The organism is Apibacter sp. B2912 (genome assembly GCF_009827835.1).
Classification (GTDB): Bacteria; Bacteroidota; Bacteroidia; order Flavobacteriales; family Weeksellaceae; genus Apibacter.
The window spans coordinates 346,029-403,699 of record NZ_WINV01000001.1; the positions used below are offsets into that span (position 1 = coordinate 346,029).

The 57,671-nt window shown below is 31.2% G+C and carries 67 protein-coding genes and 1 tRNA gene (2 of these 68 cut by a window edge); 11 read left to right on the forward strand and 57 right to left on the reverse strand.

Translation table 11 applies throughout. The annotated features are described in order from the left end of the window. From rplN to GFV01_RS01625, 21 genes are all read right to left on the reverse strand, one after another. A protein-coding gene (gene rplN / locus GFV01_RS01525) for a 50S ribosomal protein L14 (RefSeq protein ID WP_055425363.1) crosses the window boundary here: on the reverse strand, positions 1-141 show its beginning. Its footprint begins 228 nt before the window's first position; only the first 141 of its 369 coding nucleotides appear in the window; the start codon lies at positions 139-141; its stop codon lies off the left edge, out of view. Positions 142-148: 7 nt separating this feature from the next. Further along, the gene (rpsQ, locus tag GFV01_RS01530; protein ID WP_185150309.1) at positions 149-403 is read right to left on the reverse strand and encodes a 30S ribosomal protein S17; all 255 of its coding nucleotides are present in this window, start codon (positions 401-403) and stop codon (positions 149-151) included. A gap of 32 nt (positions 404-435) precedes the next feature. Continuing rightward, positions 436-612 carry a 50S ribosomal protein L29 gene (gene rpmC / locus GFV01_RS01535; protein ID WP_105298126.1) on the reverse strand — a complete coding sequence of 59 codons (177 nt, stop codon included), beginning with the start codon at positions 610-612 and terminating at the stop codon, positions 436-438. 12 nt (positions 613-624) lie between these two features. Then, entirely contained in the window at positions 625-1,047 is a 423-nt protein-coding gene (gene rplP, locus GFV01_RS01540) for a 50S ribosomal protein L16 (protein ID WP_055425366.1), read from the reverse strand. Positions 1,048-1,066: 19 nt separating this feature from the next. Next, positions 1,067-1,762 (reverse strand): 30S ribosomal protein S3, encoded by a 696-nt coding sequence (gene rpsC / locus GFV01_RS01545; RefSeq protein ID WP_055425367.1) that lies wholly within the window; start codon positions 1,760-1,762, stop codon positions 1,067-1,069. A 2-nt stretch (positions 1,763-1,764) separates the two neighbouring features. Further along, on the reverse strand, positions 1,765-2,169 hold the full coding sequence (gene rplV / locus GFV01_RS01550; RefSeq protein ID WP_055425368.1) for a 50S ribosomal protein L22: 405 nt from the start codon (positions 2,167-2,169) through the stop codon (positions 1,765-1,767). A gap of 6 nt (positions 2,170-2,175) precedes the next feature. Beyond that, the gene (rpsS, locus tag GFV01_RS01555; protein ID WP_055425369.1) at positions 2,176-2,454 is read right to left on the reverse strand and encodes a 30S ribosomal protein S19; all 279 of its coding nucleotides are present in this window, start codon (positions 2,452-2,454) and stop codon (positions 2,176-2,178) included. A gap of 6 nt (positions 2,455-2,460) precedes the next feature. After that, a complete protein-coding gene (gene rplB, locus GFV01_RS01560) occupies positions 2,461-3,282 on the reverse strand; it encodes a 50S ribosomal protein L2 (RefSeq protein WP_105298127.1) in 822 nt (273 codons plus the stop codon). Positions 3,283-3,295: 13 nt separating this feature from the next. Beyond that, entirely contained in the window at positions 3,296-3,586 is a 291-nt protein-coding gene (rplW, locus tag GFV01_RS01565) for a 50S ribosomal protein L23 (protein WP_105298128.1), read from the reverse strand. Positions 3,587-3,590: 4 nt separating this feature from the next. Next, positions 3,591-4,220: a 50S ribosomal protein L4 gene (gene rplD / locus GFV01_RS01570; protein ID WP_160564295.1), complete on the reverse strand. Its 630-nt coding sequence runs from the start codon at positions 4,218-4,220 to the stop codon at positions 3,591-3,593. Further along, positions 4,211-4,834 (reverse strand): 50S ribosomal protein L3, encoded by a 624-nt coding sequence (rplC, locus tag GFV01_RS01575; protein WP_055425373.1) that lies wholly within the window; start codon positions 4,832-4,834, stop codon positions 4,211-4,213. The genes rplD and rplC overlap by 10 nt, the downstream gene beginning before the upstream one ends. A 465-nt stretch (positions 4,835-5,299) precedes the next feature. Then, positions 5,300-7,414, reverse strand: coding sequence for a prolyl oligopeptidase family protein (locus GFV01_RS01580; RefSeq protein WP_160564297.1), 2,115 nt, complete (start codon positions 7,412-7,414; stop codon positions 5,300-5,302). 84 nt (positions 7,415-7,498) lie between these two features. Then, positions 7,499-8,419 (reverse strand): PfkB family carbohydrate kinase, encoded by a 921-nt coding sequence (locus GFV01_RS01585; protein WP_160564299.1) that lies wholly within the window; start codon positions 8,417-8,419, stop codon positions 7,499-7,501. A gap of 194 nt (positions 8,420-8,613) precedes the next feature. Continuing rightward, entirely contained in the window at positions 8,614-9,531 is a 918-nt protein-coding gene (locus GFV01_RS01590; RefSeq protein WP_160564301.1) for a DUF3078 domain-containing protein, read from the reverse strand. Positions 9,532-9,970: 439 nt separating this feature from the next. Beyond that, positions 9,971-10,579: a DUF4254 domain-containing protein gene (locus tag GFV01_RS01595; protein ID WP_160564303.1), complete on the reverse strand. Its 609-nt coding sequence runs from the start codon at positions 10,577-10,579 to the stop codon at positions 9,971-9,973. A 37-nt stretch (positions 10,580-10,616) separates the two neighbouring features. After that, positions 10,617-10,811, reverse strand: a complete 195-nt coding sequence (tatA, locus tag GFV01_RS01600; RefSeq protein WP_160564305.1) for a twin-arginine translocase TatA/TatE family subunit — start codon at positions 10,809-10,811, stop codon at positions 10,617-10,619. A gap of 76 nt (positions 10,812-10,887) precedes the next feature. Next, positions 10,888-12,426 (reverse strand): murein hydrolase activator EnvC, encoded by a 1,539-nt coding sequence (locus tag GFV01_RS01605; protein WP_160541854.1) that lies wholly within the window; start codon positions 12,424-12,426, stop codon positions 10,888-10,890. Beyond that, complete coding sequence (locus GFV01_RS01610; protein WP_160564307.1) at positions 12,426-13,220, reverse strand: DUF4292 domain-containing protein; 795 nt, start codon at positions 13,218-13,220, stop codon at positions 12,426-12,428. The genes GFV01_RS01605 and GFV01_RS01610 overlap by 1 nt, the downstream gene beginning before the upstream one ends. Positions 13,221-13,225: 5 nt before the next feature. Further along, entirely contained in the window at positions 13,226-14,236 is a 1,011-nt protein-coding gene (locus GFV01_RS01615; RefSeq protein ID WP_160557065.1) for a sugar phosphate nucleotidyltransferase, read from the reverse strand. Between the two features lie 49 nt (positions 14,237-14,285). Then, a complete protein-coding gene (gene dut, locus GFV01_RS01620) occupies positions 14,286-14,720 on the reverse strand; it encodes a dUTP diphosphatase (protein WP_105296616.1) in 435 nt (144 codons plus the stop codon). A gap of 35 nt (positions 14,721-14,755) precedes the next feature. Further along, the gene (locus tag GFV01_RS01625; RefSeq protein WP_160564309.1) at positions 14,756-16,381 is read right to left on the reverse strand and encodes a hypothetical protein; all 1,626 of its coding nucleotides are present in this window, start codon (positions 16,379-16,381) and stop codon (positions 14,756-14,758) included. Between the two features lie 268 nt (positions 16,382-16,649). On the opposite strand from GFV01_RS01625, the gene GFV01_RS01630 reads away from it, so the two are divergent. From GFV01_RS01630 to GFV01_RS01665, 8 genes are all read left to right on the forward strand, one after another. Beyond that, positions 16,650-18,209: a helicase HerA-like domain-containing protein gene (locus GFV01_RS01630; protein WP_160564311.1), complete on the forward strand. Its 1,560-nt coding sequence runs from the start codon at positions 16,650-16,652 to the stop codon at positions 18,207-18,209. Between the two features lie 26 nt (positions 18,210-18,235). Then, on the forward strand, positions 18,236-19,501 hold the full coding sequence (locus tag GFV01_RS01635; RefSeq protein ID WP_160564313.1) for an exonuclease domain-containing protein: 1,266 nt from the start codon (positions 18,236-18,238) through the stop codon (positions 19,499-19,501). Positions 19,502-19,671: 170 nt separating this feature from the next. Next, a complete protein-coding gene (gene hemH / locus GFV01_RS01640; RefSeq protein ID WP_160564315.1) occupies positions 19,672-20,688 on the forward strand; it encodes a ferrochelatase in 1,017 nt (338 codons plus the stop codon). A gap of 71 nt (positions 20,689-20,759) precedes the next feature. Then, positions 20,760-21,635 carry a lysophospholipid acyltransferase family protein gene (locus tag GFV01_RS01645; RefSeq protein WP_160564317.1) on the forward strand — a complete coding sequence of 292 codons (876 nt, stop codon included), beginning with the start codon at positions 20,760-20,762 and terminating at the stop codon, positions 21,633-21,635. After that, positions 21,599-22,615 carry a glycosyltransferase family 2 protein gene (locus GFV01_RS01650; protein WP_160564319.1) on the forward strand — a complete coding sequence of 339 codons (1,017 nt, stop codon included), beginning with the start codon at positions 21,599-21,601 and terminating at the stop codon, positions 22,613-22,615. The genes GFV01_RS01645 and GFV01_RS01650 overlap by 37 nt, the downstream gene beginning before the upstream one ends. 67 nt (positions 22,616-22,682) lie before the next feature. After that, positions 22,683-23,897 carry a diaminopimelate decarboxylase gene (gene lysA, locus GFV01_RS01655; protein ID WP_160564321.1) on the forward strand — a complete coding sequence of 405 codons (1,215 nt, stop codon included), beginning with the start codon at positions 22,683-22,685 and terminating at the stop codon, positions 23,895-23,897. A 69-nt stretch (positions 23,898-23,966) separates the two neighbouring features. After that, a tRNA-Ser gene (locus tag GFV01_RS01660) sits at positions 23,967-24,051 on the forward strand. Positions 24,052-24,206: 155 nt separating this feature from the next. After that, entirely contained in the window at positions 24,207-25,334 is a 1,128-nt protein-coding gene (locus tag GFV01_RS01665; protein WP_160564323.1) for a site-specific integrase, read from the forward strand. Positions 25,335-25,990: 656 nt separating this feature from the next. On the opposite strand, the gene GFV01_RS01670 is transcribed toward GFV01_RS01665, so the two are convergent. The 7 genes from GFV01_RS01670 to GFV01_RS01700 all read right to left on the reverse strand — a co-directional run bounded on the left by GFV01_RS01670 (position 25,991) and on the right by GFV01_RS01700 (position 30,570). Further along, a complete protein-coding gene (locus tag GFV01_RS01670) occupies positions 25,991-26,752 on the reverse strand; it encodes a phage Gp37/Gp68 family protein (RefSeq protein WP_160564325.1) in 762 nt (253 codons plus the stop codon). Positions 26,753-26,935: 183 nt separating this feature from the next. Further along, positions 26,936-27,790 (reverse strand): DNA adenine methylase, encoded by an 855-nt coding sequence (locus GFV01_RS01675; protein WP_160564327.1) that lies wholly within the window; start codon positions 27,788-27,790, stop codon positions 26,936-26,938. A 249-nt stretch (positions 27,791-28,039) separates the two neighbouring features. Beyond that, positions 28,040-28,609 (reverse strand): hypothetical protein, encoded by a 570-nt coding sequence (locus GFV01_RS01680; RefSeq protein WP_160564329.1) that lies wholly within the window; start codon positions 28,607-28,609, stop codon positions 28,040-28,042. A gap of 4 nt (positions 28,610-28,613) precedes the next feature. Continuing rightward, a complete protein-coding gene (locus tag GFV01_RS01685) occupies positions 28,614-29,054 on the reverse strand; it encodes a M15 family metallopeptidase (protein ID WP_160564331.1) in 441 nt (146 codons plus the stop codon). A 3-nt stretch (positions 29,055-29,057) separates the two neighbouring features. Then, positions 29,058-29,447, reverse strand: a complete 390-nt coding sequence (locus GFV01_RS01690) for a hypothetical protein (protein WP_160564333.1) — start codon at positions 29,445-29,447, stop codon at positions 29,058-29,060. Position 29,448: 1 nt separating this feature from the next. Beyond that, positions 29,449-29,859: a hypothetical protein gene (locus GFV01_RS01695; RefSeq protein WP_160564335.1), complete on the reverse strand. Its 411-nt coding sequence runs from the start codon at positions 29,857-29,859 to the stop codon at positions 29,449-29,451. Between the two features lie 9 nt (positions 29,860-29,868). After that, a complete protein-coding gene (locus tag GFV01_RS01700) occupies positions 29,869-30,570 on the reverse strand; it encodes a hypothetical protein (protein ID WP_160564337.1) in 702 nt (233 codons plus the stop codon). Between the two features lie 124 nt (positions 30,571-30,694). On the opposite strand from GFV01_RS01700, the gene GFV01_RS01705 reads away from it, so the two are divergent. Both GFV01_RS01705 and GFV01_RS01710 read left to right on the forward strand, forming a co-directional pair. Continuing rightward, positions 30,695-31,399, forward strand: a complete 705-nt coding sequence (locus GFV01_RS01705) for a phage tail domain-containing protein (RefSeq protein ID WP_160564339.1) — start codon at positions 30,695-30,697, stop codon at positions 31,397-31,399. A gap of 16 nt (positions 31,400-31,415) precedes the next feature. Further along, the gene (locus GFV01_RS01710) at positions 31,416-34,841 is read left to right on the forward strand and encodes a phage tail protein (protein WP_160564341.1); all 3,426 of its coding nucleotides are present in this window, start codon (positions 31,416-31,418) and stop codon (positions 34,839-34,841) included. Positions 34,842-35,125: 284 nt separating this feature from the next. On the opposite strand, the gene GFV01_RS01715 is transcribed toward GFV01_RS01710, so the two are convergent. Together GFV01_RS01715 and GFV01_RS01720 are read right to left on the reverse strand one after the other, a co-directional pair. Beyond that, complete coding sequence (locus GFV01_RS01715; RefSeq protein ID WP_160564343.1) at positions 35,126-35,674, reverse strand: antirestriction protein ArdA; 549 nt, start codon at positions 35,672-35,674, stop codon at positions 35,126-35,128. Between the two features lie 79 nt (positions 35,675-35,753). After that, positions 35,754-36,206, reverse strand: a complete 453-nt coding sequence (locus tag GFV01_RS01720; protein ID WP_160564345.1) for a hypothetical protein — start codon at positions 36,204-36,206, stop codon at positions 35,754-35,756. A 169-nt stretch (positions 36,207-36,375) separates the two neighbouring features. On the opposite strand from GFV01_RS01720, the gene GFV01_RS01725 reads away from it, so the two are divergent. After that, positions 36,376-36,666 carry a helix-turn-helix domain-containing protein gene (locus tag GFV01_RS01725; protein WP_160564347.1) on the forward strand — a complete coding sequence of 97 codons (291 nt, stop codon included), beginning with the start codon at positions 36,376-36,378 and terminating at the stop codon, positions 36,664-36,666. A gap of 103 nt (positions 36,667-36,769) precedes the next feature. Here the strand turns inward: GFV01_RS01725 and GFV01_RS01730 are convergent, their stop codons facing one another. The 27 genes from GFV01_RS01730 to GFV01_RS01865 all read right to left on the reverse strand — a co-directional run. Continuing rightward, positions 36,770-37,285, reverse strand: coding sequence for a PIN domain-containing protein (locus GFV01_RS01730; RefSeq protein WP_160564349.1), 516 nt, complete (start codon positions 37,283-37,285; stop codon positions 36,770-36,772). 1 nt (position 37,286) lies between these two features. Further along, a complete protein-coding gene (locus GFV01_RS01735; RefSeq protein ID WP_221411108.1) occupies positions 37,287-38,093 on the reverse strand; it encodes a hypothetical protein in 807 nt (268 codons plus the stop codon). A 418-nt stretch (positions 38,094-38,511) separates the two neighbouring features. Beyond that, positions 38,512-39,288: a hypothetical protein gene (locus tag GFV01_RS01740; protein WP_160564352.1), complete on the reverse strand. Its 777-nt coding sequence runs from the start codon at positions 39,286-39,288 to the stop codon at positions 38,512-38,514. Positions 39,289-39,319: 31 nt separating this feature from the next. Beyond that, positions 39,320-39,760 (reverse strand): hypothetical protein, encoded by a 441-nt coding sequence (locus tag GFV01_RS01745; RefSeq protein ID WP_160564354.1) that lies wholly within the window; start codon positions 39,758-39,760, stop codon positions 39,320-39,322. A gap of 9 nt (positions 39,761-39,769) precedes the next feature. Continuing rightward, on the reverse strand, positions 39,770-44,476 hold the full coding sequence (locus GFV01_RS01750) for a tape measure protein (RefSeq protein WP_160564356.1): 4,707 nt from the start codon (positions 44,474-44,476) through the stop codon (positions 39,770-39,772). Beyond that, positions 44,476-44,652 (reverse strand): hypothetical protein, encoded by a 177-nt coding sequence (locus GFV01_RS01755; protein ID WP_160543312.1) that lies wholly within the window; start codon positions 44,650-44,652, stop codon positions 44,476-44,478. The genes GFV01_RS01750 and GFV01_RS01755 overlap by 1 nt, the downstream gene beginning before the upstream one ends. A 59-nt stretch (positions 44,653-44,711) precedes the next feature. Then, a complete protein-coding gene (locus GFV01_RS01760) occupies positions 44,712-45,266 on the reverse strand; it encodes a hypothetical protein (RefSeq protein ID WP_160564358.1) in 555 nt (184 codons plus the stop codon). Positions 45,267-45,346: 80 nt separating this feature from the next. Next, on the reverse strand, positions 45,347-46,075 hold the full coding sequence (locus GFV01_RS01765; RefSeq protein ID WP_160564360.1) for a hypothetical protein: 729 nt from the start codon (positions 46,073-46,075) through the stop codon (positions 45,347-45,349). A gap of 11 nt (positions 46,076-46,086) precedes the next feature. Continuing rightward, a complete protein-coding gene (locus GFV01_RS01770; protein WP_160564362.1) occupies positions 46,087-46,500 on the reverse strand; it encodes a hypothetical protein in 414 nt (137 codons plus the stop codon). After that, positions 46,497-46,955 carry a hypothetical protein gene (locus tag GFV01_RS01775; RefSeq protein WP_160564364.1) on the reverse strand — a complete coding sequence of 153 codons (459 nt, stop codon included), beginning with the start codon at positions 46,953-46,955 and terminating at the stop codon, positions 46,497-46,499. Before GFV01_RS01775 ends, GFV01_RS01770 begins: the two co-directional genes overlap by 4 nt. Continuing rightward, positions 46,946-47,269: a hypothetical protein gene (locus GFV01_RS01780; RefSeq protein ID WP_105297645.1), complete on the reverse strand. Its 324-nt coding sequence runs from the start codon at positions 47,267-47,269 to the stop codon at positions 46,946-46,948. The genes GFV01_RS01775 and GFV01_RS01780 overlap by 10 nt, the downstream gene beginning before the upstream one ends. Then, entirely contained in the window at positions 47,263-47,583 is a 321-nt protein-coding gene (locus GFV01_RS01785; protein WP_160564366.1) for a DUF6706 family protein, read from the reverse strand. The genes GFV01_RS01780 and GFV01_RS01785 overlap by 7 nt, the downstream gene beginning before the upstream one ends. A 12-nt stretch (positions 47,584-47,595) precedes the next feature. Beyond that, complete coding sequence (locus GFV01_RS01790) at positions 47,596-48,699, reverse strand: major capsid protein (RefSeq protein WP_160564367.1); 1,104 nt, start codon at positions 48,697-48,699, stop codon at positions 47,596-47,598. A 1-nt stretch (position 48,700) separates the two neighbouring features. Further along, positions 48,701-49,264, reverse strand: a complete 564-nt coding sequence (locus tag GFV01_RS01795; protein WP_160564369.1) for a hypothetical protein — start codon at positions 49,262-49,264, stop codon at positions 48,701-48,703. A gap of 10 nt (positions 49,265-49,274) precedes the next feature. Then, complete coding sequence (locus GFV01_RS01800) at positions 49,275-49,892, reverse strand: hypothetical protein (RefSeq protein WP_160564371.1); 618 nt, start codon at positions 49,890-49,892, stop codon at positions 49,275-49,277. A gap of 146 nt (positions 49,893-50,038) precedes the next feature. Further along, positions 50,039-51,070 carry a hypothetical protein gene (locus GFV01_RS01805; protein ID WP_160564373.1) on the reverse strand — a complete coding sequence of 344 codons (1,032 nt, stop codon included), beginning with the start codon at positions 51,068-51,070 and terminating at the stop codon, positions 50,039-50,041. Between the two features lie 19 nt (positions 51,071-51,089). Beyond that, positions 51,090-51,284, reverse strand: a complete 195-nt coding sequence (locus GFV01_RS01810; RefSeq protein ID WP_160564375.1) for a hypothetical protein — start codon at positions 51,282-51,284, stop codon at positions 51,090-51,092. A gap of 18 nt (positions 51,285-51,302) precedes the next feature. Continuing rightward, positions 51,303-52,676, reverse strand: coding sequence for a phage portal protein (locus GFV01_RS01815; protein ID WP_160564377.1), 1,374 nt, complete (start codon positions 52,674-52,676; stop codon positions 51,303-51,305). A gap of 27 nt (positions 52,677-52,703) precedes the next feature. Further along, positions 52,704-54,125, reverse strand: coding sequence for a phage terminase large subunit (locus GFV01_RS01820; protein ID WP_160564379.1), 1,422 nt, complete (start codon positions 54,123-54,125; stop codon positions 52,704-52,706). A 5-nt stretch (positions 54,126-54,130) separates the two neighbouring features. After that, the gene (locus tag GFV01_RS01825) at positions 54,131-54,622 is read right to left on the reverse strand and encodes a transposase (protein ID WP_160564381.1); all 492 of its coding nucleotides are present in this window, start codon (positions 54,620-54,622) and stop codon (positions 54,131-54,133) included. A gap of 21 nt (positions 54,623-54,643) precedes the next feature. After that, complete coding sequence (locus GFV01_RS01830) at positions 54,644-55,063, reverse strand: hypothetical protein (protein ID WP_160564383.1); 420 nt, start codon at positions 55,061-55,063, stop codon at positions 54,644-54,646. Positions 55,064-55,108: 45 nt separating this feature from the next. Beyond that, positions 55,109-55,348, reverse strand: coding sequence for a hypothetical protein (locus GFV01_RS01835; protein ID WP_160564385.1), 240 nt, complete (start codon positions 55,346-55,348; stop codon positions 55,109-55,111). Positions 55,349-55,447: 99 nt separating this feature from the next. After that, on the reverse strand, positions 55,448-55,633 hold the full coding sequence (locus GFV01_RS01840; RefSeq protein WP_160543297.1) for a hypothetical protein: 186 nt from the start codon (positions 55,631-55,633) through the stop codon (positions 55,448-55,450). Positions 55,634-55,652: 19 nt separating this feature from the next. Next, positions 55,653-56,036: a VRR-NUC domain-containing protein gene (locus GFV01_RS01845; RefSeq protein ID WP_105297658.1), complete on the reverse strand. Its 384-nt coding sequence runs from the start codon at positions 56,034-56,036 to the stop codon at positions 55,653-55,655. A gap of 22 nt (positions 56,037-56,058) precedes the next feature. Next, on the reverse strand, positions 56,059-56,754 hold the full coding sequence (locus tag GFV01_RS01850; RefSeq protein WP_255448930.1) for a class I SAM-dependent methyltransferase: 696 nt from the start codon (positions 56,752-56,754) through the stop codon (positions 56,059-56,061). Between the two features lie 622 nt (positions 56,755-57,376). Beyond that, entirely contained in the window at positions 57,377-57,568 is a 192-nt protein-coding gene (locus tag GFV01_RS01860) for a hypothetical protein (protein WP_160564390.1), read from the reverse strand. Beyond that, a protein-coding gene (locus GFV01_RS01865; RefSeq protein ID WP_160564392.1) for a hypothetical protein crosses the window boundary here: on the reverse strand, positions 57,565-57,671 show its 3' portion. It continues 73 nt past the right edge of the window; 107 of the gene's 180 nt are visible here — the last part of the coding sequence; its start codon lies off the right edge, out of view; its stop codon occupies positions 57,565-57,567. Before GFV01_RS01865 ends, GFV01_RS01860 begins: the two co-directional genes overlap by 4 nt.

Here is a 57,671-nt window from a genome sequence, read left to right on the forward strand (position 1 = left end):
AGTAGCATCTTTTATAGTAACAACTATTTTATCACCTACAGATGCATATCTTCTTTTTGAACCTCCTAACACTCTGATAACTAAAGCCTCTTTTGCTCCAGTATTATCTGCAACTTTTAATCTTGATTCTGTTTGTAGCATCTCTAAATTATTTAGCTCTTTCTAATATTTCTACTAATCTCCATCTTTTACTCTTACTCAATGGACGAGTTTCCATAATGCGAACGGTATCTCCTTCATTGCATTCGTTTTTATCATCGTGAGCAGTATATTTTTTAGTTTTTAAAACGAATTTCCCATACATGGGATGTTTCATTCTGCTTGTCTCACTAACAACGATAGTTTTATCCATCTTATTGCTAGATACTACTCCGATTCTTTCTTTTCTTAAATTTCTTTCCATAATTGAAATTAAATTCTTTTTCGGATTTTAAATTACTTTAAGGCTGTTAACAACCTTGCTATTGTTTTTCTCATCTCTCTTAATTGAATCGGATTTCCAATTGGAGACACTTTATGTGATAATCTTAGTTTAGCATACTCAGCTTTTGTTTCAGCTAATTTTGCTTTAACTTCTTCTTGACTTAAATTTCTTATATCAACTGCTTTCATCGATTTTATTATTTATGATTGCACAAAATCGTTAGCAACAACAAATTTAGTTTTCACCGGTAATTTTTGAGCTGCAAGTCGTAATGCTTCTTTTGCAACATCATAAGGAACTCCCCCTATTTCAAATAAAATTCTTCCCGGTGATACTCTTGCTACCCAATATTCCACAGCACCTTTTCCTTTACCCATACGAACCTCAGCAGGTTTTTTGGTAATAGGCTTATCCGGGAATATTTTAATCCATAATTGTCCTTCTCTTTTCATATATCGAGTGGCAGCAATACGTGCAGCTTCTATCTGTCTTGCAGTAATAAATACTGAATCTAACGCTTTAATTCCAAAAGTACCGTATGCTAATTTACTTCCTCTGTAAGAAAGACCTTTCATACGTCCTTTTTGCTGTTTACGGAATTTTGTTCTTTTTGGTTGTAACATAATTACCTAAGATATTTTTTTATCTTCTTTCTTTAACTTTTCTTTTCTGAGTCTTTTTCTGAAGACCTACTAACGGAGATAACTCCCTTTTACCATACACTTCGCCTTTCATAATCCATACTTTTACCCCTAAGCGACCATAAGTTGTATGAGCTTCAGCAATATAATAATCAATATCAGCACGGAAAGTTGACAAAGGAATTCTTCCTTCTTTAAAAGATTCTGATCTTGCCATTTCAGCACCGTTTAAACGTCCGGAAATCATAATTTTAATTCCTTCAGCGTTCATTCTCATTGTAGATGCAATAGCCATTTTAACAGCTCTTCTATATGAGATACGGCTTTCAATTTGACGAGCTACACTTTCTGCAACTAATTTTGCATCCAGTTCAGGTCTTTTAATTTCAAAAATATTTATTTGAATTTCCTTTTTAGTAATCTTTTTTAACTCTTCTTTTAATTTATCTACTTCCTGACCACCTTTTCCTATGATAATTCCAGGTCTTGCTGTGGTGATGGTAATAGTAACTAATTTTAAAGTTCTTTCGATGTAAATTCTGGAAACACCTGCTTTGGATAATCTTGCTTCTAAATATCTTCTGATTTTGTAATCTTCTGCTATTTTATCTCCAAAGTTTTTTCCACCATACCAATTAGAATCCCATCCTCGAATGATTCCTAATCTATTACCTATTGGATTTGTTTTCTGTCCCATACTTAATTTACTTCGTTTTTGTTTCCTAGAATAATTGTTACATGATTAGATCTTTTTCTAATCCTATATCCTCTCCCTTGAGGAGCAGGACGTAATCTTTTTAACATAGATCCACCGTCAACAAAAATTTCTTTTACATAAAGTTTAGCTTCTTCGATGTCTTTACCTTCATTTTTAACTTGCCAATTAGCTATAGCACTTAATAAAAGTTTTTCTAATCTGATTGAAGCTTCTTTTTTTGAATATTTTAATATGTATAATGCTTTATCAACATCAACGCCTCTAATGATATCTGCTACTAATCTCATCTTTCTAGGCGAGGTAGGACAATTATTCAAGCGAGCAATTGCTAAATTTTTCTTAGCTTCTTTACGTGCTGTTGCACTATTTTGTTTTCTGTTACCCATTGCTTATTATCTGTTACCTTTATTTTTATTTCCTGCATGACCTCTAAACACACGAGTAGGTGAAAATTCTCCTAGCTTATGTCCAACCATATTTTCAGTTACATATACCGGTACAAATTGTTTTCCGTTATGTACTGCAAACGTTTGACCAACGAAATCCGGAGATATCATTGATGCTCTAGACCATGTTTTAATCACGACTTTTTTTCCTGACTCTATATTTGCTTGAACTTTCTTGTTTAATTTATAGTGAATATAAGGTCCTTTTTTTAACGAACGTGCCATACTAGATTATTTTCTTTTTTGTAAAATATAACGATTCGATTCTTTCTTCTTTGAACGAGTCTTGTATCCTTTTGCAGGCATACCTTTTCTAGATCTTGGATGTCCTCCGGTTGATCTACCTTCACCACCTCCCATTGGGTGATCTACAGGGTTCATTGCTACCGGCCTTGTTCTTGGTCTTCTTCCTAACCATCTGCTTCTACCTGCTTTACCAGATACGATTAACTGATGATCTGAATTGGATACTGAACCAATTGTTGCCATACATTCAACTAAAATCATACGAGTTTCTCCGGAAGGCATTTTAAGAACGGCATATTTACCGTCTCTGGCTATAAGTTGTGCGCTGGTTCCGGCACTTCTTGCCATTTTTGCTCCTTGTCCGGGACGTAACTCAATACATGAAATAACAGTACCTAAAGGTATGCTTTTTAATTTCATTGCGTTTCCAATTTCAGGAGCAACACTCTCTCCTGAAACGACTTTTTGTCCTACCTTAATACCGTGAGGAGACACAATGTAGCGTTTTTCACCGTCTGCATAAACCAATAATGCGATAAATGCAGTTCTGTTTGGATCATATTCTACTGATTTTACAGTAGCCGGAATGCCAAACTTATTTCTCTTGAAATCGATCTCTCTGTATCGTTTCTTGTGTCCACCTCCGGTATAACGCATGGTCATTTTTCCGGAATTATTTCTACCTCCTGATTTAGAAATTCCTCTTAGTAAGGATTTTTCTGGTTTTGAAGTAGTGATTTCTTCAAAATTGTTAACAATTCTGAATCTTTGTCCGGGGGTGATAGGTTTTAATTTTCTTACCGACATGATTCTTTATAAATTATATATTTCCAAATACATCAATGGTTTGACCTTCTTTTATGTCAACCATTGCTTTTTTCAATTTATTAGTTTTTCCAACTTGAAGACCTGTTTTTGTATATTTTGACTTAACAACAGGTGCAGAAATTAATGTTCTTACTGCAACTACATTAACTCCGTAAGCTTGTTCTACAGCATATTTAATCTCTGACTTATTCGCTTTAGTATTTACTAAAAAAGTATAACGATTTCTTTTTTCAGCGATTTCGTTAGCTTTTTCTGATATAATAGGTTTTATGAGTACAGACATAATTCTATTTTCTTAAATTTTCTTGTATTTTTTCTACTGAACTTTCAAACAAAACCACTTCATTCGCTTTTAAGATATCATAACTACTTATCTCGTTATATCCTAATACTTTAGCGTCTTGTAAATTTCGTGATGACAAGTATACATTTTTATTAGACTGCCCTAAAATAAACAAAGCTTTTTTGTTAGCTAGTCCTAAATTTTGTAAAACTTTAGTAAAATCTTTTGTTTTAGGTGCTTCAAAATTTAAGTCTTCAACTACTTTTAAGTTGTTTTCTTTTAATTTTTGGCTAAAAACTGATTTTTTTGCTATTCTTTTTAATGATTTATTTAATTTGAACCTGTAATCTCTTGGTCTAGGTCCAAATACTCTTGCTCCACCTCTGAACAAAGGGTTGTTGATATCTCCTTTTCGGGAACCTCCTGTTCCTTTTTGACGATGAAGTTTACGAGTTGATCCACTTAATTCGGATCTTTCTTTAGATTTATGAGTTCCTTGTCTCTGTGATGCCAAATATTGCTTTACTTCTAAGTAAACAGCATGTGTATTTGGTTCAACTCCAAATATTGTTTCGTCTAAAGTAACCTTTCTTCCGGTTTCTTTTCCGCTTCTATCTAGTACTACTAATTCCATCTTCTTACAATTACATATGAATTTTTAGGACCCGGAACTGCACCTTTTACAATTAAAAGATTTTTTTCATTGTCCACTTTTATAACCTGTAAATTTTGCACTGTCACTTGATTTCCACCCATTCTTCCAGCCATTCTCATTCCTTTAAATACTCTGGATGGATCTGATCCCGCTCCAATAGAACCCGGAGCTCTTAATCTGTTATGCTGACCGTGTGTTGCTTGCATAACTCCTCCAAAGCCGTGTCTTTTAACCACCCCTTGGAATCCTTTACCTTTTGAAGTTCCGGTAACGTCAACATATTCTCCTTCTGAAAATAAATCAACTTTTACTTCTTCTCCAATTTTCAATCCGTCAAATCCATGACGAAACTCCACCATTTTTCTTTTTGGTGTTGAACCTGCTTTTTTGAAGTGACCTAAAAGGGCTTTGCCGACATTTTTTTCACTTCTGTCATCGAAACCTAGCTGAACCGCATAATAGCCGTCCTTTTCTTCGGTTCTGACCTGTAAAACTGTACATGGACCTGCTTCTATAACAGTACAAGGAATGTTTTTACCTTCCTCGTCAAACAAGCTGGTCATGCCAATTTTTTTTCCAATAATACCTGACATTTGTTCTATTTATATATTTTTTCGGACTGCAAAATTAAAAAATTTTTTTCACAATTTAACATTCTGATTCAAAATTTTTTATAATTAGTTTTTATTTTGATTTTAATGGATTTAACTTGATTAAAATTTTAATTTAAAATTTATCATTATTTCATCTAATTTTAGGTAAATTAATTCAAAACAAAATACTTATAACTTTATTGTGTTTTTAAGTTTTTCACATATCACGTAATTCCTTTTTTTCTCAATGTAGGTAAGCTCAAAAACTTTTAATTTAAATTAATCTAAATTTTGCATAATTTGATTGAATGTAATTTTTCTATTTTTTAAATCATTTAATTATAAAATTTTTTTTAAACTTTATTGATTTTACAATATATATAACTTATAATAATCTTTCTATAAAAAATAAGGGATTGCTATAAAATAAAGCGATCCCTCGGTGTTATTTTTGGTTTTTTGTATCTATTTTAACTCTTTAATTCCGAAATTTTTAAAAGCAAAAGCAAATTTATCTGCAGTTTCTTCAATAAGTAAATCAATAGGTTTTCCGGCTCCATGTCCGGCCCTTGTTTCAATTCTTATTAAAGCCGGATTTTTGCAATTTTGTTTTTCTTGTAATTCTGCAGCAAATTTATAGGAATGAGAAGGAACTACTCGGTCATCATGATCTCCGGTAGTAAGTAATGTTGCAGGATAGCAAATTCCTTTTTTAACATTATGTACCGGAGAATAGGATTTAAGATAAGTAAACATTTCTTTATTATCTTCTGCTGTTCCATAATCATACGCCCACCCGGCTCCGGCAGTAAAAGTATGATATCGTAACATATCAAGAACACCCACAGCCGGTAAGGCAACTTTGGCTAAATTTGGCCGCATGGTCATTACTGCTCCTACTAACAATCCTCCATTGGATCCTCCCGATAAGGCTAAGTATTCTGAAGATGTATATTTGTTGGATATTAAATATTCACCGGCGGCTATAAAATCTTCAAATACATTTTTTTTCTTTAATTGAGTTCCTGCGTCATGCCACTTTCTACCGTATTCCCCTCCTCCTCGAAGGTTAGCAACTGCATAGACTCCTCCATTTTGTAACCACACGGCAGTCGCTACAGAAAATACGGGAAGCAGACTAATTTCGAATCCTCCATATCCATATAAAAGGGTTGGATTTTTCCCATTGAACTGTGTCCCTTTTTTATAAGTAATTGTCATCGGTATTTTCGTTCCGTCTGATGAAGTATAAAAAATTTGTTTACTCTCAAATTGATGCGGATCAAAGTTTATCTCAGGTTTTTTGTACAGCTCTGATTTTCCGTTTTCCGTATCTAACTTAAAAACGGTTGATGGATATATGTAGCTGGTAAAGGAATAATATATTTCTTTTTGATGAGATTTTCCTGTAAAGCCTGTTGCCTGACCTAATCCGGGTAATGGTAAGGTTCGTATTAAGTTACCATTTAAATCGAATTGCTTCACTTCAGAATGTACATCAACAATATAGTTAGCAAAAAAATATTTATTAGCACCGGTCACATGTAAGACTGATTCAGACTCCGGTATGATCGTTTCCCATTTCGGCTCTTTCTGCCCTAATTGTGTTACATTCAATCTAACCAATTTTTTATTGGGTGCCTGTTCATTGGTTTCAATATATAACCAATCTCCATCGGTAGTGATTACTTCGTAATTATTGGTAAAACCGGTTACGATGGGTTGTATTTTATTTTTATTTTGGGTGTCCAGAATATATAGTTCATTACCCGATGTTGAATTTGCTGCCGTAATTATTATATATCGTTGATCTTCGGAAACCTTTGCATTGATATATCTTCTTGGTGTTTCTTCTCCCCCGAAAATTATCGGGTCTTTGGATTGAGATTCCTTTAAGGAATGAAAATACAAGATATGATGCTCTGTTTTCCCTGATAATTGACTTCCTTCTTTCGGCTTTTGATAACTCGAATAATAAAATCCTTCATTGGATTTCCAAGCTATGTTTGAAAATTTAACGTGAGTTAATGTATCTCCAATCTGTTTTTTAGTTTGGGTTTCTATTACTACTACTTTCCTCCAATCTGAACCACCTTCCGATATTTGATAAGCGGCCAAGCTTCCGTCTTTACTGAAAGAAATATCACCTAAAGAAGATGTACCGTCTTTAGAAAAGGTGTTGGGATCTAAAAATACCTCTTCTTTTCCTCCGGAAGTTAATTTTCTATAAAGCACCGACTGAGGCTGCAATCCATTATTTTTATAATAATAGGTATAATTTCCTTCCTCAAAAGGTGCTGAAATTCTTTCATAATTCCACAGCTTTTTAAGCTGGTCTTTTAATTGATTTCTATACGGTATGTTTTGTAAATACTCAATTGTCAACTCATTTTGAGTTTTTATCCATTGTTTAGTTTTGGGAGATTGATCATCTTCCAACCATCTATAAGGAGCCGGAACTTTTTCTCCAAAATATTCGTCAACCACCGATTGTTTTTCTGTACCAGGATATTTCATGTGTTGTGCATTTACGGTTAAGCATGAGACTAAACTTAACGTAATTATTTTTGGTTTTATCATAAAAACTAATTAATAATTATAAAATTAAAAAAAACCTTTAATTAACAAATTAAAGGTTAGATAAAATTATGGATGTTTAAAATATTAAAAGCTGTAATTATATTCGGTCAAATTTTTAAATTCATTAAGTCTATTTTCATACTCCAAGGAAGATAACTCTTGCAATTTCTCTGTGCCGAATTTTTCAACCGTGAAAGAAGCTAATGCACTTCCCACGATAATGGCTTTTTTCATGTTTTCATAGGATAAATCTGCCGTTTGGGTTATATAGCCTGCAAATCCCCCGGCAAAAGTATCTCCGGCACCCGTTGGATCAAAAACATCTTCTAAAGGCAGAGCGGGAGCAAAAAATATTTTATTTTCATTAAACAATAAGGCACCATGTTCACCTTTTTTTATAATCACTACCTTTGGACCCATGCTTTGAATTTTTTTTGCTGCTTTAACTAAGCTGAATTCCCCTGATAATTGTCGGGCTTCTGCATCGTTTACTGTTAATACATCTACTTTGGAAATAATTTGAAGCAATGAATCCCAAGCGGTATTCATCCAGAAGTCCATAGTATCTAAGATTACCAATTTTGGTTTATCAGTCATTTGTTTTAAAACGGATAATTGTATGGCGGGATGTAAATTTCCTAACATTACAATTTCAGAATTTTTCTGAGAATCGGGTATTTTTGGCTCAAAATTTTCCAACACATTTAATTCGGTGATTAATGTGTCTCGATTATTCATATCTATATGATATTTTCCTGACCAAAAAAAAGTTTTTCCATCTTCTATTTTTTTTATTCCTTCAATACCTATGGAATTTTTATGAAATACCTCTATATATTCAGGTTTAAAATCACCGCCAATTACAGAAACAAGGTTAACTTCTGCTCCGAGCTTGGAAGCAGCCAAACCTATATAAGTGGCAGCTCCGCCTAAAATTTTATCAGTTTTCCCAAACGGGGTTTCTATGGCATCGTATGCTACGGTACCCACTGCTAGTAATTTCATTTATTTTAATTAAAATTGTGTGTCTACAAAGATAAACCTATTGTAAAAGATAAGAAAAGTTTTACCGAAAAATATATCCTGTTTTATAAAATATTTTTTACTTAAATGTCTATTCTTCAATAGTTATTTGATATATGTTTAAATTAATTCAGGTTGATTTTTATTTTCGACAACTAATTCTATTCTCCTTACGGCTATTTATTTTTTGACTTAAATCCGTAGGATAAGCCTATACCAAATGTTTGTCTTGTTTGAACTCTTTCTATTTGATCGTGATCATAAATTAAGTCAAAGGTTAGTTTCGTGGATATGTGGTTATTGACTTTCATATCTATAACACTTCCAAAATTCACATCAACCCTTTCGGTATGAGATAAGTAATTGGTAAATAAAGATAAAGCATTATCCCAAACAACATTTTTCATGATTTCAACTTTATATTTAGCGGTAACCATTGCCCCAAGTTCCATAAACATACAGTCTCCGTCATGTTTTAATCCGTAATTATCTTTTTTCTGCAACTTTCTGTCCAGAACAAATGTATTTTTAGAGGTTATAGGTAATAATGATAATTGAAAATTTCCATCCGGCTTATATTCAAAACCAACCCCCAACGTTAAATAGCCCGGAGACATAAAAGAGGAAATTCTGTCTTTGGAAGTGTAATCCGGATGGGCAGAATAATCATATCCGTTAAACATTTGTGTTTTAAAAGACATATCTATACTTGCATACCAATTATTTGATATGCTCCTTCCATACATCGACTCAAGTAACAAAATATCATCTGTTTTTCTCATCTTATCGTTTTTGTTGTTAACTTGACCATAACCGATAGTTATTGTATTTTTAAAAATATTTTTTCCTTTTTTGTAATCTAAGGAATATTTTATTCTTGCTGATCCTCCAAAAGAATTTGTTCCTCCGGCTATCCAATGTGAAAATGAACTTTGATTTACTATAAGTGAATGGTCTCCACTAATTTTCCAATTTTTAGTTTTTTTGGGAACAGTTACCGTATCTGTAACAGGATTTTCTGTACCTAATTGTTGAGCATAAATAAAATGTGAAAGGATGGATACAAATAAAAATAATAAAATTTTCTTCATCATTCTTGATCGATTTATTGGTTTTAAAAAAAAGTTAAATATAGCAAGTATTCAATTTACGCATTAGTTTACATTTTAGTTCGTTATTTATCAATTAAAGGATTGAATTGATATTGTTTTTCTTGTGTTATGTAAGTTTCTTGTTTATTAAAATAAATAATATACGAATATATTCGTATATTATCTAAATTCAAAATTAAATATGCGTATTGTTGATAACCTTACTAATTATTTATTAAAAAATGAGAATTTTTAATTATTTATTGGTCGCAAAAATATTCCATAGAAATATTAATGGAGAGTGTTTTATAGTGAGGTAAAATCAAAATGAACATGAATGCAAAAAAAATAAAAATAACTATAAGAGCAATATCATATATAGCTGTTGTTATTATTCAGCTATATATGATGTAACTAATTTATATTAACTAAAAGATAAATTTTATTTTTTGCTTTTATAAAGAACCGGATTTAATTCGTCATCATTGTACATCTTCATTTGTTTATATACTTTCATATACTTTTTCCCGGCTGAGTAGTCTTCTAAAAGTTCTTCTATTGCAGTAGACAAATCCACATACTGTTGTTGTAAAACATCTAATTTTTTCTGACAGCTTTCTTTGTGTTCTTGGCCCGCATCCGGACGTTCAACCTCAGCTTTCATATGATATATCTTTAAAGATAAAATCGATAAACGATCTATCGCCCAAGCCGGACTTTCCGTATTTATTTTTGCATCGGGAAGAATTTGAACGTCTTTATATTTATTTAAAAACCAGCTGTCCAAATTTTCTACCCGATCAGTCCTTTCTTGATTAGATTTATCAATCCACCTTTTTAATCGTAAGGCTTCAATCGGATCAATATTTTCATCTCTAATTAGGTCTTCCAAATGCCATTGAACGGTATCAATCCAATTTTTTAAATACAATAAGTGTTCAAGGCTATCTTGAGGATATGGGTTGTTAATTTTCTGGTTTACATCATCTTTTACATGATAATCCTGAATACTTTGATTAAATATTTCCCAGGCTTTTTCTGTAAATTTCATGTTGTTATTTATTATTTTACTAATAATTAATTCGTGATTAGTTTTCTTCTTTGGAATTGGTTGATGATTGAGAATCTTTTTTCTTTTCATCATCTGACTTAGTAGCATCTTTAAACTCCTTCAATCCTGTTCCCAAACCTCTCATCAATTCAGGAATTTTTTTCCCACCAAACAATAATAATACTACAATCAATATTATTACTATAGACATAGGATGTTCAAATAATCTCATAATTTTTTTGATTTGTTTCAAAGTTAATGAATTTTTGAAAATTCTTAACTTCAATAATACATTTTCTATAAATAACTTACATACCGGATAACCAGTTGGATGGATTTTGAGGAACAGTGCCTTTCCATACCTGGAACCCTAAAAGGGTGGTATTCGTATCGTCTGTGTAAATTTTACCTAACGCTTGACCTGTTTTTACTTTGTCTCCTACGGAAACAATAACGGTTGAAAGGTTTGAATATAAGGTAAAATAATTTCCATGACTGATCAATACTGCTTTCCCTCCTCCGGGAACTATCAAAATTCTGCTTACCGATCCGTTAAATACGGATTTAGCCAAACTACCCGGTGCAGCAGCTATCTCAACGCCTTGATGCTCTACATAAATATTCGGTACTACCGGATGTGGCGTTCTACCAAATCCGGAAACCACTGTTCCTGCAACCGGCCAAGGAAGTGAGTTTTTATTGGCTTCAAAATTTCTAGACAGTGTTTCTGAAGCACTCGTATTTATGTTAGGAATATCTAAGGACTTCTTCTTTGCAACTGCTTTTTCTTCTGCAATTTTTGCATCTTGTGCTTTTTGGGATGCTAATTTTTCGGCTGCCGACTTTTCAGCAGCTGCCTTTTCTGCAGCTTTTCTAGCGTCGTCCGCTCTTTTTGCGGCTGCTTTATCATTAGCCTCTTTTTCAGCGGCTAATTTAGCGGCTAATGCTTGTTCTGCTGCTTTTTTAGCTGCAGCCGCTTTTTGCGCAGCCATTTTTTCTGCCGCCATATGAGCCTCCATTGCTTTTTTAGCTCGTTCTTCTTCTATTGTTTTTTTTCGTAATCTTTCCGCTTCTTCTGCCTTTCTTCTTTCTTCTGCCTCTTTCGCCTTAACAACTCTAAGCTCTTCTGCAATAATTGCTTGAACCTGTCTTTCCAAAGCCTTTCTTTGTGATTGCTTTTGCTTTATTTTTTCGGCTAAATCACCTTGCTCCTTCATATATCGCTCAACTAAAATTTCTTTTTCTTTCTTTTCTGTGTTTAGTTGATTGATTTGGGCTTGTTGTTGAGCCAAAACCTCTAATTTTTCTTTTTTTGCGGCTTCTCTTAATTCGATGGTATGCAAAATTTGCTGTTGTTTTTCATTAATTTCAGCAACTTTTTCATCTTGAAATTCCGAATATTTCTGTAAATATTTTATACGTCGAAAAGCTTGGGATATGTTTTCTGACGATAATATGAATAAAATCTTATTTTGAACGGATTTATTTTTGTAAGATCGTATCAATACATCTGCATAATCTTCTCTGAGCTTTTTTAATTCTCTTCGTAATTTATTAACTGCTAATTGATTTAAATATATTTCTTCATCTAACACTCTGGCCTCTTTCCGTGTGGTGTTGATCAATTTTGCCCGTACGCTGATTTTTTTATTAAGATTCGCAATATATGTAATAGATGTTTTCGATTCATTTTTACTTGAAATCAAAGCCTTGTTGAGTTCGGCAATCTCTTGTTTTAACTGAGCACTCTGTTTTTGAAGGTCTTCTTTCTTATAGGGTAACTGACTATAGATAAATATAGTTAGTAAAAGAAAGAAAAATGTATATATTTTTTTATTAATAGCCATTAATTAATTTTTCTTTGCGAATATCCCTTTGGAATTTCAAAAGGCGTTTCCATATTAACGAACTCAAATTTATTATAATTCAATGTAATTTTAATCTCTTTTTCTCCTTTTATGAAAATTTTAATATTTCTTGGCAAAATTTTATTCTCAATATTTATATAATCATCATAATCTATCTGTAAATACGTATTTTTTGATGGATCATCCATACGTATCTGTCTTAAATTAGAATTGGAATCGAAGGTAAGTCTTCTTGAAAAATTTCTTGCATCTTTACCGCTGCCTACTTTCATAGTTTTTTTGGAAGTAAGTATGTAAAAATTATTCTCAATTGAAAAATTAAAATCGTTGATATCTAAAGGAAAAAATAATTTACCTATCAATAAATCTTCAATATTTTTATAGGTTAAAAAATCTACTTTTAAAAGATTATTTAGATAATCAAAATTTGAATCAACATATGTTTTTCCTAATCTTTCGTACATCTTAAATCCTCCCGGATAAATGGAAGCTCTTGCTAAAGGAAGAATTAAAGATGCGTTAGCCCAAATTTGATTTCCTTTATCGATATATAGGGTTAAGGCTACCGAAGGATATGAATTCCCCGATTCTATATCTGCATTGGCTTTTATCTTTAAAGTAGTAAAATCGACAGGTTGAGCAATCGTTTTAACTAAATTTTCAACACTTGCATTTTCAGACTTGATTTCTTTTTCATTAATGGATATTCCTTTTTGGGTTTTACATGAAAATATCAATGCAGAAGCCAAGAATAGAATCAGTAATTTTTTCATATCTTTTATTTAGTTTCCAATACACTAAAGTCACCTAAGCTTAATGATCGAGAGACACCGATATACTTAGCAGAATTACCAATCATTGAATTGGTAAGATTTCCATGACTGATCTGGGTGTTTTCTTGTATCAACGAATTTTCTATATTACTTTTATTAATTTTAGTTCCATTGCCTAAAGAAACATTGGGACCTATTTTTGAGTTAATTATTTCTACATTTTCACCGATGAAACAGGGAGGAATAATTAAACTGTTTTCAATTTTTGCACTTTCAGGATATAAAGCTAATTCATCTTTTTCATAATTTAAAATTTTAGAATTAGTTTCTACCGTTACATCTTTGTTTCCACAATCCATCCAGTCATCTACTTTTCCAAGTGTGAATTTGGCACCTTTATCTCTTAAAATATCTAAAGCATTGGTCAGCTGATATTCATTAGCTACTTTAATATCGTTATCAATTAGATAATTTATTTCATTCATTAATTTATCTGCATCCTTGAAATAATAAATACCGATAATTGCTAAATCAGAGACAAACTCTTTCGGTTTTTCAACGATTCCTTTTATAATACCGTATTCATCTAATTTCACCACTCCAAAAGCACTCGGATCTTCCACTTTTTTAACCCATATTACTCCATCAGAATTTTTATCTAATTGAAAATCTGCTTTAAATAAAGTATCCGCAAATGCAATTATAATGGGGCCTTTCATACTTTCTTTAGCACAATGAATAGCATGTGCCGTTCCTAAGGGACATAATTGATGATAGATAGTACCTTTAGCTCCTAATTTTTCAGCAATATCTATTAATTGATTTTCCGTTTCTTGTCCAAAATCGCCTATTATAAATGCTATTTCTTCTATTTTATCATCCACTACTTTAGCGATGTCTTCAACTAATCTTTGAACGATAGGTTTTCCTGCAATAGGTATCAACGGTTTTGGAATAGTCAATGTATGCGGCCTTAACCTTGACCCTTTACCGGCCATTGGAACAATAATTCTCATATTTATCTAATTAAAATGTTCTTAAAAAGTTTTTTTAGTGTTATTAATTTTATTTGATTCCTGAACTTCCATACCCACCTGTACCTCTTACCGTTTCACTCAGTTCTTCAACTTCTTCCCAAACTATCGTTTCATGTTTTGCTATCACTAATTGCGCTATCCTTTCTCCATCATTTATAGTAAAATCTTCTTTAGAAAGATTTACTAAAATTACCCCTAATTCACCTCTATAATCAGCATCTATAGTTCCCGGAGAATTGGGACAACCGATTCCGTGTTTAATAGCTAATCCACTTCTTGGACGGATTTGCCCTTCATATCCGGGAGGAATTTCAATATATAGTCCTGTAGGTATTATTTTTCTTTCCAAAGGCTTTAATAATACAGAAGCTTCCAAGTTTGCTCTTAGATCCATTCCTGCGGAAAAGGCCGTTTTGTATTCGGGAAGCTCATGCTTTGATTTATTTATAACTTTAATTTTCATTTGCATTGGTATATTTTTAAATAAATAATTTATTATTATAAATTATCATAGGATTTATTCCAAATAAAATTAACTCTACTTGGCAGTTCTTTTTTATTAAATTCATTTAATGATCTTATTAAATATTGTAAATCTTTTGGATCATTACTTATACTATATACTGAAACTTCAGAATTGGCCACTACTGAACAACAATTATTTAATTTCCAAGAGCCTATTTCTATGTAACCGCTGTATACATTTGGGTCAAACCAATTTTTATAAATAAAAATAACATTTACATTTTTTTTCTCTAATTCTGTTTTTATTACTTTAGCAAGATATTCTTCACTTATTTTCTTACTTAGTGCAATATTCTTATTTCCTAAACCAAACATATCAACAATATAAGAATTAGATAAAAACGACGGATAACCAATATCATTGATTCCTACGCTCTGATTTTCATAATATTTCTTTATAAACTTAGCTGTTTGATACTGTTGATAATAAATTTCTTCAGCACCTCTTTTTATGCAAATATAATTAAAAACTGATCTTTGTGTAAACCTAATTAAAGGATATAGTAAAAATAAACCTATAAACGAAGACAGAATGATCTTTTTAAGAGTTATTTTTTTAGTTAAGATTGGATATAATTGATAAACTGAGTAAAAAAACAATGACAACACCATGGGAAATAAAAATGCCTCATATCTATATATCCATCCGAATTTAGCAAATGATATATAGAGAAGAAGATTTATCAAAAAAGCAAAAATCACATAAGTTACTCCATCAATTTTTTTCTTTTTAAACCTTATTATAAGTTGTGTACACAGAGAAAATGAAATTAAAATTATAAAACATATCAGATAAATTCTCGACCCTTTTTTCCATATAAAATTTTCTAAAATTGATTTAAAAGGAATAATTTTTGCCAAAAAGTTTTGTTCTGCCAAATTTGATTTAACTATTACGGAATATGGAAAAAAAGTCCCCCCGTTATAAATGAAATAAACCCCAAAGATAGAAACTGATAAACCCGCAGCAATAAAACCTAAAAAACTTAATTTGAATTTATGTTTATACAGAAGAATTATCCCTCCTGCTATTATAAGAAAAAGCCCCTCATATCTTGAAATGGGCAGAAAAAAAGAAATAATTATATAACTGATTATATTTTTTTTCTCAAATTCACCAGAAGTAATTTTCCATAAAACAAAGATATACAATAGAGATAAAAGAGCATGCAATATATGTTCCATTGCAATTATACTCATATTGGGTAAAGGTGTAAATATTATAATAGAGGATAATAAAAAGAATACTGTTAGATTTGAAATTTTATTTTTAAAAAAATCCCAAACAAAGTATATTAAAAATAGTGAAATAATAATATTAATAATTAAAGGAGCTAGTTCATTAACTCCAAATAAAAAAAAACATAATGCTAAAAGTAAAGTAAATAATGGAGAAGATGAAGCAGAGCTAAATTCATGAGGGTTAATCCCCCATGTGCCGTATTCTGCTAAATTTTTGGAAATCGCCATATGAATATAAGTATCATCTAATGGATAAGTAAATTTTCCAAGCGATTCGACTATAGAATAGCATAATCCCCCCAAAATAATAAAATAAAAAACAAAAGACAATAAAAGTAATAGTATTTTTTTACCCATATATGTATTAAAGTTATAATTTGTTTAACAAATATATAAAAAAGGATAATTTATCTTATTAAAAAAAAATCTTGGTTATTATTATTTTGGTTTTATAACATACCTTTAACTACTTAAAAAATTTAGCCCATATTTAAATATAAACTATTTATTTTTAGAAGGTTAATTATCAAAATTAAAATTTAAAAATATTGTTTTTAAGAAATAAATATAGCTTACTAACTAATATTTAATATTATATTTGTTTTTAAATTATTAATCATATTTAATGAATAACCTGTTTATTAAAGACCTTACTTCTCGATATAATTATAAGGGAGAAAAAATAATGCTTGGAAAAGCTTTGTTAGATGGCCAAATAGTACCGGAAGTTGAAATATCGGTTCCTTTAAAAATGATAAACAGACACGGTTTAATTGCGGGTGCTACAGGTACCGGAAAAACCAAAACTCTTCAGGTATTGGCCGAGCAACTTTCCCTTAAAGGTGTTCCAACCTTATTAATGGATATCAAAGGTGATTTAAGTGGAATTGCAAAAGCCGGTGATCCTAATAACCCCAAAATACTGGAACGTTATAAAAAATTAGGCTTATCTTACCATACACAAGGATTCCCGGTAGAATTATTAACTATTTCACAAGAAAAGGGAGTCAGACTCAGAGCTACGATTACTGAATTTGGACCTATTTTATTAAGTAAAATCCTTGAACTTAATGATGTTCAAACCAGTATCATGTCAATACTTTTTAAATATTGTGATGATAAAAAACTTCCCTTACTTGATCTTGACGATTTACGAAAAGTTTTACAATTTGTAACCGACAATGATCAAGGTAAATCGGAATTGGCTCAAAATTACGGTTCAATTGCTCCCAGCTCTTTAGGCTCAATTTTAAGAAAAATTGTTTCTTTAGAGCAACAAGGCGCCGGTCGTTTTTTTGGAGAACCCAGCTTTAATACAGACGATTTATTGGAAGTTAGAAACGGGTTGGGAGTTGTGAGTATTATTCGTTTAACAGATATTCAAAATCAACCCCAATTTTTTTCAACTTTTATGTTGAGCTTATTGTCTGAAATATATCAGACCTTTCCTGAGGTAGGTGATCTTGACAAACCTAAACTTGCCATTTTTATAGACGAGGCCCATCTTATATTTAATGAAGCTTCTAAAGCTTTACTTAATCAGATTGAAACTATGGTTAAGCTTATACGTTCCAAAGGGATTGGATTATATTTCTGTACCCAGGTTCCGGGAGATGTTCCCGATGGCGTATTAAGTCAGTTAGGATTAAAGATACAACATGCTTTGCGAGGCTTTACCGCAAAGGACAAAAAAGAGATAAACAAAGCGGTAGAAAATTATCCGACTTCTACATATTATAAGGCTAATGACCTGATACAACAATTAGGTATAGGAGAAGCATTTGTAACTTCATTAGATGAAAAAGGAATTCCTACTCCTTTGGCAGATACATTCATGATCTCACCGAGTTCTCGTATGGATGTACTTACTTCCGATGAAATTGATGAGATTGTAAATAATTCAGACTTGGTTAAAAAATATGCGGAAGATATTAATAAAGAAAGTGCTTATGAAATTCTTAGTGAAAGAATGAATGCTGTTTCTGATAATAAAAATTCTACAACTACAGAAACTCAAACGAACAAAAAAGGAAATACAACTACTCAAAAATCCGAACCCTCTTTATTTGAAAAAATAATGAATTCACCATTTGTTAGAGATATTGGAAGAACATTTGTACGAGAAGGTTCAAAAATGTTTTTCGGAGCTTTAGGCGTTAAAAAAAATACAAGAAGAAAAAACTAATTTTTGACGAGTATAGATATTTTTATATGGACTATGCAATTTTAGATGTGGAAACCAGCGGTGGTAAATTTAATGAAGAAAGTTTAATTGAAATCGCCATATATAGATTCGATGGAGAAAAAATTACAGATTCTTTTAGCTCTTTAGTTAACCCTGAAAAGGAAATACATTTTTATGTTCAAAAGCTCACGGGCATTACGCAAAAAATGGTAAAAACTTCACACAAATTTTATGAATTAGCAAAGCGAATTGTTGAAATCACGGATGATGCCATTCTTGTTGGACATAATATTAGTTTCGATTATCGTGTAATACGCAGTGAATTCTCTCGTTTAGGATATGATTATCAACGACCCACCCTGGATACTATCACATTAAGCCGAAATCTAATTCCGGGTATGACCTCCTATTCTTTAGGTAAACTTTGTGATTCGCTGGGAATTCCTGTAAGTGATAGACATAGAGCTCATGGAGATGCTCGCGCTACCGTTAAATTATTTCAGCTTTTATTAGCTAAAGATTTGCATAAAAATATTATTGGATCATCCATAAAGCATAGCAACTACCAATCTTTAAATAAAAAAATACTTTCTTTTTTAGAAAAGCTTCCCCTTGAAACCGGAGTTTTTTATTTTCATGATGAAAATGACAAAATTATATACATCGATAAAGGTTTAGATATTTCTACTAAAGCCAGACAGATTTTAACTTCAAAAAGTAAAAGGTCAAGAATTTTACAAGTTAAAACCAAAGAAATCAGTTTTGAGCTTACCGGAAATGAAATTATTGCAAACATAAAGGCTTTAAATGAAATTAAAATTAATCGCCCCCTTTATAAGCCTACTAAAGAAAATTATACTACTATATTCGGTATTTTCTTTACGCCACCCACCTTAAGCATTGATTTTATCAATTTTAAAAATAAAAAACACGCTTTATTCGCTTTTGAAACCTTGGATAAAGCTGAAGATGCATTACTTTTTTTACAAAAAAAAATAGACAGTGGTGTAAATATACTTTCAGAAATAAATTTTCAAGAAGATACGTATATTTTATTAACAGATAAGGGAAGAACATTCGGTGAAAAATCTTTTTTGTTTTTTGAAAACGGTCATTTTAAAGGATACGGTTTTTATTCTCTGCACACACAAATAAAAAATGTAGAACAAATAAAAAAAATTATGGTACCATCCACCATAAATGCTGAAATTTTACTTCAAATACGTAATAAATTTTTCATTTTAAATAAGTTACAAAAATTTGTTATTTCAGAACCCAACCTTTTCAGTTAAATTCAATTTAAAAATCATTTTAAAAAGAGTATATCATTCTATTTTTCTATAAGGTGTGTATTACGAATTAATTAATTAATTATTTTATAATATAATCAGTTCTTATTATGAGAAAAAGAAATTTTTTACCAATAGATTCTTATTTTTGTAATTATATATACTAAAAAAAGATGAAAGGGATACTTTTGGTCAATCTGGGATCACCAAAAACTGCATCAGAACAAGATGTTCGAGTTTATTTGCGTGAGTTCCTAATGGACAAACGGGTAATTGATGCGCCGTGGTTAATTCGTAAATTCATTGTGGAATGCATGATCTTACCTAAAAGACCTAAAGAATCTGCTCATGCCTATCAAAATATTTGGTGGAAGGAAGGCTCTCCTTTAGTTGTAATTTCAAAAAGAATTACTCAACTATTGCAAAAAAAGTTAAAATATCCCATTGCCTTAGCGATGAGATATCAAGAACCCTCCATTCAAAATGGTCTGCTCGAATTAAAAAATCAAGGAGTTTCAGAAGTTTTGGTTATTCCATTATACCCTCAATATGCAATGAGCACAACTGAAACTGTAGTAGAAAAGACTAAAGAAATTCAAAAAAAGTATTACCCGGATATATCAATAAGCTTTCTACCTCCTTTTTATAATGATGAAGAATATTTAGAGGTTTTAAGCAATTCTATAAAAAAACAGCTGCCCGAATACTACGATTTGATTTTATTCAGTTATCACGGTCTTCCTGAACGTCATATTTACAAAACCGATCCGACTAAGCAATGTCGAATTGACGATACTTGTTGTTTTGAAAAAGGATTGGCATCTCATCCCTACTGCTACCGACATCAATGCTATTACGTTACCGAAAAAGTTCGCCAAAAATTAGGTTTAGATACATCTAAAATCAGGCAAACCTTTCAATCTAGATTAGGCAGAGATCCCTGGTTAAAACCTTATACTGATAAAACATTGGAATCTCTTCCTTCTGAAGGGGTATCTAAAATAGCGGTTGTGGCACCTGCTTTTGTATCCGATTGTCTTGAAACTTTGGAAGAACTTGCGATAACGGACAAAAAATTATTTATGGATTGCGGAGGCAAAGAATTTCATTATATAAAATGTCTGAATGAAGATGAGAATTGGATTAATTGGTTACAAGAAAAAATTAACAGTTTTTTATATCAATCTTAATCAATGGTTTATCCAATAGAAAATTTAAATTATAAAATTCTTTATTACTTTTGTTTTAATATTCAATTGTTTTGAAAAGGTTAATAAAGAATATATTACTTCAGATATCCAAAGTATCTTTTCCCGTTCTATATGGTATCTCAACATTTTTGTATTTTATCATTTATTATATCATTGGTTATAGAAAAAAAATTGTCAGAAATAATCTCTTAATTGCTTTTCCTGATAAAACCAAAGAAGAAAGATTGAAAATTCAAAAACAGTTTTACAGAAATTTTATGGATTTTATGGTTGAACTGATTAAAACATTTTCGATGAATGAGAAAGATTATGATGAGAGAATCAAATTTGTAAATTTGGAAGTTTCGCAACAATGCCATAAAGAAAAAAAAGATATCATTATGCTTATCGGACATATGTTCAATTGGGAGTGGTTAACAGGAATTTCCATGGATTTAAGTCAGAAGCATTCATATGCCGTATATAAAAAAGTGGCAAATAATTTTTTTGATCAGGAAGTACATGAATCTCGCGCCAGGTTTGGAACTGTTCCTCTTTCGGTTAAAGAGGTGGTAAGATCCATGATTAAATTGCCTAATGACGGTTCTCATGTATTTTTGTTTGTTGCGGATCAAAGCCCCTTTAAAAGTAGAATTCATTATGAATTAAATTTTTTTAATCGAATAACTCCCGCATTTAATGGATATGATAAAATTGCTCGAAAAAAAGATTATGCGATTGTGTATGTTGATATGGTAAAGTTGAAAAGAGGAAAATATGAAGCTCATTTGAAACGTATTCTTCCTGATGACGACCAATTCAGGGAAAACGAAATTGTCGAAAAATTTTACTCTGAATTAGAACAAAATATAAAATCCAATCCAAGTCTTTGGCTTTGGTCTCATAAAAGATGGAAATACACAAGCGGAATAGATTATCAACTTTAGCAATTGCTATACTTAACTATAATGGAATTGGCTGGTTTGAGAAATTTTTACAAAAGGTAATCGATTACAGTCCGGGCTCATCTATATATGTAATTGATAATGCATCAACGGATGATTCTATATATTACTTGCAAAAAAATTTTCCGTTGGTAAAAATCATACAAAACAATAAAAATTATGGTTATGCGGGTGGATATAATGAAGGGTTAAAATTTATTTCGGAAGATATTTATTGTTTATTAAATTCTGATGTGCAAGTTACTGGAAACTGGACAGTACCCATTTTAAAATTATTTCAAGACAATTCGAATATTTCAGCTATTCAGCCTAAAATTAGAAGTTACAAGGAAAAAGATTATTTTGAATTTGCAGGAGCTGCAGGTGGTTTTATAGATAATTTAGGTTATCTGTTTTGTCGCGGAAGAGTTTTTTTCAGTCTCGAAAAAGATACGGGACAATATAATGACAACTGCGAAATATTTTGGGCAACCGGAGCTTGTTTATTTATAAGAAAGGAGGATTTTTGGGAAAATGAAGGATTCGATTCCGATTTTTTTGCTCATATGGAAGAGATTGATCTTTGCTGGAGATTAAAAAATAAAGGTAAAATTATTTATTATTGTTCTGAGTCTACGGTGTATCATGTGGGTGGTGGCACTTTGGATGTTTACAATCCTGAAAAGACTTATCTTAATTTCAGGAATAATCTTTTGATGCTTATTAAGAATTTACCGTCCGATCAAGTGGTATGGATTTTTTTATTCCGGTTGTTATTAGATGGATTGGCAGGAATTAGATTTCTTTTTTCAAATGGTTGGAAACATTGTTGGGCCATCGTTCGGGCTCATTTTGCTGTTTATCGAATGTTGCCTAAATTTTTAAAAAAACGTAAAGCCGGAATTAAAAATTATTATAACAAAAAATACATTATATTTCAATACTTTGTTGAAAAAAGGAATACGTACACGCGCTTAAAATAAATTCTTATTAATTTATTTAGCTATCTACTTTTTTATAACTTTACAAACTGTTTATATTTATAAAACTATGGAATTAGCAAGAATACAACAACTTGAAAATTTAGCCAAAGAATTTGGCACACCTCTTTATGTTTATGATGCCGATATAATTAAAAATCAATATAACAGGCTAGTTAAAGCATTTAAAAGCGTTAAAAAAGTCAAGTTAAATTATGCGTGTAAAGCTAATACCAATCTTAATATTTTAAAATTCATTAAAAGTATTGGTTCCGGATTGGACACTGTATCCATACAAGAAGTTCAGTTGGGTTTAAGAGCCGGATTCGAACCAAAAGAAATTATTTACACTCCCAACGGGGTTTCTTTTCAAGAGATTAAACAAGCCGTTCAGTTAGGCGTTCGTATCAATATTGATAATCTTTCGATTTTAGAAACTTTTGGTCATGAAATAAAAAATTATCCTGTTTGCATTCGAATTAATCCTCACATTATGGCAGGCGGCAACACTAAAATTTCAACCGGCCATATTGATTCGAAATTTGGGATTTCCATTCATCAGCTTCCTCATGTTTTGCGAATCGTAAATAATACGGGAATCAAAGTGGAAGGAGTACACATGCACACAGGTTCCGATATTCTTGATGTGGAAGTTTTTCTTAAAGGAGCTGAAATACTTTTTAATGTTGCTAAGGAATTTCATGATCTAGATTATATTGATTTCGGAAGCGGATTTAAAGTTGCTTATAAGGAAGGAGATCATGAAACCGATATTAATTATTTGGGTAAAAAATTGGGAGAGCGTTTTAATGAGTTTCAAAAAAAATATCCGCATGAATTGACCCTTATGTTTGAGCCGGGTAAATTTTTAGTTAGTCAATCCGGATTTTTTATTGTTTCAGTAAATGTAATCAAGCAAACTACTTCAACTGTTTTTGCTGAAGTTGACAGCGGGTTTAATCATTTGATACGCCCTATGTTTTATAATGCTCACCATACCATTACTAATCTTTCCAATCCTGAAGGAAGACACCGATTCTATACTGTGGTAGGCTATATTTGTGAAACTGATACTTTCGGAACGAATCGAAAGATAAGGGAAATACACGAAGGTGATTTGCTTTGTTTCCAAAATGCAGGGGCTTATTGTTTCTCCATGTCCTCCAATTATAACTCAAGATTGAAACCTGCTGAGGTTTTATTAATAAACGGTAAACCTCACTTAATCAGACGAAGAGAAAATTTAGACGATTTATTAACTACTACGGAGGAAATTTCTATTTAAAAAATTTGGAAAAAGAAAAAAGGTTTGTATATTTGCAACCGTTAAAAATAACCTACCTATAAGGTAGCCGGAGAGATGGCAGAGTGGTCGATTGCGGCGGTCTTGAAAACCGTTGACTGTAACAGGTCCGGGGGTTCGAATCCCTCTCTCTCCGCTAATAAACCCGCTTATTTAGCGGGTTTTCTTGTTTTTACGCGGTTTATAGCCTTTTTTTACGTTTTTTTACCTGTGCCATATTCTGCCATATTCTGCCAATTTTTTGTTACACTTTTTTAAATTTGTAACAAAAATTTTGTTACAACTTGTAATATGGACAATTTAAGTATACGATTTGTTTTTGATAGGCGAAATGAAATAGCAAAGGGGAAAACGTTAGCGCCTTTGCATATTGAAGTTAGACAAGATAAATCTACGAAACGAATATTAATACCAACGGGTATCAAATTAAAATCTTCTGAATTTACACCCAAAAATGGATTTACCTGCAAGAATCATCCTAATGCATCTGCCATAACCGCTAAGGCTCATCGGATATTTAGGAATATTGAAGCATTTGTTTTATCGGAAAACTGTAATTCCTTAGAAGATGCCAAAAACTGGAATAAAGATGAATCTTTAACCCATTCAATAGTTGAATTTATTTATTCTGAATTAAAACGGCGCGATCCGTCTTTATCTGTCATAGAATATAATAAATCGTTTATGAGAAGACTTAAAGATTTCGGAAAAATTAAAGTATTTGCGGATTTAACCTACAAAAATTTATTAGAATTTGATGAGTATTTAAGACAGTTTATTAAGTCTGCCCCTACTCTTTACAAACGTCATAGTTTGTTTAAGGGATATATTAATGAGGCGATTAAAAGGGGACTTTGTAAATCTAATCCCTACGATTTATTTAAAATTTCAAAAGGTAAGTCTAAGAAGCCTGTATTTTTAACTCCTAATGAAATTGACTGTATTTATTTATTTGAATTTGACAACCCTAAAATTGACAGAGTCAGAGAGTTATTCTTATTTCAATGTTATACCGGTATGTCATATGCCGACACTCAACTATTCAATAGTGAATACATTGTTGAACTGGACGGATATAAAGTTATTCGGTCTAATAGAAAAAAGACCGATGAAAGTTTTATATCATTACTTTTACCGGAAGCCGAAAGAGTGTTAAAAAAATTTGATTATAAACTACCTAAAATAAGCAATCAAAAATATAATGATTATTTAAAAATAGTTGGTGAATATGTCGGACTTACTAAAAAACTTACCAGTCACGTTGCTCGTCATACTTTTGCCACGTATTTACTTAATAAAAGTATTCCTATTGAAACAGTAAGCAGAGCTTTAGGCCATTCCAATTTAAAACAGACGCAACACTACGCAAAAATGATGGGTAAAAAAGTGGTTGATGATATGAAAAAATTGATTGAGTGAAAAATTAATTAATCACATTTTGTAAGAAGAACATCTTTATTATTCAAAACATTTTTAATTTCTGATATTATTTTTTTATAATTTAACTTTAGACTAGAAAAACCATTTCTAACCAGGAATTTAAAAAAAAGTTTACTAATAAAAAATAAAACGGAAAGATTATAAGTACTTAAGATTGTAAGTTAAAAAATCTAGATTCCATAAAAGAAAATATTATCGAAATTTTGATTTTATAATAAAATCTTATTCAAAGAACAAACTAAGTTATTTAATAAACAGATGTTTTTTTTAAAAATTAAACCTGCTTATTTAAGATAATTGTATTTTTCGCTAAACAACAAATTAGTTATTTAAAGTATTAGTCATTTTTATTTAATAATATATATATTTGTTAAAGTTGTAGCGCTAAATTTTTCAAAATAATCTTTAATAAAAATATTAAGAATTAGTAAAATACTCCTTTTATAACATCATAAAAAAGAAAAGCCTAATTCATTGAATTAGGCTTTATTTTAATTAAGAAGAATAAAAATTATTTATACTTCAAATAAACTCATATCATAAATGTATAAATAATTCTTCTTTCTTACAAAAATTTTTAATCTAGAATATAAAAAATCACTCTGAAATTAAATAATTTAGAATGATTTAAAAACTTATATTAATGTTAATGATTTCTTTTCAAATTTTTTGGAAATTTCAGGCATTTCTTTCCACTCTTTTCCAGAGAGTAAACTGCCATTAATCTTTTTATTTCTCTTTATTCCATCCTCTCCCCAAGTTCCCCATTGTTTAAAAAAGAATGCTACACCCTGTTTTTTACATTGTGTTTGGATTTTTTCTGCCCATTCAGGATTCATCGGTCTTGCTCTGTTTCCACTTTCGCCACCAACAATAACCCAATCAATATTTGTTAAATCTAATTTACCAACAGTACCTATAAGAGGCTCTATAGATAAAAATTTAATTTTAGCAGGAATGTTTCTTAAAATATCAATCCTATATTTAGTTTTTGCGTCTTCTACTGTTACTCCAAGCCATACATTATCAGGAATTGTTCTATTTTCAAAATATTGTTTTAATATATTTTCTCTTTTAGTTAAAATTTGGTATTGATGCTGAGGTGTTTCACGTATAGTGTTAAAAATTTTATCTAAAAAGTGAAATGGCATTTTTTCATGGAAAAGGTCACTCATAGAGTTCACAAAAAATTTTGTTGGTTTCTTTATTTTTTTTGGTAATTCTAACCGTTCAGGCATTAAAGTAAATTCAAATCCATTTTCATATCCCGGAGTTCCCATTGCTTGTAACCTTTTTGCCATTACCTCAGCATAGCAAAATTTACAACCTGCTGTTATTTTATTACAACCTGTTGAAGGATTCCATGTTGCCTCTGTCCATTCTATTTTTGTTTTCATCTTAAGTAAGTTATCTCTTATAAAGATAGAAATAAATATATCTTTAGCCAAAAAATGAAACTATAAAATGCATAATCGGAAAAATGAATTATACATAAAACACAAAAAAATCTTAATATTAAAGGCATTTTGTACTTTAGAGAAAATCTTGTATCCTTATATAGCTATGATGAGATGAGTTTACTAGTTTAAACAAGGATTGCATTTGCTTTCTTTGTCATCAAAAGTAACATATGCTAAAAAGTCTTCGCGATGATTATTACTAGACAAAGGTGTCTTTATAGTATTATATGTAAAATTGAATCCAAATAAATTAAGTAAATCTACACTATCTTTTTCTACCATGTTAAAGAAAATAAAATCATTTTTAAGCTGTTTCATTGTTTGTAATAATCTTATTGTTTCGCTCAATCCGAAATATTTTACATTACAATATTGTTTCTGAGTACTATTCAAATATGGAGGATCTAAGATTATTAATGTATCTCTATCATTAAATGTACTATATTTTTTAATAAAATCTTTATAGTCCAAACTATCTAAATGTACATTTTTTAAGTTTATATAAAATTCTTTATCATGTTTTGTCGACAATTCACTCATAAAATAACAAAAATCAAATACGTTTATATCATTACTACTCCTTCTTGAACTATAGACAAAGTTTTTAGCTAAATATTTTAGTAAATTTTTGTTATCCTGTATTTCTTTAATTAAATTTTGTAATTCTTCCCGTTTATCTTTAGAAAGTGGCTTTTGTGATTTGACAAAACCTAATTCAATTAATTGATCTATAAGTTTTTCTTTATAAATCATGTAATATTCGAAATTATCGAAATAGTGATCATAATCATTAGCTATAGCATCTTCAATAAGATTATCTCTTTTTAAATTATTAGAAATACAACAGGACCCTCCGAAGACCTCAATAACCCTTTTATATTTTTTATTTTTAATTAGTTCCTTTATTTCTCTCACTCTATTTACTTTAGACCCCGAAAAAGATGTTTTTAATAATGTTTTTGATGTTTTTTCCATTTTTAATTTTATATTTTTAATAAATTTGTATTCCTACGCAAAAGCAGAATAATTCTACGGAAGACTTACTGTCCCCAGTAGTGGATTATTCTGCTTTCTTTTTTTGCGTAGGAACTTAAAAGGAAACTGGGGACTTTTAAAAATCTTTTAAATACTATTAAAACTCTTTAATAATAGATTTTAATAAGTACCGGCTACCAAAAAACAAATGAATAGAAGTTATAATTATTTCGTTTTATTGATTAATTTCTAAAACCTTATAAAATTATAGCTTATACCAACGCCTACGGTTGGTATCCATCCGTTTTTAAAGTCGGTGCCATAGCCTCCAAAAACACCGATCCCAACGGGTTTTATTTTGCTTTTTTTATTCTTGTAAATCCCTATTTCTTTGTCTTTTTCATCGATAATTAGTTTTGACAAATTTAATTGGTGTTTGTTTTTTTCTAATTGATTGTTTTGGATGTCTACTAAACTATCGCATTGATACGCTTGTTCTTTCAATTGTTGGACATCTTTTTGGCAAAGGGTATCGTTGTATTGCTGTATCCGTTCTTCTGTAATAAGAGTAATTTTTTCTTTCCCTTTCAGGTATATTTTTTTTACTTCTTGTTTTACTTGCTCTAACTTATCGTATTCTTTCTGTAGGCTGTCGTATTCTTTTTTGTAGGTTTTTACCTTTTTTTCTGATACTTTAATTTCTTTTTGCTGTGTTTTAGTGATAACTTTTCTTTTACCGGCTTTATAAGACGTATAACAGGCGGCAAATATCATCACGAGCATTCCAACGGTAAATATGAATTTTTCTTTAGATTTCATTGGTTTAAGGTTTTTTCAACTCAAAATGAGGGTCATCGCACATCTTCCAATCGCCCCCCCATTCTACTGTAATATTTAATTCTTTGGCTGTTTTTTTTATGTGTTCTGCTATGGCTTTTAATCTTTTTCGTACTTCCGGTCCTTCTCCTTTTTCTCCTGTTTGTACGGATCCATTGTAATAAGGATATAAGTCTACCGCATAGCCGTAACCGTCGGCCTTTGCTTGATGGTTGGACTTGTTTTTCTCTCCGTCGGCATAGGTTATAATTTTGCCCTGCTTGGTTCGTCCCCGTGCGAAAAGTTCTTTTTGTTCTTGAGTGGACCGCAGCCCTTGAGTTATGGTGAAATCGTAAGGACTGTCTTGTATGGCCACTACCATTACGGTTACCAGGTCCGGATGTATATCTTTTAAGTTTTTATAACTTCTGCTACTGAATTTATTCATATTCTAATTTTTTGATGTTTTGTTTTTTCTTGTTCTTTTTTTATGGGCTTTGTCTTGATTTTTTACTAGATTTTCTACGATGGCTTCTCGTTGCTTTTTACTGTCTTCTTCTATTTCTTTTTGTGCAAAGGCCAACTCGTTTTTAAGTTCGTTCAGTACCTTGTTTTTTCTTTCCTCCGAATTCAATAATTGTTTTCTTTTCGCTTTGATGTTAGTTACATTTTTGCTTGTTATGGTTTTTATGGAATCGATATTCGGCAACTCAGAAACAGCAAAGCGGTTTTTCTTGCTTTCTGTATATCTGTGATGCGTCATATATTTTAATGGGTAAGGCTTGAGTAAATAGCAAAAAAGGAGTACTCCCAGAGCTGATATGATAATTTTTAGTTTCATACTATTTTTCTTTTTTTAGTTTTTTTAATCTTAAAATAGCTTCGTTTGCTTCTCTAATTATTTTTTCGTTATCTTGAATATCTTTGGTTATATGGTGATATTCTTTTTTGGTTTCGCCTAAGTATTCCACCCATTTCTCATAACATTTTTGGTTTTGTTCTATGTATTTTTTTTCCAGTTCGTCATATTTTTCATCTTTTTTCTTCAATTCTAAATAATACTCGTCTTTTTCTTCTTCTCTGTTTTTGTCGCATTCTATCTTTTCTCTTTTTTTATCTTCCAACTCATCGTGGAATATATAAGCGGGGATGAGCATTAATGCACATACTAAAAGAAATAAAAATTCTTTTTTGAAAGCGTTGGTTATAAACCAATCGCCGAAAGACATTATTTTATCTATTATTTCTTTCATTTAATAATTTTATTTATCGCTCAGATAACTTATGGTAAATGAAAAATTACAATCATTAAAATTATCGTATTCACTGTCAGCTTTTAAATCTATATAACCATCGGTTACGTTATATTTTAATTCTCTTAATGTAGTCGTTATAGGGACACCTACCGGTACATATCCGTCAACCAAGAGAACTTGAGAGTATTCTGCTGTATCATCTGATTTTCCCCGTAATTCTTCGGGTATAGTTAAAAGAGATATTCGTCCCATATCTTGTGCCTGTATAATCTCTATATAAGCTTTTATGGTTACCAGTTTTCCTGTTTTAATGGCATAAAAATTTTTAACGTTTATATCGGGGTGTACATTCCAATTAAAACTGTTTAAATCATATATGGTTTGTTGTATGCCTGTATTTCCACTTACTTCACCACCACCTTTTTTATAAAGTATTTTATTTAATTCTTCAAGAAGATTTTTTAAATCAGTATATACTTTGTTATTAACCTTGATTTCATCTAATTCGCCTATTGCCAAAGCTTCATTTGGGTAATCAATAGAATACACTTTAATTTTTTCAATAAATTCATGATTAGATCCGCTCCCTGTTATCTTTACGGCTTTATATCGTTTGGGATATGGTAATTTATAGGTCTCGTTCTTTCTTTTAAATTGAAAATGAGAATCTTTAAGCCCCTCTTCTTCGTATGAATTAAATTCGTGCATTTTTTCTCAAAAATAATTCTAAGAAAAACGATTTATTATCGTGTATAGTAATTATTTAGTAATCATCTCTAACGATAACCTCCCTGAATTTTTGAATGAAATATTTTTGAATAAAATATATAACATGTATTCTATCACATATAAATTTAATGGCATTAATTGCAAAGACTTGGGTATTGTAGTTTCTCAGTCTTTCGGACTAACGGATATGCCTAAACCTAAAGAGTTTTTAACCGCCAATTGGCCGGATGAACACGGTATCGAGGTCGATTTAACTAACAGGGTATTTGAACCTAGGATAATTAAACTTAATTGCTATATGAAATGCAACAATGAAGAAGATTTTATTTCAAAGTCTCAACAATTAAACAAATTGTTTTTAAGCAGTCATAGCAAAGGACTCGTAAGCTTAGTTATTGAGTTTCCTTATTCAAACCCGCTTGTATACGCAGTATATCTTTCAGGAGAAATAAACCATACAAAAAAATGGCGTAATGGGACATTTTTTTCAACGTTCACTCTTGAATTTACAGAGCCCGAACCCATGAAATTGACATATGCTGTTAAGCCGGAAGCTAGAGAAGTTATATTTAATTTCAACAGCATTCAGAAAGATACATTTATAACGGTATACTCCATAAAAGAAGATATCTTTTCTGTTCGAAAAGAGGTAGAATTAAGAGAAGGAAATGACCAACTAACCGTTCATTTCAATGCCTCAAATAATTTAAAAAATAGGGGATATATAATTTTAACGTCTAATAAAGGAATTAATGCCCTTTATTTTTCTAATCCTGATAATTGTATATTGTTAACCCGTGGAATCTAATAAGAAAAAAAATAGAATGAATAATTCACAATTTACTGTATATAGAAATGCCAACGGCTCTTTTAAAACATATTGTTTAAACTCCTCAACAAACGTATCTCAGGTTACATCAGCAACACAAATTACCACATTATTAAGCGATGATATAGTTAACATGACTGTAATCAGTGCTACTCCGATTGATTTTAGGATTAACGATTATATATATGTTTTCGATAAGATTTATAAATTAAATTCAATTCCGTCTATTGTCAAAGAAAGCTCAAGGAAGTTTACCTATCAAGTTAAATTTGAATCCTTGCAATATGATCTATTAAAATGTACGTATCTTATTCCTCAAAGTAAAGGAGACATAGACTTAAAAGGAGATTATTTAGTATCTGATTTAAGAGGATTTGCTGAAGTTATTATTACTAATACACAAAGAGTATTCGGTAAGCGTTGGAGGCTTGGTGAATGTCCAACAAACACAGAATATAAAAACCTTTCCTTTGATGGTCAAAATTGTCTTCAGGTGTTGCAAAGCTTATGTCAAGAATATGATACGGAATTTGAAATAATAAGTTCAACTGAATATCACACCATAAACATTAAAGAAGTTGTTGGAAATACCTATCCTTTCACCTTTGAATATGGCAAAATGGGTGGATTATATAATTTATCAAGAAATAATTGTAATAATAAATCTTTAGTAACTCGATTATTTGTTTACGGGGGATCTAAAAATTTAAGTACAAAATATCGTCAAACCAAACTATGTTTACCGAATAAAAACAAGGTAACCTCTTATTTAGAAGAAAAAGAAGCCGTTAATAAGTTCGGGATCGTTGAAAATGTCGTAAACTTTGACGATATTTATCCATGTCGCACGGGCAAAGTAACTTCTTTAGGAGGTAAATATTATCAATTTTGCGATGAGGAAATGTTTAATTTGAATGAAAAAGATGATCAAGGTACCCTGTGGTTAATTGAAGGGACTAACGCTAAAGTACATTTTCAAACCGGTAATTTAGCAGGTTATGAGTTTGACGTGCACTCTTACGACGATAAACAAAAAATGTTTTCTTTAGTTCCTTTTGACGATGATAGAGGATTAAGGTTACCCAATGAAGAAAGTCCCGCCTTTCAAATAATGCCAGGAGATACGTATGTATTATTAAATATAAATTTACCTCAGAATTATATTGATGATGCGGAACAAAGATTACTAAAAAAGGGTGAAAAATACTATCAACAAAATTCACAACCTTATGTAGAATATTCTTTAGTTATTGATCCTTTATTTTTAAAGAAAAGAGAAGGAGAAGGATCGATAACCAATTTTTTCCAAGCCGGAGATTTAATAAAAATTAAAGATGAAGATATTAATGTTAATAAAAGTATACGAGTAAATTCATTTTCAAGAGACCTGATAAACCCTTATAAATATGAATTGACTATATCAGACACGGTAGAAACCAATATAATCACAAACATATTGGAGAATGTGATTAAAAATGATACCATTATCAAAGTAAATAATTTAAAAGATCCCGCTAGAATTAGACGTAATTGGCGAGATACTGAAGAATTGAAAGGATTAATATTTGACCCCGAGGGTAATTATTTTACCGAAAAAATTAAGCCTGGAAGTATTGACACCATGATGTTATCGGTAGGTGCAAAATCTATGCAGTTTGACTTGATTAATACCCTGTTGGAGGCAAACTATCAAGGTGATTACAATGTTATAAAGGTTACGGGTGGCAGCTTGGTACACTACGCAATTGAACAAGATATCAAATATTGGAATTTAGGGTCAGGCACTACCAATTTATCTAATACTAATGCTTATTATATATATGCCCGATGTGAAAAAAAAGGAGGCAATGGAACTCTTATTTTTTCTCAAGATCAAATTAAAGTTGATGATGACTCTTCCTACTTCCATTTCATTATCGGGGTGTTAAATTCAGTACAAGACAATGTACGGTCAATTTCTCTGACGTATGGAAGTACTACTATAAACGGTAAATTTATACGAACCGGAAAAATAACTTCTTCAGACGGAAGCTCTTTTTTAGACCTGGACAACAATCACCTTAAATTTGGAGACGATAATGCGTGTATTGAGTGGAATAGAAATAATGACAGAAAGTTGGTTATTAAAGGAACTATAGTACAAAGTCCTTCAGGAGATGAAAATGTTATTGGTGTATATAGGGGCGAATATGATAACTCGAAAAAATATTACGTGGGTGATGAAGTTACTTATTTAGGTTCTTCTTATCGAATGATTAAAGAGGCCAACCCTGGAAATACGCCCACCAACAGATCTTATTGGACTATTATATCTAAATCCGGTAAAGACGGCTATAACGGAAAAGACGGGACAAATGGTAAGGATGGTGCAAATGGAAGGAATGGAACGGATGGCAAAGACGGACTAAACGGTAAGGACGGTAAAGATGGTAAGGATGGTAAAGATGGTATAGACGGAAAGGACGGTTATAACGGTCCTGCATTAGTTTTTAGGGGTGAATATAAAGATCATACGGTTTATAGGGGTACTCGACAAACTGTTGAGGTGGTTAAGTTTAGAGATATGTATTATATTTCTAATATTGATGCCGGAGAGTTTGTCGACATATGGCCTTTAGCTACTCATAAATGGACTCCTTTTGGAGCTAATTTTGAAAGTGTTGCTACAGATACTTTATTAGCCGAAAACGCTAATATCGGGGATTGGATAATCCAAAACGGTAAAATCACTTCACAAAATAAAACTTCACAAGGATCTCCTAAGGCGCAATTAAACGGGGTTAATGGTGGTATAAATTTTAAAAATGATTCTCAAATATATACCGAACAAAACACAACGGAGAATACTATAAACGAGATAAATATAAGCTCTGAAATTGGAGAAATTATGATTGCAAACGCTAAAGGTCATAAAACTACGGTAGGATCTCAAGGTATTGAAATTAACAGAGCCGGAAAAACAGTTTATAAAACAAATTATGGTGCAGAATTTAAGGCCGCTTTAATCGTGAAAGGGGATGCTTCCATGGATCAAAAATATTGGAATCAATGGGGTATTTGTGGTCTCTTTGCTAGTGCACAAAATTACAGCAACAACCCTGCCCCTTCATGGGGGGCATATATAAGAGTGTTAAAAGCGATGGGATTATATCTTAGTACGCAAATTCTTAATGGAGGAATTACTCTTAATGAAACTTCCTGTTTTACATTTTCTACTAATAAAGATGATAGAATATATCTTCCAAATAAACCGCAAGAAGGACAACTACTTATTTTCCGTGCAATCTCTTCATGCTCAATATTAGGAAATGGAAATCAAATTTTAACTTTAAAGAGAGGTCTACAAGATGGAATTGCTTTGTTATATGCTAGTAGCGCAATATTAATATTTATGCATGATAAATGGATTCAAATAATTTAAAAAGATAGTATTTTTATAATTACTTATTTTTCAGTATAAAAATAGTTGTTATCTTTGTGTTGAACTTTACACAAGGTATTAATAACATCTTTACAATTTAAGAGCCTTGTAGTCATAGAAAAGGACTGCAAGGCTTTTATTTTTCATTAACTTGCACTTTTCGTTATTTTTTATAACGCTATAAGAATTCGTTAATTTGTATACCAGAATTATCAATAATTTGATAAATTCATAATTCGACTTAAAAATTGTTTCCATATTGAAGTATTTTAAAATAATATTTACTAGAATGATTTTTTATTTTGGGGAAGTGAGAAAAAAGAATTACCGATAGAGTAAAATGAACCTTTAATTAATTCTTTCCTTGCAAATTTTCCATAATTGAAATAATTATCTAAAATTTCGTCAATTTTGTATCCCATATTTTTTAAAAGATAACGCCCAAAGTCGTCATACGATTCAAAATAACCGATAAATTGCTCATTAAACATATTAATGATATCGCTAGCATTATTATCTATCTCAAATTCATTACCATCTAAAAAAGAATGAAAACCTTTCCGATCATCTCCCGTTAATTTACTAGCGTGTTCAATTAATTCAAAAATTCGCTTATCAATATGTATTTCTGATATGAAATTACCGGGTATATATGCCCAGTTTGGATACACAAATGTTGGATCATTTTCATCATTATGTATTTGTTTACATTTTTCATAAAATGATTCGATATTTTTATATTTATTTAAATCTAACCAATGTTCTTGTAGATTATTGTTAATATCTTTATATAACGTTTGTACGCATACTGTCGCATTTAAAATTGTTTCCATATTAAAGTATCTTTAAATTATTTTTTATTATATCTATTTCAAAAAGTATTTTTTGTTGTTTGTAGAATGTGTCATTATTTTAGTTTTTTAAATAATTTTTTATATCTGATAATTTTAACACGATTCCACGGCAATACAATTCTTCATTATCATAAATGTCAAATGTAGCATGAGGTATATCTGTTGTTATTAACCATGTACAGTCTAGTTTTTCTGGACACCATTCTGCTTTAATTGGCAGCGTTTTAAGAGAAATAGGTAAACCTTTTTGATCAAGAGTTGCAGATAATTCATCATAGCTTGGTTCATCTAAAAATGCGAATTTCTGATCTTTGTTTTTATACAGGAAAATACTCCCTCCTCCATAAATTCCTGCTTCATCAGACATAATACCTCTAAATTCCAATAAATCATCAGAAGCCCCGAAACAAACCAAAAGCCCATTTTTTTCGGCTTGTAATTGCTCTTCATCGGTCATTTCTTCTCCATATTGACGGCCATTTAATAATTGTGCTAATTTTTCTTTTTTCATGATTTTAATTTTTAATTATTTTTTTTGTTTCAATAATTTGATACCACAAATATATAAAGTTTTATTATAATGAAACTATTAATATGTGTTAAAGATATGTTAAAGTTTTATTTTTATAAAACTTTAACTAAGTGAAACATTAATTTTGTTTCAAATAAATTAAATTTATATGTATAGAATTGATGAAATATTAAAAGAACGAGGTATCACGAAAACGAAACTTGCAGAAATGATAGGTATTTCAAAAGGTACATTAAGTAATAATTTAAAAGAACCATCTATTCAAACATTAAAAATTATATCTGAAAAATTAAATATACCTTTATTAGATCTATTTATTGATGAAAGAAAAACAAATGAATTAACCGCGCTAATAGACTATAAAGGAGAATTTTTTAAAGCTAATACAGTTAACGAGTTGGAAAAAATTATAGATATAATAAAAGAAAAGGATTATTAAATAATAATTAGAGAATTTTTATTAGTTTTTAAAAATGATCTTGTTTATAACTTTTAAAGGCAAATAAAAATACTTATTCTTTTGAGTTAGTTATTATTTATGTTTAAGTATTAAATATATTAGGCGTATCTGAATTTTCGGCATCAAACAAACTTAAGTTATCGGGTATTTTTTTGATATCAATAAAGTTTTTAGCAATATTAAAATCCTCATCCATGGTGAAAATACAATCACATTCATTCTTTATAGCAATAGAGGCTATTAAAGCATCATATTTTAATTTACGTTTTCCTATATCTTGTTTTATTTGCGCATAATTAGGCTTATTAACATATTGACTTAACATTTTGCCGCAAATTATTGCACTAACAGCATCAAACGGAGCCGGTTTAAAACGCTGTATTAAATATTTAGTAAGCTTTTCCCTTTTAGTTTCATCCATCGTCCATGTTAATTCTGTAATTAAAGGAGTTGGTAATATAACATCTATATTTTTGTTTTCTAAATATTCAAATAATTTTTTAGATAAATCTATCATTTGCTTTTGTTCTGGAATAGATTCCTCTTTAATGCCCCATATATACACCTGAGCGTCTAAACATACTTTTTGTAAGCTCATATTAATCATTTAAAAGTAAATCGTTAATATCTTTCCCATCGAAATGATCTCCTACTATATCTCTTAAATCTTTTAATGCTTTTGTTAGTGGAAGTGATTCATTTTCAATAATTCTTTCTATGGTAAAATCAAGTAATTTAAAATTTTGTATCGAATATTTTGCTTCTCCCTCTAATCCAACTAATGATGAGGAGTATAAATAATCTTTTAACTTTAAACCTATATTCTTAGATATTTTTATGGTTATAGCATGATCATTTGATAAACGTATTTTGGTTGATGGTTGTTTCCCGTCATATAAATATTCAACCTTAACATAAATTGTAGTGTAGTCATTAATATAGTTTTTATCTAATATTATATCAGTTGTTTTATCTATTTCACTTATAACATTACCCTCACTAATAAATTGACAATTGTATATTCCCTTATCCTTTATTTTTTTATTAAATGATTGTAGCTTTTTACCTGTATCATAGGAAAGGGTATCATATTTATTATCTTTTATGCTCTCTGATATTTTTTCAAATGAATTATTCATAAATATATTGGTAGGTTCAAACTTTGTTAAAATACAATTATTTTTGAGTTCAATTAATTTCAACTCAAGTTTTTCATTGCTTCTTATCTCATTAGGATACATGACATATGCTTCTATTTTCAATGCATCTTGTAGTTCAGAAAATAGATTAAATAATTCATTTAAAGTAAAATTTTCTGGAATTGCATTAACTCCAAGTAATTTAATTTCAAATGATTTAATTTCATCTGATTTTATGTTATCGTATTCACTCATTTTTTTTGCCAATTCTTTATAGGTTACTTGCTTTTAAGCATTTTTAATACGCATAACAAATTTTAAGCCGTCTGTAACTTATCTATAATTACATCTATAAGTAAACCCAATCAAAAAAGGGTTATATATTCAGACGTAAAAGATCAATAGTTTTCTATAATGTTAGTGCGAATTTATCTTATTACCTATTGGCCGGCACAATGTCTCACCAATTGTTGATTAAATTCTTTAGTCAATATACAATAACTTTTCTATTCAACCGCAAAATATTAGTTCCATTTTTTCATTAAGATTAAATTATATTTGTATTTATCTAATCTTTATTTATTGTATATAACAGGAATAACGTAATTGTTTCCTTCTACATTTAAAACACAAAAGAAAAAAATTTTACAGTATTATAATCTAATAAACAACTACCTTTAGTAAATTAATTATTTAATATTTTTTGTTTTTGAATAGTAAATTCATTTTCTGTTAAAACGCCTTTTTCTTTTAATTCAAGAAGCTTAAATAGTTCGTCGGATGCAGACACGGCAATGTTTTTCTCGCTAGTTAAATTTTTGTTATCGGGCGTAATATTTTGTGAGTCTACTTCATCAATAATAATGCTTAAAGTGTCCTTTATTTGAGTTGCATCTTCAACTCCTTTTAAATAAATATCTTTAAAAAACGATTTACTTATATCGGCTTTTTGTTTTTTTTCAATTGGCATTGTCATTGAATCAAAACAATCAATCGTTATTGATTGTGAATGTATGTCTTTAATCAATATCTTAACACTTAATTTCGATACTAATTTTTTTTGATGATTTGCACCAGATAATCCTCCTATAATTGATCCTACCCCCCCCGCCAGGATACCTCCTACAACAGCTCCTCCAATTGTTCTTGTAGCGGATTTTTTATCTATTACAGATCCGTTTTCAATAATTTCTACACTTAAAATATCTTTAAAATCTATAACTTTTGTATTACCGTTAACTAATACAGCTATCTTTTTATTTATATTATCCACGGCAAAAATGTAAAATCCTTTATATCCTATTAAAAGCTTGGATTTATAAAATCCACTAGGCAGATTATCATTCATTTTTTTTGAATTAAACTTAATCCTTTCATTAGTTTTTTGGGTTTCTTCGTTGCCTGCTAATAAACCTAAAAAAAGCACGATTATAAATGTAACTATTACAATGAACCAAAGCATATAATTAATTTTGCACTCAAATATATAAAATTTACTTTATTTTATCTCTAATAAAAATATTATTTTTATCTCCATTGATTATTTTAAAAGTAGATTGGTCGAATTTATATAATAGTACTATGGCATTCTCACCCACTGACAGATCTACATGAGCAATATGCTTTAAATAGATCCTTACCACGTCATACGGCTTGACATGTAAAGTGATCGTTGAATCTCCGTAAAGAATGTTTTGTTCTTGAGCTTCAAATACCCCCCTGCTGTCTACATAAACCCCGTAAGGCTCACCTTTCAACTTAAAATGTTCCATAATTTCATAAGTAGGAAAATCTTTTTCCATACAAGGTTTAATATAATCGAACAAAACGTGGGTCAATTCTCTGACGGTCCGGGCATTCTCAAGATCGTTTAATGAATCTTCACAATGCCCTCCCATTTTTAGCATGATATTTTTTATTTGTTTATTATCCATTTTTTTTATTTAATAGAATAATCCTTTTGCTCGAGCGCTGTCCAGTCCCGAATTAGATTTAATATATTGTACCATGTCACTCATCATTTTTTCCATGGAATTTAATTTAAAGGTGTTCATTTCAATTTTACTCATCAATGTAAGTTGGTCCCTCAATAAATTAAAAGAGTTTAATTGATTCATGCGAATGGCATTCAACTGTCCGGCAATTAAATTTGCCGTATCTTCACTCACTCCTTTAATGGCTCCTGAGAGAGGGTCCATCTCTACAGAGTTAATGTTTTTAAAAAAATTTTCAAACTCCGTAAGCGCATTAGTAAAACTATTTCCCGCCTCGCTCAACTGGTTTTTCCATTTATCAAAATCAAACCCTGATAAGGAATTGTTATTATTACCCATATAGTCAGACATATCCTTAACAAACTTGTCGGTTACCGGTTCTAATATGCGCAATTTAAGCGCGTTTTTAACGGAATTAGCAATGACCTGCTTAAACGTCTTTTCAAAATCTTTGGCCGCATCCTTACCCTCTGAAAAAGCAGTCGTAAAAACATCTGCCAATTGATTTGCCACGTCTTTAAAATTTGTTTGGGTGAGGGTTTCTGCTATATTGTTTTGAATGTCGATGATTTGATTATTAATTTCATTTATTTGATTTTTCCAATCTTCAATCGCTCCGTTGTCGCGTTTCTTGCTTTTTTTCTTTTGCTCATTAGCTATTAACTCATTAAGTTTTTGTTGTTGAGATTGTAAATTTTGGATTTTATCCCGTTGCGTTGAGTAATAATCCTCTCCTACCGCCCTGCCTACTTCACGTTCCAAGTTTGAGAACAACCGCTGTATTTCTGCTAATTCAGATTTTAATTGTTTCGTTCTCCTTTGCAATTTTCTTGATTTGCGATCAAAGGCATCAGAAAGAGTACTGATCAGGCCCATAGCTCCACCAATTATTTGTGCCGGATTTTCATTTAATACACCGGAAATAGCCTGCATTCCTCCTTCTATTCCTTTGACAATTTTATCTAAATCTTCGGTTTTATAGCCTAAATCCTTTAATCCGTTGGAAACCGCCTTTAAAGACATTATTGCATTCTCTTCAAACTCTTGATACGCTTTTTTTAATTTATCAAGCGCCTTGGATTTATTCATATCACCTTCCGCATCCTTGTATTTTTTAATAGCCTTTCTAAGATTGGTTAAAGGAGAAGAAATTGAGGTTTCATAATCGTCTAATTGTTTGGTGAGGTTCTTTTTAATTCCTTCATCACTAATATTGGCGATCATTTCTTTCATCTTCTTCGTGCTTTTCTTAAACACCTCTAAAGACACATCGCCCATCCCGTCAAATAGATGTTGCCAAATATCAGAACCTTGTATTTCCGAGGCGTCTAATTCACCGATAAGTCTGTCTTTAGTCTTTTCTATGAGAGGAATTAATTCTAAATATCCTTTTTTTCTTGCAAGCAATATATTTTTCTCGGCTTCGTCAACTATTTCTTTTCGTTGAGTTTCAAAAGTTTTGAAATTAGCCAATAAATTGTTTAAAATATCCTGCTGCGTTTTTTCGGATTCTTGATTGAGAAAGTTAAACGCTTCATTTTTTTGCTCACCAAAAATATGAATCGCTCCTTCATTCAATTTTTGTTTGAATTCTGAAATTTTTTCCACATATTCAAACAAGGACCGGCTTTCATCTTTTGCTCGGGCAATACTGTCCTTTAATTGCTCAAAGGATGATTTTATACCTTTAATTTCATTAATTCTGTCCGTAAGGACGGATAGTTGATTGCCTTCAACTAAGGTTAATTGGCCTCCCTTATTTACGATATTGGCTTTTTGTTTTTCTAAATATTCTAAAAATGTATTTCCGTTTTTTAGTAAATCGGAAAATTGCTTATCGGCAGAATCTTTACCCAAATTCTCGATCCATTTATAGTAATTAGAATATTGTTGACTTTTATAGGTCAATTCTTCATCAAATCCCCGTATTGCCAGATTAAAACGGATCTCTTCCACTTTTTGATCTGCTTCTATCTTTTTGTCGGAAAGCTTTTTAATAAACTCCTTGTTTTTTTCTTCATACGCTGTTTTTGATATAATGTCATCAATTTTCCTGGATACCTCTTCCCAATACTTTAAAGATCCGTAAGGATATTCTTCTTTCTTAGTTTTTGTCTTTCTTTTGGATGATTTTTCAACGGATATATTGTATTGGTCTAACTCTTTTCGTGCTTCTTTGATCAGTTGAGTGTATTCTTTAAAGTCTTTTTCTTGATTGGTGGTCCTGCCCGAGGACGGCAACGCTTCCAGTAATTTGGTGTACTCTTCTTCTCTTTTTTTCCAATATTCCTTATTTTTAGTTGCTGCCGGTGATTTTAGAGCTAATAATTTTACGTCGACACCGCTTATCTCTTCTAATTTATTTTTTAAAGCATAATTGATGGGTGATAAATAAGAAGGAATAACCGAAAATGAATATCCTAGTTTATCTACCTCGTCTTTAGTTTCAATAATTAATTTTTTTTGTTTCAACAGGTCCTCAGTCCCTTGTTTTACTAATGATATCTTTTTTTCATGCGATAAATTCTCTTTATTCAATACATTTTGATTATCCAAAATAGCCAATGCCTGGTCTGTTAAAATTTTCTTTTGCTCTTCAAGGTATTTAATTTTCTCTTTTTCCGATAATTCTTGATACGCAGCCTCTTTGGCATTTTGCTCGTTAAGTTTTTTTTGCTCTTTAAGTAATTTTAATTCTTCTTCTTGAGCCGCAAGTAATTTGGTTACATGAATAATTTCAAATACATTTTTGTCGTCTTTTACCGTTCTTTCATAACGTTCTCTTAATTCTTTAATTTTGTTTTCCACTTCTTCTATGCCTTTCGTGTTTATCTTAACATCGGCATCATCCATGGCTTTATTTAAAATCTTTTGTTGCTCTGCCGCACTTTTGGCTTTAAAAGCATGAAGATCTAAGTTTTGTAAATAGTCGGGGTATAAGGCTTTTAATTTATTGAAAGCTTCTACTTGAGCATAAATGGAGTTTGTTTGTGAATTGATCGTATCTACCCATCTTGAGGTATTTTCTCTTCTTTTTTGTCCTTCTTCCAATCGAGCATTTAATTTTTTTTGCGCTTCTTCTTGAGCGTTAGTGCTGTCATGCAAGGCCCACATAGTAGCGGTTAATCCAACAATAGTGGTGGTAATTAACACAAAAGGATTGACACTCATTGCGGCATTTAAAGCATTTTGGGCCACGGTTTCAGCCGCTAAGGCTACCGCTCGAGCCCTTGAAACTATAGTCAACCCTTGAGTGGCTCTGGACAAATTAACTACGTTTGTAACCATTGAAATACTTGTATTGGCTTTTTGAAGTGTATTAACAAGCATTAATGCGGCGCGATAAGCCCCGTAAGTACTGATAAGTGTAGTTAAAACTTTAACTATTGCTTCATAGTTTTCAACTAAAAAAGCAGCGGCCGAAATTCCCCCTGAAAGTATACTTTGTGTTTTTGTGCCTATATCATTTAAGGCAACATCCACCGCATCAGATAGTTTTTCCCGTAGTCCAACCAATGATTCCGTTTGTTTGATCATCAAGTTATGGAATTTCCCGCCCTCTGAAGACATATTTTTAAACGCTTTTTGAACTTCTGGAAATCCTACTTTTCCGGCTTCTACCATTTCGTTTATTTGGTTGGTATTAACTTTTAGGACCTTGGCTAATTCCTCGTAAATAGGGATGCCCCTCCCCGCAAATTGTCTGATGTCTACCGCATACGCTCTTCCTTGGGTCCTCAACGTACCGTATAAATACGCCAGGTCTCCGATTGGTTGAGATACCCCTGATGCAACATCCCCTAACATTTTGAGTTCATTGCGCACTTCATGTGCGGCACTCCCATAAGCTAACAACTGTTTTGCGGCTTTTGAGGATGATTGCAACCCAAAAGGAGATTCGGAAGCAAAACTTACCAATTCGCCCATTAATTGGTCGGCCTTTGCCTTGCTTTGAAGCATAACTTCAAATGCTATTTGGTTTTGTTGAAACTCTCCTCTTACTTTTATTAATTGGTTGGTAAAGCCTTTTAAGGCAGTTAGCGAAAAATAAGCGGCAACCCCTGTGGATAGAGATTTAAAGTACCCGTTCATTTTAGAGGTTTCATCTTTAACGGTACTAGATAAATTTTCAACATCTTTTTTAGTTTTGTCGAGACCCTGAATGGTTGCTTTAACAGGTTTATTGGAAGATAAATCTTTTATTTTTTGCTTCGCCGTCTCTAATTCTGTTGAATATGCGGTTATAGCAGACTTAGCATCGATAATTCTGTTTTTTAGTTCGTTCCATTTTTTGGACCCTTCGCCAAAAGTTTTTTGTTGATATTTAAAGTTCTCGATCTCCTTATACAATTCTTTAATATTTCTTTTGGCTTCTTCCATAATAACCCGCTGCTTAACCATTTCGTTACTCACACTGTTTCCGGGGGCAGGAAGGATTAATTTATTTAAATTTACCCCGTATTTGGAAGCATTTTTTTGTATTAAATATTCCAACCTTTTACCGGAATTTACAACTGCCGTATCTAATTTAGAAAAATCATCCACGGCATTATTGGAAAAATTTTTAATTAAATCTTCCCCCTGTTTTATCGCTTTTTTTATAAGGCTTAGATCAATTTCAGCCGAAAAATTTAAAGCTCCTTCGTTATTGTTCATTATAGATTTTTATTTTGTTGATTTAGCATATAATTTATAATATCCTCATCCGTTTGATAGGACACCTTGTTAGATTGAGAGGTAGACGGAGTCTTTGATTCGTTTGTGTCGTATTCATAATTTGAAGCGTCTATCATCATTCGTTGAATGATTGGCCAAGGAATAACCTCGTTCATTTCTTTCCATGTAAACCCAAAGTTTTTTTTAATTTCTCCCCTGATCCCGTATAAAGATTTTAAGCCTCTTTGTTTTCCTCTATCGGAGTCGGGATTGCTGTCCTTAGCGGGGCTAGTAATCTGATAGAGTTGGTAAAATCCACTAAATTTCCTATAGTATTAATCAACAGCGCAACCTCTACGAGTTTAGAAGGAGTTAATGAACGGTAAAAAAGCCCTGTATAATATTTCAATTTTTTTTCATTCGTATATTCCATGCCCAGAACGGCAATAGCAACAATCTTTGCTAAGACAATCGCCTTTTCTCTAACTAAGGATATAGCTGCTTTATTTAGCTGCAATTGATCTTCATTATCTAGTGAATTTTCATATTCTAACTTCAAATATTCTTTAGATAGCCTGTCTAAGACCTTTAATACCGGTTGTTTTATAACAAATTTTTTCTCTTTGCTTATTTTTACTGTTTTATATGTTGCGGGTAAGAATGAAAATAGGCCCTCCCGTTTAATCTTTTCTTTTTTTTTATATTCCACAGAAATTGAAAATTCAACTCCTTGGTTTAACAGCAAATCGTATTCTTGTCTTTCTGCTTGTAGTTTTTGAGATATATCCATGGTTGTATAAAGTTAAAAAGCCTATATAATAGGGGTTATATAGGCTTATTTACATGATTTTTTTATAAATTTTAATGTGCTTAAACTGTAAACCCAACGTTTACCGAGCCTATATACTCTCCCCCTGCTTTTTCACTAATTGTAGCAGAATTCTTAGTTATATTGGAAACCTCAACATTTGAAATATCGACTAACGGGTTTAACTCTTTAACTCTTTTAAGTATTGATTCCTCTGAATTCTCTTTTAGTTTTCCAATATCTGTTGATTGCAAAAGAGAATTTAAATTAAGTAGAGTTTGGGTTATCTTTTGAACTTGCCATTTAGACTCACCTTCTTTAGTTGGTTCAAGTATTGTACACACCAGGTGTATTTGCATAAGTTCGTTCTTTGTAAAAGAACCGGATAATTTAGGCATTATGGATACTCTAGGATAAGCAAATATATACCCCTTTTCAGGAGTTATTTTGCAGCTCCACTCTTTTGCTTCAATTTTATTTGGCGCACAATAAATTGCATCGTCTCCTGTGCCTTTAATAGTTCCTCCAAAAAGTTTTTGTAGCGTTTCTAAATTAAAGTTCATTAAATCAAGCTCAAAACTCTCTTTCCCCGGTACTGTTATTGAATCAATCGCCGTATCTGATTCTTCTGAATAAAAATCTGTCGTATCTCCATCTTCACTGTTAAATGTAAATGTTTCGCGTCTTGTATATCCCAATCGAAACCACTGATTAGTCATTCCCCCATCTGCAGGAATGGTTCCAAATTCTATTTTTTGGAGTCCCCTGGTTATTGTCTTATCTGTTGCCATTTTCTATTATTTTATTTAAAATATGCTTTATAACTTATAAATTGAATTCTTATGTTTATATAATGATTATTAGCGGTATCCACATCTTTAAGGGTATTTTCCCAAACTATGTATAAGTTGTAATCCTCATTATAAATTTCATCAATTTTATTTCTTACTAATTCGTTTAACTCGTTCAGCCTTTTCAAATTTGGCTGGTTTTGTATTTGATTTTTGTATTTTATTATCAAATCAGGAACATGAATATTAAGGTTATATGTTCCCTTTTGTATGTCTCCGGTTGAAAGTATTAAAGAGTTAATAACAATATCTTCTTTATTAGAGTTTGCCGGACGTTGCAGTTTATAAACTCCTCCGGTTAAACAGGCTTGTAAAGATTGTATTGTCTTGAAAATTAAATCAAGTACATCTATATTGGTTCTCAACTTATTAACTTGTTTAGATTGGTAACCATTTTTGGAAGCTCCCGTCTGACTAATTCTTCAGAAGAAGTAAGGACATTATACCCTTTGCTTTCCACGTATACGGCATAGTTCATCCCCGCTACTACTATTAATGAATACGAGTTCTTGGGTTGTTCTGCAGCTAATTTTAACGCTAAACTCTCGCCTTTTTCAGCTCCCTGCTTATTGTATTCTGCTAAACCATGACGGTTAAAACCTATTTTTTTAACCACGCTTCCATCTTTAACAATCAGGTAACCTATGGAAGAACGCAAGTTATTGGTAATGTTTTTATAGCGCCCGTTATTTCTTGCCTCAATTACAGCTTGTTCTCCTAAATAACTTAAATTCATTAAAAGAATACTTTCTACCTTTTCAGTGTATTTATGAAATTGAGCCCTTATTTCGCCTAAATTAAATTCTGGTTTTAAACCCATAGTCTTGTATGTAATTGATCCATTCGCGAATACATTACAGGCAACTCCTGCACCCTTACGGATCCTTCTCCATCTATCACTCTAATTAGCGTTCCTTGAGTCACCTGTTTTGTACCCTTTGGGCATTGTATCAATGCCGTATATAAATAATTAACACCATCTACACCTTTAATAACTTTACCGTTTCCGGCTTCATCCCTGCAATAACAATAATGTTTCCATTCAGTTTTTTGAGGTTGGTAATCACCGTTGCCATCCCGAATAGACTCAGCAATTACAAGTATTTCTAATTTATAGGGATATTGCATTACCATAAATGGACAGCACTTATTGTTGAACTTGTAAAAAACGTATCGTCTTCGCCTAATTCTTTTGCTAATGAAGAATACCACAACCGTATTGCTTCCATGTCCCAAGAAATGGAATACCCACCCTCAGACAAAGTTTTTTGTTTTGGAAGAAATATGCTGAATTCTTTAAAGAGTGTTTTTTTCAAAAGCAACACATCTTCTTCGGTCTTTACTTCTTTATCGGGTGAAAGTTTTTGATTTATTATGATTAAATCAACGGTTGCAATCTCAACTCCAAATGGAGCTAACGTTGCTAATAAGTATTCTTTATAAGTCATGGGGTTATCTAACTACTTTTCGGTCTTTAAACTAAATATTCCGTTGATTGAAGTAAATACAGGTAAGGCTATGACTTCTGCTTTAATAAAATCGGTTTGATTTGAATTTTGTTTCTCACCTACTCCCCATTGTGCAATTCGAATTCGCCCGTAATTAGAATATGTTATGTCGTCTTCCTGTCTTAATTCGTTGTCAGTGTGTGAATTTTTAATAACACCTAATTTCCCCTCAGGTACAAATACTAAGTTTTTTCCGTTGAACGGACTGATTGTTTTTAATGATCCGTCTGGTAAACGTACATTTGTTTGGCGGCGAATCACTTTAAATTTTGGCAATTCATTGCTCTCCATAAATGAATTTAACTGACTTAATAAAATCGGACTGTTACTTTTATCCGTACCCAAAATAACTTGCTTTAATTTTTTAGCTTTCGTAATAAAACTAAGTTTTGCTTGAGAAATCCATATTTCAGAAAGTTTTATATTTTGGGCGGCATCCACTATACTCTGAATGTCTTCAAAAGGATCCACCGTATCTATATTAGATTGTACCCACTCTATGGTTGCAACTCCTTTATTGGAGTCAGGCATCTGATAATTGATACTCGTTTTAATCCCTTCAGGGTTATTATCTGCATTTAAATTATAAATTCCTTCATTGGATAATGCCCCTAAAAATATCATATCAAGTTTTGCTTGGACCCCTTCCACCGCGTTTTTAACCGCGCCAAACATGATTTGCATTAATTCTTGCTTTTTTTTCTGATCGGGTAATAAACTGCTGTTCAGTAATTCTAATATCTTTCTGTACTCTTGCACAGGCAACGGAATAGAATGAGCATGTGTAAGATTTTTTGCACTAATTGTACTCAAACCTTGAGGTCCTCGAATCGGCTCTTTAGCATTCTCATCTATAGTCGCAGCGGCAATCGATAAATTATATTTACCTATGATTTCTTCAAAGTGATAACTGGTAGAAGGAATATCCCACGTCATATAATTCTCGTAAATAGGCGTGTCAAACAACAATTTATTTTGTCGTGAAGCTTCGTCAATGCGTAATTGTACTCTTTTAGTTAATTCTTTAAATATAGAGCTATATAAAATTGGTGGCATATTATTGATTTATAAATAAAATATTATGATTCTTTTTAAGATAATGGCCCTCTTTCCATTCCTCAGGAAAGGCTCCCAACACGTTTTTAAGGATAACCGCTTCGTACGAAACACTTACGGTTGTGTCTTTAATGTCGTCTACGGTTTTGTCGGACTCAACAACAAATTCTGGAATATTAGTAGGTTCATATAATATATCGCCTTCTTTTAAATCCTGAATCGGTTTTGATAATGTAATCGTGTCAAACGTGTTATCATCAGTATCAATATCGGTAATTTTTACCTCTTCTCCTCCACTTTTCACGACAACATCCCCTTTACATAGCAAGGACCCTTTAGGTATTCTGGGCTTAGAAGCGGTTCCACCGCCCACTATAACCACGTATTTGATAATTGTAGCTTCTAATTTGTCAAAATTAACTTTAACAAAGGTTCCACGAGGAATAAAAGTCCCTATTGGTAATTTATTAGTGATATTGAACCCCCCGGGCAGCACTTTACTTTCTCCACGCCAAAAAGGCTGCTTACTGCCTACATATTTTGTTTCTTTAAAATTTACTCCCATTTTTTTATTATTATGATTTATTCGGTAAACTTGCTACGAAATCTCTTTCTTCTTGGGCTAGCATTGCATCATTGGTTACTTGAAGTCCCGTTTTTTTGGTAGGTACTTCTAGATTTATTGTAGATTGCTTAATTTCAGAAAGTAATTGTTTTATTTCATCCTCTTTCAGATGATCGTCAATTTTAACACCGATCATTCGTTCTTCCGGTATTTCCATTTCTTTAACATATTTAGCAATAAGCTGTTGTCTTTTTTCCTTCCCTTGCTCTTCCAATAATTTTTTATTTTGTTCAGCAATACCGGCAATAAGTTGATCATTTGCCTTTTTGAAATCAAGAAACCAATTCGGAGCCCCCGATAAATTAGATTCGTTACCGTGTTCCTGTTTATTTTTTAAGCCTTCAAGTTCAGCAAGTTTGTTTTGTAGTAGGGACTTTTCCTGACGAACCGTATCTACTTCTCCTTGAAATGCTTTAAGAAGATTTTCAACCCCTGAGATAGCGGTATCAATATCTCCCTCTACTGTTACGTTATCAGCTAAATAACTAGCCATCCCGTTAAATGCTTTTTCTCCAAACCCTAAATTTTTATATTTAGTTTTTAGCGCTGTTTTTATTTTTTCTTTCATTACAAAATATTTTGTAGCACAAAAATACATTACGGTATGAGCGCTTCGCTTGATTTAAACGGGTAATTACTAAATAATTACTATAAAAAAACAAGAGTCTTTCCTGTTGCATACAGGAATATAAAAGAAGGTTAAAAACTAATTAATCACAGGTTTTGGAAAATGGGCTTTATAGGTAAAATATCTTTATTGTCTCTAATAAAATAAGGTAGAGACTTTGCTGTATTAATTCTTTTAAGATTTTCGCTTAACCAAAGTAAAAAGTTTGAAGGCAACTCTTCCACTTCATTTACACTTTTCCAGTCAAGCTCTTTTCCACGCAACGTATAGTTGTTAAGTTTAAGCATTTCTTCATGTGTCATTAAAATTGGAAGCATACTGCATAAACATTGTGGGTGCCACCCTACAAATTGAAAATATTTAGGGTATTTACCCTTTAATGAATCGCATATTTTACAGGGATACGGGTTTTTGCTTCTTTTTATTTCATAGCCCACGACAAAGGGCATATCTTGCCATCTTTCAATATCTGCAGTTTTGTATGCAATATTAATTTCAGTTCTTGCCAGGCGTAAGGCATTTTTTTTACTGCTTCGATAAACTCCTCTCCCCGGCGCATATTCTTTCGCTGCTTTTGATAAAGTTAATTTGTTGTTTTGATCTTTAATTCTCCGAAAAAGCCTGTCCGGTTCGTTAAGATATTTTTTTATACCGATGCTCAATAAATGTGCAGATTGTCCACTACGCAAACAAGCGTCTATGCACAATTCTAACTCCTTTTTGTGTTGAGTGGTTAATTTCCATACTCTATCGGACAAGTTTAAACCGTATCTTTTACGTTCAAAAAAAGCATGTAAGGGGGCATCGCTTCTTTTCAAAAACTTATCCTTGTTCTTGATTGTTTTTATTTTTTTTACTAACTCGTCATTTTTAGTATTGGACAGGTTCCATTCCTTAGTAATTGAAACTTTCAATGAGGAATATAATTCTGAATACATATTTCGTAGAATATTCTTTACCAATTCAGCAAACGGATAATTATAAAAAGTAAATGCTTTTTTATGTAAGGTAATTCTATGAATTAGTATTAGTTCAATTAAAAGATCTGTATATTTTTCATAGAGTTTTTCAATCTGAATGGTATACTCATCTACTCTTTTATGGGCATCGTCAATCATTTTACTTTTTACCTAGTTTTTATAAGGTTTTTAATAGGTCCTTTTCTTTCGACAGTTCAAATTCATAATATATCCCCGCCCCACTTTCATCTCTTAATTTATACCTTACTTCATTCATGCTTATTAGTATTTCAATTATAAAGTTTTCTAATTGTTTACTGTCGTTTTTAATATATATAGTATCTCCTACGCTAAATTTAGTTTTTATTTCCATTAGTTTAAATTTTTAAGATTAAATACCGGATTCAAAAATATTTACGGCTCTTTCTTTTTCTACCTTTTCCTCTTTTTCTATTTTAATTTTCTCTAATTCTTCTGAAGCATTAGTTACATAAGGATTTAATGATACGGCGCTTTGTTGCGAAATAATTTCGTTCTGCTTTGCCTCTATTAAATCATTTAACAAGGTTGAGATGTCTTCATCAAATGGTTCTTGAAATTCATGGGTTATAATCAATTTTTCACATTCTTCTTTTAATTTAACATCTAGAATATTTGAAATAATAGCTATAATCAAATTAGAGAATCGGTCCAACATAGCCCCATATATTTCCTTATTCATATCTGCTTTTATTTTAGCTAATATCATTAATTGCTTTAAAGCTTTACCGGACATATTACTTGTTCCTTTAATGTTTTCATAATCTATACTAGGTGTAAACGCTCCCCTGAGTATGTGTTTATCTAAAAAATCCATTTCGTATTTTTTTCCTTCAGGTAAAGAATCATAGGTTAAATAACTGGCCCCGCCTTCACCGGTTAATTTGATTATTTTACCCTGGTCGTTTTTTTCCGGCATGGAAGCTATTTTATCTATATGAAGTTTAAGGATTGGAGAAGAAAAATAATCATTGGTATCAGCATTAGTAGACGCTAACCATTCTTGCCTTTCAATAAGAGGATTCACGTCCCCGAATTCTGTATTTTGTTGAAATAAAATTACCGGTATCTTGCCAGCTAAATTAATTTCTATATTTACATCCCACCCTAAATTAGATTTAACACATCTGTAAATATTTTTTTTTGTGTATATATCACAATGTTGCTTTACATCGCCGCCGACTTTTAAGTTATATACTCTGGCGAAATTCAGTAATCTACCAAATTGATCTTTTGAATAATACAAATCATCTCCAAGGGATTTTGACAAGGGTTTAGCTAAAATGTCCGGTAGTCCTCCTTCTTCTTCTTTTTCCCAATGGATTAATAAGGCACTTTCCGACTCAGCTCCGGCAATTCTTTTGCATTGTCTTATAGCATAGTCAAATCTTATTTTCTTTAAAACATCCAAAAACTTATGGTAAGCGTTATCTGTTTTTTTCGATGTTTGATTCCATTTAACCGGATTACCAAAAAGCATAACTAAGGAAATTTCATTGATGTATTTTGGATAATTTATAGGCAACTTCCATTGTTTTTTTAGGCCTATCCGTTCTCCTTTTTCATTGGTTAAAATCTTATCTTCTCTATCATTTATATTATGCGTGTTTACATTATATTTTTTAATATTACTTGACGCGTTTTCGCTGTTATTGTCCAGTATTGACAAAATACCGCTTATATCTTTAGTAGACAATAACTCATCAAACGTTTTATTTACTCCCATTATCAATATTTTAATATTTATTTATTTTTAGTGAAAACCAAAAGTGTCTTTAGTTATATTTTCAAATACCCCCGTATCCATGTATTCAAAATACATCCTCATAGTAAAACAATCTAACCAATCGGGTGAATGGCCAATAGTGTCTTTAATTTCTTCCTTCGGTTTAACCTCTAACTTGCCGTCACCGTCAACATTCCAAGTTTGAAGATTTCCTAACTCCAGGATTATATTTTCTTTCTCGCTTTCGCTTATTTCAGCCTCAAACCCTATTTCATTATTATTTATCTTTTCTGCTAATTTATAAGCGCATTGAGTTTTAAGATTTTTATAATTTTCCTCATTAAAAGGTTTAGAGTTATTTTTAAACCCAATCACATTGCAATTATCAACCACTCCTCCACCAACCCCGTCTTCATCTACTAATACTCTGTAATTCGGTATTTTATATTTTTGCTGCAAATGTTTTATGTTCATTTGAATATCCGTTAGTCTCGAGGTATCAAATTGATTTTGGTAGATAAGAACATAACCATTCCACACAGTTATTCTAGCTACATCAGAACCAAACCTAGCAACGTCACAAACTATATAATACTTTCCATTCTTAACTGATAATATATTATTAAATATTTGTAAAATGGTATCGTGGGCACACATAGCATTCGGGTTATCTTCATAATCCCAATTAGCTTTTAAAAGTCTTTCTATTAATACCTTGTTATTAGACGTTTGAAGGTTTTTTATATAGCCGGAATCGATGAAAGGATTTTCAGTTACTAAGCATTGTAAAAAAGCGATGTGTGGAGGTAGTAATTTTTTAATATAGGGCTTATAAAATTTATTATAAAGCCAATTTTTTTTAGGATTACAAGTAATAAATATTTTTCCGATTAAGTCATATTTATCGTTCATCCATCGGTTAATCCTAGTTTTAAGGATATCATAAGCCCCTAAATTAATTTGTCCGGCTTCTTCAATCCATCCTCCTGTATATTCTTTAGATCCGAATCTTTCATATAAAGGATCTTTCGGAAGGAATTGTAATTTTAAAAAATCTATCCTACTTCCATTGATAAATTCTATGAAATTATATTTTTCGTTTATTTTATAGTAATCTTTATCAATACCATATTGTTTAAACACTCTGCCGAAGGTCTGCCAAGTTGAAGTCATTAAATCAACTAAGGTCTCTCTACCTACAAACCATTTTGTTCCTGGGTATAAAAGACTCATAAAAGCTAAATAGGTACACCCTGTCCAGCTTTTTGCTCCTCCTGCGGCTCCTCCGTACACAACGTCTGTATGTACATCGTCTGTCAATAGTTGAAAGCAATCGTTTTGTTTTTTGTGAGACTTTCCATCCCTATCAGTTATAAACTCAAAATTTTTGCGCTTGAATAATTCAATACGGGCTTCTAATAATGGATTATACCGGCACGGTGCATTCATTAAACTCAGCTATTGTTTTGTCCTTCACTTAATATTTTTTCAACCTTTTTTAAATTTTCGGTAGGTATTTTTGAGGCGTCAAATGATTTAAACAAATCATCACCATCTTTCCCTGTATGTTCATTATACTGTTTGTTTTTCCAATTTTCGGGATCTTGATTAGTAAGTGCAAATATTATTGCTGCGGTATCAGGAAGGATATGTTTTGTTGTTGTTGTTATCTCCGTTGATTTTTGTCTATTTACAGTCTTTGTTTCTACAACTTCATATCCGCGAATTTTTTTTAATAAAGATTTTTCAGCTTCTACTGCGTACATTTTACGTCTCTCTTTTTTTGCCTTTTTTATTTTCTCGGAAAAATCGGGTTTTTCTTTTTGCCACTCAAAATAGGTACAATCGGCAATTCCTACTCTTTTGCATATCTCTGTAACGGTATAACTATCGGATTTTATTAAATCGGTTATTTCTTCTACTATCTCTTTGCTATACTTTGCCATATCAAGGGTTATTTTCACATTTTAAATTGAATCAAACTTTATATTATTCTTAATTTCTTTTTCGACCTGTATATATTTTTGTATAAAATTTTTATCGTATTGGATGTCTTCATCAAATTTTTTAATAAAAAAATAGACACTAGATATGTGCCTATTTAGTTTTTTACTAATCTCATAAGTAGATAATCCCAGCTTTCTTGCATAATGAACATACATCATTCTGCTTTGGGCATATTCAAGTTTTTTAGAATTAGAGGAAATATCATCGGATATATTAAACACAAGTTTAATTATCTTTTCGATTTGATCTAGGATAGAATAGTCAATATCAATTTTTTTTATAAAATGAAATTGATCTAACCCACATTCTTTTAACTTAGATAGTTGTTGATGTATATACTTGTCTGAACCTTTTAATGTACCGGTAAAAATTACTTCCAAAGAGATTTATTTAGTTAAAATTATTTTTCTTAAATGTTGGTGTAGTTAGCTTACCTTATTAAAAGTCAATGCCTTTACTGCCCATAGAAGTGCCCCTTCTAATTCCGTTATTGCCACAGAACACAATCTTTTCTGTTCCTGTGATTCAGAATTAGCTCTTAAATCATTTAAGGTGTCTATTTTAGCTGCAATATTTTTTTTAAATTGGTAAACTATTTCATTTCCTGTAGGGGTGTTATTTAACCCTACCAACTTTCCCCCGTAACTTAAGTTTTGATTTTCCATCTTTTTTAGATTTTTTAATAATAGTATTTATACAAAAATACTTAATTTTTATTTATTCAACAAATTGATTTAATGTTATTTAATTTGTTTTACTTAAAGTTATACTTTAAGTTGTATTTTTTCTTCCAATTGCATTTCTGTTATAATCCTTGAGAGTTGAGCCGGTGAGATATTAAATATTTTTGATAAGGCGGGGATTGTATTTTCTTCATTTGATTTAAAATATTCGTAAACCTTTATTTTCAGGACTTTAGGAATATCATCATATCTTTTAAAATCTCTCATTTTATTGGTTATAGTTTTCTTATTTTTTATTCAAATAGTTATTTACTTTTTCAATGAACTCTTCTAATGAATAACATACCTCTACTTTATAATCTTTTCTTTCTGCGTCTTCGATAAACACTCGTTGATTTTCTCGTAATTTTCCGTTTTTTGCCTTCATTTCGATAAATAACCCATGATACCCTTCTTTTCCACGCATAAGAAAAAGGTCGGAGACCCCGGCCATAACTCCCTCTCCTTTCATTATGGCCGCCTCTATTTTGCCTCTTTTCCCTCCGTTTGGAATAGCGAAAATGGTTTCTTTGGGATATTGAAGCTTAAACCATTTGATACATGCTCTTTGTAACCGGCTTTCAGGGTTCTCGCGTTTTTTTCTTATTTTAATTTCTTCTTTATTTTCCATTTTTTAAGGTCGATATTTATTATTAATTTTTCATAAAACACAGCCAATGAGTGCGTGATTGTTTGCCGGACTTGTGTCCAAAAAGGGGTTGAACTCCAAAGATTTCAATTATTTTTTTAATGGATATTTGATATTCATTCCATTTAAAGATTAAAAAGCCTTCATTTTGCAATACTCTCATACATTCTTCAAATCCTGATTTTAAATCGTCTTCCCATGTAGGAAATAATTTGCCATATTTTTGGGCTGTAAAGGAATTTTGCCCCAGTTTTTTTAAATGTGGTGGGTCAAATACTACCATTTTAAAAGAATTATCGTCAAAAGGCATTTTTCTAAAATCTCCTATAATATCGGGATCAATATGCGCACGTCTTCCATCACAAGCTATAAAATCAGCTTTGCGTATATCCATGTAAACAGCACGTGGATCTTTTTTGTCAAACCACATCATTTTTGGGCCACAACAAGCATCTAGTATTATTTTATTTTCCATTTTTTTTATGCTAGTATTCTTTTTACCGTCTCTGTAATTTTTTAGATTACTTATATGAATAATTATGTTTTTAGATTTAATAATTCCAGTCTTGTGGTTTGTCAATCCATTCAAAGCTATATACCCATACCCACGGATTTTCATCCCACGATTCAATTCCATATATGGATTTCCAAAGAGATTTAAATCCTTTTCTAGCGGATGGTAAATTAAATCCAGTTCCATGATAATAATCTTTGTACCTACTTACATAGTCCTCGAACATTTCAACCCCCTCTTTTATAGCGTCTTTTTCTGTAATATCCTGTAGCTTTTCAACCCTTACATCCGTTACTTTAAGAAATATCCTCACGGCTTTTTTTGGCATGAGTATAGGACTTCCCCATTTCTTTAATTCAAAGTTTTCTATAAAACTATCATATTCGGTATCATAATTGATTTTATATAAATATGGTTCTTTTAAATAATCACTATATCCACTATACCCCCATTTTTCTCTTACCCATAGAATAACTCCTTTTTTTATTGGATTTTCTTCTAACAAATCATCAATATTAATATCTACATTCGCCATATCTTTGCTTGTTACTCCCTCCTCAGTTGCTCCTGACAGATATTTTTCCCCTTGTTCTACTGCCCATTGTTTTGTTGGCTGTGGTTTAATTATTCTTCTTGTCTGGGTTTTATCTTCAGCTAGTATAGCTTGAATCATCGGAGTTGAAAAATTAATTGGTATATAGGTGTTTTTAGTTTTTTTCATATTATCTAAGTTTTTGTGTTTGTTATTATTCGTACATGTTTTTTTAATAACTTAAAACTAATGTTGCTCAAATGGTTATTTATAACATTAATTGTTGAAAATTGATTTCAAATCTTCTCCTACTTTTATCCAATCTGAAGATATAGCCTCATAATCACTTTTTTGATAATTAGATTTTATACGAGATGGAAATATATTTAATACACTACCCATGCTTAAAAAAAATTTATTTCTTGGTAATAATTTTAAGAGGAATTTTGCTAATTCTTCTTTTTTCATTTGTTTATATTTATTTTTCTTATTCCTTTTGACGTTTGTTCCGCTAAACTTTGGATATTTTCATAAGACATTTCTAAGCATTCTTCATAATCAAGTCCATAAT

Bases quoted from the DNA above. Each gene is read 5' to 3' on its own strand.
- rpsQ (WP_185150309.1), bottom strand. From the start codon at position 403: ATGGAAAGAAATTTAAGAAAAGAAAGAATCGGAGTAGTATCTAGCAAT.
- rpmC (WP_105298126.1), bottom strand. From the start codon at position 612: ATGAAAGCAGTTGATATAAGAAATTTAAGTCAAGAAGAAGTTAAAGCA.
- rplP (WP_055425366.1), bottom strand. From the start codon at position 1,047: ATGTTACAACCAAAAAGAACAAAATTCCGTAAACAGCAAAAAGGACGT.
- rpsC (WP_055425367.1), bottom strand. From the start codon at position 1,762: ATGGGACAGAAAACAAATCCAATAGGTAATAGATTAGGAATCATTCGA.
- rplV (WP_055425368.1), bottom strand. From the start codon at position 2,169: ATGGGTAACAGAAAACAAAATAGTGCAACAGCACGTAAAGAAGCTAAG.
- rpsS (WP_055425369.1), bottom strand. From the start codon at position 2,454: ATGGCACGTTCGTTAAAAAAAGGACCTTATATTCACTATAAATTAAAC.
- rplB (WP_105298127.1), bottom strand. From the start codon at position 3,282: ATGTCGGTAAGAAAATTAAAACCTATCACCCCCGGACAAAGATTCAGA.
- rplW (WP_105298128.1), bottom strand. From the start codon at position 3,586: ATGTCTGTACTCATAAAACCTATTATATCAGAAAAAGCTAACGAAATC.
- rplD (WP_160564295.1), bottom strand. From the start codon at position 4,220: ATGGAATTAGTAGTACTAGATAGAAGCGGAAAAGAAACCGGAAGAAAG.
- rplC (WP_055425373.1), bottom strand. From the start codon at position 4,834: ATGTCAGGTATTATTGGAAAAAAAATTGGCATGACCAGCTTGTTTGAC.
- GFV01_RS01580 (WP_160564297.1), bottom strand. From the start codon at position 7,414: ATGATAAAACCAAAAATAATTACGTTAAGTTTAGTCTCATGCTTAACC.
- GFV01_RS01585 (WP_160564299.1), bottom strand. From the start codon at position 8,419: ATGAAATTACTAGCAGTGGGTACCGTAGCATACGATGCCATAGAAACC.
- GFV01_RS01590 (WP_160564301.1), bottom strand. From the start codon at position 9,531: ATGATGAAGAAAATTTTATTATTTTTATTTGTATCCATCCTTTCACAT.
- GFV01_RS01595 (WP_160564303.1), bottom strand. From the start codon at position 10,579: ATGAAATTTACAGAAAAAGCCTGGGAAATATTTAATCAAAGTATTCAG.
- tatA (WP_160564305.1), bottom strand. From the start codon at position 10,811: ATGAGATTATTTGAACATCCTATGTCTATAGTAATAATATTGATTGTA.
- GFV01_RS01605 (WP_160541854.1), bottom strand. From the start codon at position 12,426: ATGGCTATTAATAAAAAAATATATACATTTTTCTTTCTTTTACTAACT.
- GFV01_RS01610 (WP_160564307.1), bottom strand. From the start codon at position 13,220: ATGAAAAAATTACTGATTCTATTCTTGGCTTCTGCATTGATATTTTCA.
- GFV01_RS01615 (WP_160557065.1), bottom strand. From the start codon at position 14,236: ATGAGAATTATTGTTCCAATGGCCGGTAAAGGGTCAAGGTTAAGGCCG.
- dut (WP_105296616.1), bottom strand. From the start codon at position 14,720: ATGAAAATTAAAGTTATAAATAAATCAAAGCATGAGCTTCCCGAATAC.
- GFV01_RS01625 (WP_160564309.1), bottom strand. From the start codon at position 16,381: ATGGGTAAAAAAATACTATTACTTTTATTGTCTTTTGTTTTTTATTTT.
- GFV01_RS01630 (WP_160564311.1), top strand. From the start codon at position 16,650: ATGAATAACCTGTTTATTAAAGACCTTACTTCTCGATATAATTATAAG.
- GFV01_RS01635 (WP_160564313.1), top strand. From the start codon at position 18,236: ATGGACTATGCAATTTTAGATGTGGAAACCAGCGGTGGTAAATTTAAT.
- hemH (WP_160564315.1), top strand. From the start codon at position 19,672: ATGAAAGGGATACTTTTGGTCAATCTGGGATCACCAAAAACTGCATCA.
- GFV01_RS01650 (WP_160564319.1), top strand. From the start codon at position 21,599: ATGGAAATACACAAGCGGAATAGATTATCAACTTTAGCAATTGCTATA.
- lysA (WP_160564321.1), top strand. From the start codon at position 22,683: ATGGAATTAGCAAGAATACAACAACTTGAAAATTTAGCCAAAGAATTT.
- GFV01_RS01665 (WP_160564323.1), top strand. From the start codon at position 24,207: ATGGACAATTTAAGTATACGATTTGTTTTTGATAGGCGAAATGAAATA.
- GFV01_RS01670 (WP_160564325.1), bottom strand. From the start codon at position 26,752: ATGAAAACAAAAATAGAATGGACAGAGGCAACATGGAATCCTTCAACA.
- GFV01_RS01675 (WP_160564327.1), bottom strand. From the start codon at position 27,790: ATGGAAAAAACATCAAAAACATTATTAAAAACATCTTTTTCGGGGTCT.
- GFV01_RS01680 (WP_160564329.1), bottom strand. From the start codon at position 28,609: ATGAAATCTAAAGAAAAATTCATATTTACCGTTGGAATGCTCGTGATG.
- GFV01_RS01685 (WP_160564331.1), bottom strand. From the start codon at position 29,054: ATGAATAAATTCAGTAGCAGAAGTTATAAAAACTTAAAAGATATACAT.
- GFV01_RS01690 (WP_160564333.1), bottom strand. From the start codon at position 29,447: ATGAAACTAAAAATTATCATATCAGCTCTGGGAGTACTCCTTTTTTGC.
- GFV01_RS01695 (WP_160564335.1), bottom strand. From the start codon at position 29,859: ATGAAAGAAATAATAGATAAAATAATGTCTTTCGGCGATTGGTTTATA.
- GFV01_RS01700 (WP_160564337.1), bottom strand. From the start codon at position 30,570: ATGCACGAATTTAATTCATACGAAGAAGAGGGGCTTAAAGATTCTCAT.
- GFV01_RS01705 (WP_160564339.1), top strand. From the start codon at position 30,695: ATGTATTCTATCACATATAAATTTAATGGCATTAATTGCAAAGACTTG.
- GFV01_RS01710 (WP_160564341.1), top strand. From the start codon at position 31,416: ATGAATAATTCACAATTTACTGTATATAGAAATGCCAACGGCTCTTTT.
- GFV01_RS01715 (WP_160564343.1), bottom strand. From the start codon at position 35,674: ATGGAAACAATTTTAAATGCGACAGTATGCGTACAAACGTTATATAAA.
- GFV01_RS01720 (WP_160564345.1), bottom strand. From the start codon at position 36,206: ATGAAAAAAGAAAAATTAGCACAATTATTAAATGGCCGTCAATATGGA.
- GFV01_RS01725 (WP_160564347.1), top strand. From the start codon at position 36,376: ATGTATAGAATTGATGAAATATTAAAAGAACGAGGTATCACGAAAACG.
- GFV01_RS01730 (WP_160564349.1), bottom strand. From the start codon at position 37,285: ATGAGCTTACAAAAAGTATGTTTAGACGCTCAGGTGTATATATGGGGC.
- GFV01_RS01740 (WP_160564352.1), bottom strand. From the start codon at position 39,288: ATGCTTTGGTTCATTGTAATAGTTACATTTATAATCGTGCTTTTTTTA.
- GFV01_RS01745 (WP_160564354.1), bottom strand. From the start codon at position 39,760: ATGGATAATAAACAAATAAAAAATATCATGCTAAAAATGGGAGGGCAT.
- GFV01_RS01750 (WP_160564356.1), bottom strand. From the start codon at position 44,476: ATGAACAATAACGAAGGAGCTTTAAATTTTTCGGCTGAAATTGATCTA.
- GFV01_RS01755 (WP_160543312.1), bottom strand. From the start codon at position 44,652: ATGAACGAGGTTATTCCTTGGCCAATCATTCAACGAATGATGATAGAC.
- GFV01_RS01760 (WP_160564358.1), bottom strand. From the start codon at position 45,266: ATGGATATATCTCAAAAACTACAAGCAGAAAGACAAGAATACGATTTG.
- GFV01_RS01765 (WP_160564360.1), bottom strand. From the start codon at position 46,075: ATGGCAACAGATAAGACAATAACCAGGGGACTCCAAAAAATAGAATTT.
- GFV01_RS01775 (WP_160564364.1), bottom strand. From the start codon at position 46,955: ATGGGTTTAAAACCAGAATTTAATTTAGGCGAAATAAGGGCTCAATTT.
- GFV01_RS01780 (WP_105297645.1), bottom strand. From the start codon at position 47,269: ATGGTAATGCAATATCCCTATAAATTAGAAATACTTGTAATTGCTGAG.
- GFV01_RS01785 (WP_160564366.1), bottom strand. From the start codon at position 47,583: ATGACTTATAAAGAATACTTATTAGCAACGTTAGCTCCATTTGGAGTT.
- GFV01_RS01790 (WP_160564367.1), bottom strand. From the start codon at position 48,699: ATGCCACCAATTTTATATAGCTCTATATTTAAAGAATTAACTAAAAGA.
- GFV01_RS01795 (WP_160564369.1), bottom strand. From the start codon at position 49,264: ATGGGAGTAAATTTTAAAGAAACAAAATATGTAGGCAGTAAGCAGCCT.
- GFV01_RS01800 (WP_160564371.1), bottom strand. From the start codon at position 49,892: ATGAAAGAAAAAATAAAAACAGCGCTAAAAACTAAATATAAAAATTTA.
- GFV01_RS01805 (WP_160564373.1), bottom strand. From the start codon at position 51,070: ATGATTGACGATGCCCATAAAAGAGTAGATGAGTATACCATTCAGATT.
- GFV01_RS01810 (WP_160564375.1), bottom strand. From the start codon at position 51,284: ATGGAAATAAAAACTAAATTTAGCGTAGGAGATACTATATATATTAAA.
- GFV01_RS01815 (WP_160564377.1), bottom strand. From the start codon at position 52,676: ATGGGAGTAAATAAAACGTTTGATGAGTTATTGTCTACTAAAGATATA.
- GFV01_RS01820 (WP_160564379.1), bottom strand. From the start codon at position 54,125: ATGAATGCACCGTGCCGGTATAATCCATTATTAGAAGCCCGTATTGAA.
- GFV01_RS01825 (WP_160564381.1), bottom strand. From the start codon at position 54,622: ATGGCAAAGTATAGCAAAGAGATAGTAGAAGAAATAACCGATTTAATA.
- GFV01_RS01835 (WP_160564385.1), bottom strand. From the start codon at position 55,348: ATGGAAAATCAAAACTTAAGTTACGGGGGAAAGTTGGTAGGGTTAAAT.
- GFV01_RS01840 (WP_160543297.1), bottom strand. From the start codon at position 55,633: ATGAGAGATTTTAAAAGATATGATGATATTCCTAAAGTCCTGAAAATA.
- GFV01_RS01845 (WP_105297658.1), bottom strand. From the start codon at position 56,036: ATGGAAAATAAAGAAGAAATTAAAATAAGAAAAAAACGCGAGAACCCT.
- GFV01_RS01850 (WP_255448930.1), bottom strand. From the start codon at position 56,754: ATGGAACTGGATTTAATTTACCATCCGCTAGAAAAGGATTTAAATCTC.
- GFV01_RS01860 (WP_160564390.1), bottom strand. From the start codon at position 57,568: ATGAAAAAAGAAGAATTAGCAAAATTCCTCTTAAAATTATTACCAAGA.